Source organism: Vibrio sp. VB16 (assembly GCF_015594925.2).
Lineage (GTDB): Bacteria > Pseudomonadota > Gammaproteobacteria > Enterobacterales > Vibrionaceae > Vibrio.
This window is the reverse complement of record NZ_CP087590.1, coordinates 630,912-688,165: the sequence shown is the minus strand read 5'-3', so window position 1 is coordinate 688,165 and position 57,254 is coordinate 630,912. Positions and strand designations below refer to the sequence as shown.

Genomic DNA, 57,254 nt, shown 5'->3' with positions numbered 1-57,254 from the left:
GGCTCTGGTGACTTGTGTCTTATTACTCATTGGAGCCTAGACGATGTTGTCGCGCACTTGAAGAACGAAAATATAGAGATCATAGAAGGCCCCATCGAAAAGTCGGGAGCCTTAGGTCAAATTACGTCGGTCTATTTTTTGGATCCAGATAATAATTTGGTAGAAATTAGCGTGTATAATTAGCTATTGTGTCATCACAATCTACTTATGTAGATTACCAACACGTAGAAATAGAGGATAAAAGGAATGGTAGAGTCAGATAAAAATCTCGCGAGTTGTCTTTGTGGAAGCGTCAAAATTGAGGCACATGAGGTCAACCCCAAATTTACAGTTTGTCATTGTGATACCTGCCGTTCTTGGGGTGGAGGTCCGTTTTTTGCCGTTCAGTGTGGTACCGATGTTAAGTTTCAAAACGCTGAAATGGTGAAAGAATACAAATCGTCGCCTTGGGCAACCCGTGGATTCTGTGGCCAATGTGGTACACACCTTTACTACCGCTTCAACAAAACCGGCAGCTACAACATGCCAGTAGGTTTGTTTCCAGAGCTAAACGGTTTGGCCATGAGCATGCAATACTTTAGTGATCAACGTCCAGATTACTATTGCTTCTCAAACGAAACCAAAGAACTGACAAAGGCGGAGATTGAAGCTTATTTTGCTTCATCGGTCTAGCTAACTGAGCGCGATATTCTTTGGAGGTTCCAGTGTCGGCATTTTTTTTATCTCAGGTCTTAGTCGCAATAGCCATTGGCTTTGACTTGATGTCTTTTCAGTTTAAAGAAAGGAAGAAGATTGTCGCGTGCCTATTTTGCGCTGGGATCCTCATTTCAAGCCATTTTATATTGCTAGAGCAATGGACAGCTGCAAGTCTAATGGTCATTGCCACTACCCGTTATTTAATGAGTGTATTTTCTACCTCGTCAAAGCTTAAGTACCTATTTTGCTCTGCCTCGGTATTAGCTACCTTTATTACTTATGCCGGGTTAGTCAGTGTATTGAGTTGTTTAGGGTCGATTTTTCAAACCGTGGCAGCTTTTAACAAAGATGACCGTCGATTAAGAGAGCTTATGGTGGTAGGCACGGCTTTTTGGCTTTTTCACAATTACTTAGTCGGCTCTCCAACCGCCGTTATAATGGAAGTTCTCTTTATTTCCAGCAACTTAATAGGTTACTACCGACACTACTACAGAAAAAGTAGCGCCGTTTAAATTCAGTTCTGTTCGTTATTCAGCGCTCTTTTTTAATGTCATGCTTGCCAATCTGGTTTGCATGAAGCTGTCTTGCGGTGACGTTGGTCCGGCCATCCATGAATATAGAACCAGATGAATTAACCCACGTTCCTGCCAAACCTTCGTTCATCATGATTCCTCGTTTAGGTTATTAAATAGCGACGCTGGAGAGGAAGCGCCAAACCTATACTTTTTAATAAATTCACTAACACTGTCTTCCAATTCGTTGCTTAGGCCTTCATTCGAACGTCGCCTCTTTATTCTTGCATAACAATAAAGTGTTTAAGGTTCAGCCGGTTGATAAAAGATTATTCTTATCCATCTCAAGGGAATAAATACTGACCCTATTTCTGCCGGTATTCTTCGAGTGGTACATCGCTTTATCTGCTCTCGCTAATATGTTTTTCACATCGTCATCGGTTTTAATGACCTGCGTAACACCGACACTGATAGTGAGGTTTATTTCGTACTCATCTGCCATAAATCGGCTTTTTTCCAGTGTATTTCTTAATTTTTCGGCAACGATAGCGGCATCTTCTAAGTCAACATCATTGAGAATAATAGCAAACTCCTCACCACCAATTCGTCCAAAACAGTCCGATTCATTTAATTCAGCCTTAAGCACCTTTACAGCATACTGAATAGCATCATCGCCATAAGAGTGTCCTAATGTGTCATTAATACGTTTAAAGCGATCGATATCCAACATGAGAATGGAAAAGCTTCGGCTACATGATTGGTACTCATTTAAAGAGGTTGATAATGCGTGAGTAAATGAGCGTCGATTGGCAATACCGGTTAAATCATCGATCTCAGATAACACCTTTAGTCGTTGCTCTAGTAGATGGCGTTTCGTGATATTTTTGGCTATCCACACAACGGTACGCTCACCGTTTTCTATTAATGGAAGAGGCTTAATAATACCTTCAAACCAAATTTCTTGCGGAGACGGGACATGTTCAGGTAGGTCAATCATGTCCTGCTTATCAAACTTATAGTGGGCAAGCTGGGTTTCGTTCGACTCCAGAGCCGCTATTATGTGGGAATGAAACTCATTGGCCATGTCGGGAGGCGCAATATCATAAAGTGACCGTCCAATAAATGGCTTGCAGTCAAAACCAGTGGCATTGTCATCTCCACCATAAACATCGATATAAATACCTGATTCAGAGAATATAAACACATGATCTGGCAAAGCGTCTAACACGGTAAAATATCGATCTTTCAATTCCATCTAACAAGCCTTTTCTATCCGTAGCAATCAATAAAAATCAAATATACTCAACAACAGAAATGCCATTACTTGAACGCATTACTGTATTAATTATGATCAATCATATCACTTAAGTAGCATATAAATCATTAAATGCACATTCGAAGATCAATGGCTTAAAAAGAAAATCACCTTGAACACTACAAAACCAACAATGAACCTATAATTCACCTAAAAGGATAGGCACCGTATGAACACCGCTTATTTATACACTGGCTCTCTTTGGTTACCTGCCCTTGTAAACTTAGTTATTCAATATTCGGAATCTTGTATTAAGAATCACTGGATTAAAATTGTGTCTCTATCCCCTATTACAGCTCTTGAGCGTTAGGTCTACATTGTCTACAATGGCGCCACTTTTTATTTATTACAGATCTCGAACATGAACGACACTACATCGCAACCAGCTTTACCAGACCACCTTTCGGGTAATCCTCGCAGCCCACATCATGTGGCTGAATGTTTCGAGCACAAAATTGGCATTCGACTTAACGGCAAAGAGCGCTTTGATGTTGAGGAATATTGCATCAGTGAAGGTTGGGTAAAAATCCCATCACCTAAAGCGGTGGACCGTCGCGGACAACCCATTCTGATTAAGCTAAAGGGCGTTGTCGAAGCTTTTTACAGTTAGGTCGTATTGATACCTCTGACGAGCAACCATAGAGCCTAGAAAAATGTAGGTTCTATGGGTTACGTTTTGGTGCTTACCACAACGTTGATTTACGCATTCACACCTCTCCCTACGCATTCACACATTGAATAACCATCCACTACGTCAGCTAATCTGTTTATGCTGCACGGTATAAAATACCAAAACCATTTGAAAGAGAGCTTTTTCATGGATATTCGTCAAATCGACTGGACACAAACCATTCCTGTTCGTCATCGAGTTTTATGGCCAGATAAGCCACCCGAATTTTGTTATGTGGAAGGAGATGAAGATGGCCTTCATTTTGGGGCTTTTGAGAATGACGAGCTCGTTTGTGTTGCCTCTGTTTATATAGATGGGGACGAGGCCCGTTTACGCAAGTATGCGACAGAGATTCAGTTCCAAGGACTGGGTATAGGAACGGCGGTTTTGAATGAAGTGATCGCTTATTTGAAAATGAATCACATCAACTATTTTTGGTGTGATGCAAGAGAATCAGCATTACGTTTTTACGGGCGTTTCGGTATGCTTTCCCATGGTGAACGTTTCTATAAAAGTGACGTGGCGTATTACAAAATGGGCATGCACTTATGTCCAGCAGAAGACAGATAACAATCTAGTTGGATTGGATCACGGTACAAGTTAATGGCGTATTAGACACTCCTAAGGATATGTATATTGAATAACTATTTTGATAGCCCTTTCGTTGGTAAATCGTTGAAAGAACAAGTCACCAACCCGAATATTATTGTAGGTAAGCACAGTTACTACTCTGGTTATTACCACAACCACAGTTTTGATGATTGTGCTCGCTATTTGCTGCCTGATAGAACAGATGTGGATAAGCTAATTATTGGCCATTATTGTTCAATTGGTTCTGGCGCCGTGTTTATGATGGCAGGCAATCAAGGTCACCAAAATAAGTGGGTAAGTACTTTCCCATTTTTCTATCAGGATAATGACCATTTTGTTGATGCAAAAGATGGCTTTCTACCCTCAGGTGATACAGTTATTGGTAATGATGTTTGGATTGGAAGCGAAGCGATGATAATGAGCGGTGTAACCGTTGGTGATGGTGCTATTATCGCGAGTCGTTCTGTTGTGACCAAGGACGTTGCTCCCTATTCGATTGTCGGCTCAAATCCTGCCAAGCATATTCGTTTTCGTTTCTCAGACAGTGAAATATCTCAATTGCTGGAAATGCAATGGTGGTTATGGAATGACGAGCAACTTAAAGGTGCCATGAGTCTAATGTGCTCATCAGATATCGATGGTCTTACCGATTATTGGCACAATTTTAGCCGTATCTAACTATCGGCTTAAGCTTTGCCATCGATGATTGATTATGGAATACTTGAATGAACATCCCAAATTAAATGTCTCTGTAAAACACTTGTACTGATATGAATTGTGTTCTTATTCTCTATCCAACGTTATTCAAAAGCTACTCAAAATTCAGTAGAAAGTTGTCGATGCTCATTGCAAATTTAGCGTCTCCACGGCTAGTTTTCATCGATGACAAAAATGAGTTTGGGGCCCAGTATACAAAGCAACATAACCTCGCATACGAACGAATTGAACAACCACTAACCAAAGCGTTGCACAACATTACGCACGCCATTGTATTTAGCGATGGGGAAGTGTTTGTTGATGAGGTAAAGGCCTTACGGCAAGGCTTTGTCAAAACGAGTGTTCAAAGAATTAAAATTACTCGGGTTGTTAATGTCACCAGAGATCCTGTCTATAATGGTAGACAAAGCACCGAGCAGTTCGAATATATTGGCCGAGGGTCACCATGGGGGAATCCATACCCTATTGGTATTGATGGCGATGATCGTAACGAAGTTTTAAGAAAATATAAATATGACTTCGATTACGACAATTTTCTCAACATCACCAAAGTGGGTATGTTGGCACTTGCAGGGAAGCGACTGGGATGTTTCTGTAAACCAGACGACTGTCACGGTGATTTTATCGCTGATTATCTAAATACATATGATGATGGTCAATAAAGAGTAAATGATTCAAAATCATTCAAAAAACCGTCTTGAATACTGACTAACCTGCATTTATTTTGTTATCCATTTAAGTTGTTTTATTGTTTTTAGCCCCGTGAATAATGAACAATTATAGCAAGCAAGCAACCACCCCCACCACAAACTTCTTTTTAATTAAATTGCCGTCATCCATCACATTATCAATAAGGGTTAGTACTCAAAATGGGTTCAATCTTAAAGCTGTCAATTCAGCCTTAATAATAAACCCGATATGAGAATGAGGAACAACAATGAAGTTAATCAGAACAGCAATCATCTTGGCTCTGTTTCCTTTGGCATCACATGCAAGTGATATGACGACAGGAAAAGCGGTAGAAGCGCTTAATCTCAGTGAACTCGCACTGACGTATAGCCAAGAAAAAATAGTAAAAGTAACGGGCATAACTGATGCCACACAGGCAGACGCTTTACTCATTGATATGAACGTAATCAAGCCAAGCGATTTGGGTCAAACAAAAACACTTTCTGACAAACTTAATCATTTTGTTGAGGATCAAAACGACCAATCTGAACGCTATATTGGTAATGTTTCCGACAAAAACATTGTCGAGCGCGTGAGCAAAACTTGGAATGATTCCAAGGTTATCGACGACAAAAAAACACTGAGCTTGCTGAACAGTTTCATCGATAATGGCCTTACTACTGGCTATAACGTTGTCGACACGCTAGATGAATCTAACTTTAATCAAAGTATGATGATCCGATACGGCCACAATAATATCCAGCACGCAATCCAATTACTGTATTTAATGAAGAGCGAAGGTTTTGATCCAAAAGTGCAGCTCACACCAAAATCGTCTGCATTTTTATATCTTCCAGAGTGGGGCGAGCCAACTTACCCAGTAACAACGCTTGAAAGTGGCAAAATGGTTTCTGTGGTTAAAGAGTATAATTTGGACTTTGAATTTCAAACACAAGAACGTAAAGAAAGCTTTATGGATTTGATCAATCAGTATGCAAAAAAGGACAGTGCTGATGAGAAAGGTCTACTTTTTGAATCATGGTGGCAGCCGTTCTATCGTTCATATACCGAAATGGCAGACTACAAAGTATTAACTGAAAACCGAGTGATAATAGATCATTATCAAGCCGACCTAATGTCTCTGCCAGAGAAAGCAAAAGACCAAGAAAAACAAGTGCGTGCAATGGCTGAAAACTACGATGTTGTTGCGACAAAAGTATGGGTTAATCCATCATTCTACCGTTACATGTTAGGTGAGTTTAAGTAATCACGTTGTTTAAAAGGGCCTAGACCCAGTCTGGGCCCTAATTCAATTTATACCCGTTTAATAACTCACCTAAGGTCATCGGTCGATCAAAGAAACCAAGCAACTGCGCAGGTGTTTTACCATCGCGGTGCGGCCAGCAAAAATTATAGTAACCCGTAAAGACATGCAGCCAATCGTTAATCGATTGTTCGTTAAGTGTGGGCCCTAAACCTTGGAAGAAAGACTTAGCGGCATCAAGATAATGCTGAACCCTATCTAAACTCGTCTCTTGTAATAGCTTTTCCCACTGCTCTACTGACAAGCCTTGCCCCTTAATATGGCAAGCCCCTTTGGTTTTATCCCCTTCGGATAGAAAACCCCATTTATCCTGCCACCAGCCTATATGACGTATATTAAGTTTGTTCTCATTGAACCACGTCATTTTAGGGGCGCTTTCTCGAAAATAAAATAGGTGGTCTTCTGAACGAAGCAAATCTTGCAAAGATGCATTCATAAAGGCATTTCTCAACATCGTATCTTGTTCAACAAAGTAGTAACGATGAGATTTGTGTTGTAGTTTTTTTCTTAGTACCAATGCGTGTGCAAAACTGGCTAAATACGGCAAGGCTAAATGGCCTTTGTAGGAATGCACTACTGGGCGGTCATTGCTGGTTGGATCTAGGTAGTTCTTTCTCGACATGATGGCTTCATATTGCGCCGTAATGCTCATTATCAAATCGCCCTTCTCAGGAGCGTCAACAGGTGAACGGGTCGATAAGCTAGGTTCAACGGCAAGCAAGCACTCCGGTTCCATGTCCGTAGTAAAGTTCGTATCAAATGCCAGAACATAACCACTTTCTGTATGCGTCGTTGCAATGATCATGGCTGCTTGTTGCTCACCCAAAAACTCATAGCTTGTTGAAACATTGCATTTTTCAACTTTGTTATAAAACGATTCTTCTTTAACATGAGCAATATATTTAAGCCTATCGACCATGCCATGCTGCAACTTATAAAATGCTTTGGCCGTGATATCTAATTTTTGGCAAATATTACGCACACCGAACGAGTACATCATGCCGTAAAATATCGCGTTTTGCGCCTCACTATGTGGATTCATGCACGAAAGTTGGTCGGTAAAAACGGTATTACAACGTCGGCATTGATAGCGCTGCTTCAATGAGTTGGTTTTGCCAAATGATCGATAGCGTTCCGGGAAGGCATGTACCGCAAACGGTTTAGAGTCGCACTCTTGATTTGGGCATGAGGTAAGAGATAACGCATGATATCGTTTTTGGTGTTCAATCGTTTGGTATACGGAACGATTATTAATAACCTGCGGATAAGCGCCACATTTTGGACAGTGATAAATATTCAGGGCTTTGGTGTTATACACCGTTTGATACAAACTGGGGTCGCTTTGACCAAAATTCTCACACCCCGTTGAAACACAATAATTAACCTGAATTCCTTTGTATGGTTCGGGAAACACCATTTTGAGATCATCTTCCACTGATTATATTCCCCTTTACAACCCTAATTATTATTTTATACCAAGCTAAGTAAGTTTGTGATCAACATGAATGTCATTCTACCGACTGCTCAAGAATTCTTGTACGCTTAACGATGCGCTATCCTGCCCATTATACTCAAAAAGGAATACTCACCTAGGTCAGTATTCCTTTTCTATAGAATTTGATTCAATCTAAGATTAAATCGTCCTGATGCTTACCCTCGCCCTTGCTCAGGAAAAAAGCACACTGATATATTTGGTATAAATGATAGAGCCTACATACACGCCCACAATTCCCATGACGCCAGACAACACCGGCGGTGCGGGAATGGGTAACTTTACTGCTGTAAAAAAAATACCGACGATCAAGCCTGATGTTACGGCCAACAAAACTTCATTTAACACAATAAACTCCTATCCTTAGGGGCGGAACTGAAGACGATTAGCCAGACGTTTCTGTAATGCACCTTGTGGTAACGCTGTACAGAGAGCCGTAAGATCCTGCCAATCTTGTTCCTTCATTTCTCGATAAGTCTGCTCAATCAGCGTATCCCTTACCTCATCCTCTACAAATGCCGCTTCAAGTGCACATAAGGTGACATCTAACAATTCGACTTTTGTGAAACCAAATTGTGTTTCTGCAATATGGTATTCCTTACCAATGTCGGTTCCAAATAACCCGGCATCATCGGTATTAATAGAAAGACGTACGCCTTTTTCATACAACTTACGCAGCGGATGATGCTCAAGTGACTGATTCAGTTCAGAGACCAAAATACGATTACTGGTAGGGGCAATCTCCAAGGTGATATTGTCACGAATAAGCGTTTCTATTAATGCTTCATCTTTGATCGCCGCGATACCGTGACCGATACGTTTTGCTCCATATTTTAGTGCCTGGCGAATACTGTCTGGCCCGCATATTTCACCTGCATGATAAGATTTATCCAATGGAATTTGATCGACCAACTCATGTACATAAGTAAAATCAGAAAACGTCCCCGCCAATTCATTGCCCGCAATATTAAAGCCAGTGATAACCGATCTTGGTTGCTGTTGGATAAAATCTGTACTCAAATTAAGGTGCTCTAGGCTCAAGTGTCGAACCCCACACGCTTGTAGTCGAGTTTCAGTACCATATGATGCTTTTACCTCGGCAATTGCACGTTCTACGGCGTCCATGATTTGATGATATTTCTCGCTATCGAGTTCACCTGAACCATCCTCTTGTTCGGTGTAACACAGATGGAATGCTGATGTAATAATCTCGCAGTAGACCAAGCCTTTTTCAGCATTACGAGAAAGATAGTCCTTAACAATCAAATAGTAATCTTCTGGTGCCCGCACTAGAGCCGCGACGGTATCATAGGTGGTAACAAAGGCACCAAAATCAGATTCATTATAATTGTAACGACCATTTGGAAATTCACTACGGTTATATTTACCCTCTTGGTAAATAAAGTTCGCTGGCAAGATGACACTGTATTTTTCCGCTAAAACAAGCGCCATTTCTGGTGTCACTGTGCCTTCAATATGCTCATGAAGCACGACTTTTGGAAGTTTCTTATCCATAATTTGACCTCTAATTTCATTTAACGTTAATCAGACAATTTCATTCTAGTTATTTATTTGGTTAACCTAGGCCAAAAAATATTCCGGCTATCGTCGCCCCCATTAGGTTCGACAAAATACCCGCAGCAAGCGCCTTAAAACCTAAAGAGGCTATTTCTGAACGACGCTCTGCGATCATTCCACCAATCCCACCAATGGCTATTGCTACCGTTCCTATGTTAGCAAAACCACATAATGCGAAGGAGATGATCACCTGGGTACGCTCCGTCATCGGCATACCCGTTGCCCCGACGATGGCGTCGCCACTCAGATAAGGTGCTAAGTTAATGTAGGCAAAAAATTCATTAATTACTATTTTTTGACCAATGAATGAACCGGCTAGCGTCGCCTCATTCCAAGGTACCCCCATCAACCACGCGATAGGAGAAAACAGATAACCCAAGATCAATTGCAGGCTTAGGTTATCAAACCCAACCCAACTGCCCGCTCCGCCTAATAATCCATTTAATAATGCGACTAAACCAACAAATGCTAGCAACATACCACCCACTTCGATCGCCAACTTCACGCCGTTAGAAGCGCCTGTCGCCGCAGCATCAATGATATTTAACGTCTGATTTTCTTCTGCTTTCTCTGGGTTTACATCATTTACTTTGTCTGTTTCAGGTATCAGTATTTTTGCAAATAGCAATCCACCCGGTGCCGCCATAAAAGAAGCGGCTAACAGATATTCCATTCTCACACCAAGCTGTGCATAGCTCGCTAACATGGTGCCTGCGATAGAGGCTAAACCACCACACATTACCGCGAATAGCTCTGAGCGTGTCATAGTAGGCAAATAGGGTTTAATAAGAAGAGGGGCCTCTGTCACTCCTAAGAAAATGTTTGCGGTGGCAGACATTGACTCAGCTTTGCTGGTTTTAAGAAGTTTTTGCAGTGCTCCACCTATCCATTTGACGATAAACTGCATAATGCCAAGGTGGTACAGTACGGCGGATAAAGAAGAAAAGAACACAATAATTGGCAACACTTTAAAGGCAATAACAAAACCGCCACTACCAAACAGTTCGTACATTTTGTCGCTAACAAGCCCACCAAATAGAAAGCTTATCCCATCATTACTGTAACCAATCACCGCAGAGACGCCGTTGGCCATAGACAAAATGATGTCTTGCCCAATCGATGAGTACAAGATAAGACCACCAAGGGCTAATTGGATGCCAAATGCGAATCCAACCGTTCTAAAGTTGATGGCCTTCTTATTCTCAGACAACAAATAAGCGACACCAAACAGGGCGAAAATTCCTACAATACTAATAACGAGTTCCATAATTTTTTCCATTAATTAGGTTCATACTGGAGATGACTTTCTCATAACTAGCATGAATAATTACGTGATGAATAGCTCATTTTGCTACCCTTTAATCTCACACCAATAGCTTGTTATCCAAAAGATAACAATATCTCGCTTTTAAAGTAACAAAATTATAATTTCAACTCATACAGATAACGAGATACCTACCAGTATCTATTCCAGTTTTAGATGTGATATAGGTCACTAAACTAACTGTCACTAAATTTAACAATGGAGAAAACAACGTATATAAGGTGAAAAAATATGGCGCTAGCAATTAAAGCCAACCCTAATGATTTTGCAGAAACAGTCATCATGCCTGGCGACCCTCTCCGAGCGAAGTACATTGCAGAAACCTACCTAACAGATGCTGTTGAGGTAAACAAAGTACGCAACATGCTGGGTTATACCGGCATGTATAAAGGGAAACGTTTATCCGTCATGTCTCATGGCATGGGCATTCCTTCAATTTCTATGTATGCCTATGAATTAATAAAAGATTTTGGTGTTAAGAATTTAATCCGTATCGGCTCTTGTGGCTCAGTCAGAGATGATATCCAATTAATGGATATTGTCATTGCAATGGGTGCAAGCACAGACTCTAAAGCCAACCGCGAACGATTCAAAGGGCACGACTTTGCGGCACTCGCTGACTACCACTTACTAGAAACCGCCGTAAATACGGCACGTAAACAAGAGCTAAACGTCAAAGTGGGTAACCTATTCACTTGTGACCTTTTCTACGGTCCAAATCCAGATATTTTCGAAGTACTCGAAACATACGGCATCATCGGTGTCGAGATGGAAGTGGCAGGACTCTATGCCGTCGCTTCGGAACTCGGTGCCAACGCATTAGGCATATTGACCACAACCGATCACATTAAAAATGGTGGCATGCTCACAATTGAAGAACGTGAATTGTCGCTTCATCAAATGATTGAACTGGCACTCGACACGGCAATCGAGCTTTAAGTGCGCTCATAGACGGCGCCATCTATTAATAGGTCCAATGGCTATTAATACATTCCAGAGATCACCAGAGTGAATGCCTTTGGTGACTCTCCACAGATTAGATTAGGTTAAATAAATAATATGAAAATTGACGGCAAACATTATCGCTCTATTTGGCAAGCAACGGATAACAAAAATATCCATATCTTTAATCAAGAAAAATTACCTTATGAGTTTGAAATTCTAACGCTTTCCACTATGGAGCAAGCCGCAGAGGCCATTATTTCGATGAAAGTACGTGGCGCACCTTTGATCGGTTGTGTGGGCGCTTACGGTATGGCCTTTGCCATGTCTGTCGATAGCAGTGATAAGGCGATAGAATCCGCCTATCAAACGTTGGTAAAAACTCGTCCGACCGCGATTAATCTACAATGGGCACTGGACCGCATCTGCCAGCGTTTACGACAAACTCCCCCGCAGGATCGTGTACAAGTGGCCTATGAAGAATCCGCCATCATCTGTGATGAGGACGCGGAAATAAACCACAGCATTGGCCTACACGGTTTAGAGATCATCCGCGAACTCGCCGCAAATAAAGCCCCCGGAGAAGCCGTTAACATCCTGACCCATTGCAATGCAGGTTGGCTCGCAACCGTCGATTGGGGTACGGCATTAGCACCAATGTACTTAGCGCATGATGAAGGTATTAATATCCATGTGTGGGTTGACGAAACTCGCCCAAGAAACCAAGGTGCGTTGACCTCTTTTGAACTGGGTGGTCACGGCGTCCCGCATACCCTAATTGCCGACAATGCCGGTGGGCATCTAATGCAACATGGTGAAGTGGATATGGTCATTGTGGGTACTGACCGAGTGACGGCTCGCGGTGATGTCTGCAATAAAATCGGTACCTACCTAAAAGCACTCGCTGCACAGGCCAATAATGTACCTTTCTATGTGGCACTGCCATCACCAACTATCGATCCTAGCGTATGGGACGGAGTAAAAGAAATTCCGATCGAGCAGCGCAATGGTAAAGAACAATCTCATGTGCAAGGTATTGACGCAAATGGGCAGCGCAGCTTTGTCGATACTGCGCCGACAGGTACAGAATGTGGCAACTATGCCTTCGATGTAACACCGGCAGAAATGGTCACCGGTTTGATTACCGAAAAGGGCGTATGCAAAGCCAATAACGAAGCTTTAAAGGCGATGTTTGCCGATATCATGGACAAATAATACGTCGTCCAATTCATCTTTCCCTTCGGTGTTGATAAGCCGTTAATCCACTTATCAGCACCCTTTTAATTTATTTCATCACTGCCAAATAACCTCGAAAGATCAACAAACGCCAGTATAGGAAAAAAACATGCTACTTGAAAAAGAGAGAATCGACATTGTCGAAACATGCAAAAAGCTCGTAAACCATAACCTTACCGTTGGTACCGGCGGCAATGTTTCGATATATAACAGAGAGCAAAATTTAATCGCAATCAGCCCAAGCGGTGTGGATTACTTTGCAGCCAAACCAGAAGATGTCGTTATCATGGACATGGATGGAAACTGTATTGATTCGATTCGCAAACCATCAAGCGAATGGGGTATGCATAAAATATTCTATGATCGCCGAGAAGATATCAATGCCGTGGTTCACACTCACTCCACTTACTGTACTGCCATTGCAACCTTGAGACAGCCTCTACCCGCTTCAAATTATCTGGTCGCTTTTTCAGGCTATGATGTTCGTTGCGCGCAATACCAAACTTTTGGTACTCAGGAACTGGCAGAGTCTGCTTTTGAAGCGATGCAAGATCGTCGAGCCGTCTTGTTGGCCAATCACGGTTTACTTACCGGTTCTGGAACCCTAGACGCCGCATTCCAAATTGCTGAAGAGATTGAGCACTGCGCCAAGATCCATTGTATTGCCTCAAGCTTTGGTACCCCTGTGATCCTAGACAGAAATGAGATGACACTGATGCAGGAAAAATTTAAAACATATGGTCAACCGCCTAAAAAATAGTGACGTGTTATCTAAGAGCTGTTGTTTTCGCGTGATAATGTTTATTACATTTTTGAGAGAGATCACGTAGACTACGCGATTATTTTTTCGGCCAATTATCAGGTGAATCATGATACGTCTCAACCAAGTAAAATTACCGCTGGATCACAGTGAAAATGCGTTACAAGATTATGTTTTAGAGACGCTGTCTATATCTGAGCAACAGCTGGTTGATATCCATGTATTTAAACGTGGTTATGACGCACGAAAAAAGAATCAAATCACCCTAATTTACACCTTAGATGTAACGCTAAAAGAGGTGGACGAAGCACAGCTATTAACAAGATTTGAGCAAAATCAAAACGTGCGAGTCTCTCCCGATACCGAATACAAATATGTTGCTAGCGCACCCGCTGATTTAACTGAACGTCCTATCGTGATCGGAATGGGCCCATGTGGTTTATTTGTGGCGTTAATCTTGGCTCAAATGGGCTTTAAGCCTATTGTATTGGAGCGCGGCAAATCCGTACACGAGCGTGCGAAAGACACCTTCCGTTTTTGGCGTACTAGCGAATTGAATACAGAATCTAATGTTCAATTTGGTGAAGGTGGCGCGGGTACGTTTTCTGACGGCAAACTATATAGCCAAGTAAAAGATCCCGGCTTTCTTGGCCTAAAAGTTAAAAACGAATTTGTTCTTGCTGGTGCACCAGAAGAAATTATTTATGTAAGCAAACCGCATATTGGTACCTACAAATTGGTGACCATGGTCGAGAAAATGCGCACTAACATCATTGAACTCGGTGGTGAAATTCGCTTTGAAACACGCGTAGAAGAGATAAACATTGAAGGCACTGGTGACGGTCAACATGTGACGGGTGTGAAGCTAAACGGCGGCGAAGTGATCAACAGTAGACATGTTGTAGCGGCTATCGGTCATAGTGCCCGTGATACGTTCCAGATGCTGCATGATAAAGGTGTGCATATGGAAGCGCAGTCTTTCTCGATCGGGTTTCGTATCGAACACAAACAAGCGATGATTGACCAAGCTCGGTTTGGCAAAAATGCTGGGCATCCCATTCTAGGGGCCGCAGATTACAAGCTTGTGCATCATTGCAAAAATGGTCGTTCGGTATATAGCTTCTGTATGTGTCCCGGTGGCGTTGTGGTTGCTGCGACATCGGAAGAGCATGCGGTTGTGACGAATGGTATGAGCCAATACTCTCGTAGCGAACGCAATGCAAACAGCGCAATTGTGGTGGGCATTTCTCCAGAAGATTTTAACAACGATCCTCTACAGGGTGTGGCATTGCAACGTAAGCTTGAACGTAACGCCTATGTGATGGGCGGAAGTAACTACGACGCCCCGGCACAAATGGTGGGTGACTTCTTAGCGGCTGGTCAGGGCCTGCCTTTTGAAGCGATTGAACCATCCTATAAGCCGAACGTAAAAATGACGGATCTAAGCGATGCGTTACCAGACTTTGCCATTGACGCGATTCGCGAGGCTCTGCCTGCATTTGCTAAGAAAATTCGTGGGTTTGATAGTAAAGACGCAATGTTAACAGGTGTTGAAACGCGTACTTCATCTCCGGTCCAAATTAAACGGGGTGCTGATTTCCAAAGCATTAATACTCACGGTTTGTATCCAGGTGGTGAAGGTGCTGGCTACGCTGGTGGCATTTTATCTGCCGGTATTGATGGTATCAAAATCGCAGAAGCAGTTGCACTGGATATGCTTAAGAACCGTCAAGCATAAACACTTTATTGCCAGCAAGCGGTGACAACTAAGAAGCAACGGTTCTAGTTTGAATAAGGGAAAGTACTTCCGGATCGTAAAACGCCCGTGTACCTTCCCTTATTGATTGTCAGTCATCTTTTTTATCAATGGTTATCTCTAACGATTTGCAATTACCAGCAAACCATTTCTGAACATACAGAGAACCCAGAATAGGCGCAGTTCCTTCATCAGGAACTTCCTTATAGCGAACACTATTCTTTGTCTCTTTCTCGTATTCGAACTGCACTACTTTCTTTGTCATACTTTTCCCCGTTGGGCTTTATTCTTGAAAATTCGTGGGCTATTTGGGTAGGTTATCTAACGCATTCGCCATCATCACTAAACGGTCCAGGATCTTTTCACCATCGACACCGAGACCGTTATGTTCATATTCATTGGTAATCCATACCTTAGACATCGGAATATTCTCCAATGTCTCGCGGGTGTAATCAAGCTCAACGTACATGTCATCGGCATAGGCAGCACAAGCGATCGGTACTCTGTTTTTACTCAACGTCTCAGCGTTGTACAGATCTCCCCAGTTTTCTTTCTCTGCTAACCTATTTGCCGCTTCACGCAGCGGTTCTAATGTCTTTAGCTGACGGAACATCCATGGGTATACCATTTCCCCTGTGAACCAGAACCTATCCCCTATTCGATAGTTAAATTGAGAATAATGTTCACGAACCCGATGCGCTGACCAGTTTGATGCAAAGCCTTGGCAGTAGATAGATTCATGCAAAATAGCGTAGATAGGGTTGGTGAGATAGCTCTGCTCTTGCTGCATTTGGCTCAAAAATCCGTAGCTTAGTTGTTTGTCGCCGTTCACCTCAATAAAGGCACTTTCTAGCGTATAATAGAGCGGCAGGTTTGCCCCTCCACGCCCCAGATTAATACCAATCAACTGAAATTGTTCAACGGTAAAGTGTTGACCATTCGGTAGTGTCACTCGGTTTTCAAGTAAGTACTGGGCTATATCACTGCACATGTCTTGTGCTTGCGGGAACTGAGCAAAGAACGCGTTATTCTTATCCATTACCCGCTTATAGGTCGCCATATAAACATCATCGGCATGTCGATAAATCGAAGGAATGCCGCCTGTCACGTAACAACGTAATAAGCTTTGTGGAAATAACGATAAGTAAGACAGCGTACAGAAACCACCAAAGCTCTGCCCTAGCGTGGCCCATTGTTCGATACCAAACTGTTCACGAATCGCTTCTGCGTCGCGCACGATATTATCCGCTCTAAAGTGAGAAAGGTATTCGGCCTGCTTCTCAGCAGACAGGTGTGCGAGTGATTCTTGGTTAACCACTGAGCTGTTACCTGTACCTCGCTGATCTAACAAAAGAACGCGATAGTCTTGAAGTGCTCGTTTTAACCAACCCGACTCACTGCTTACCCGTGGTGACGGAAAACCAGGGCCACCTTGAAAGTAAACCAACCAAGGAAGATCGTGGCTATCTTTGGCTAATTCAACAAGCTCACGGGCGAACACCTGTATTTGTTCACCTTCACCATCTTGATAATTCAGCGGCAATGTAAAACGGTGTTGTCGATACAGGGTCGAGCCATCAATAAAACGCTTTTGCACTCAGGTGTCCTTATTGTTGATAACATATGAGATGTAGTGTGAGAGTGACAAATCGCCCCTCAGACAAAAAAATATTAACACTATTTACGGTTTAGACGGCAACATAATTTGCTAAACCAACCGTCACTGTAAAGAAAAGATAGGCAGCATAATAAACTCGGCTAACCTCTTCGCTAAAAGTTAGAAAACCATTACAATGCGCTCGTTTTTAACCGTTAGTAGGTGGTTTCCTTGAAGCTTAGTAAGAGATTAATACAAATAGAACAAATGGTGACATCAGGCTATGCCCACGTTTGGGATTGCTGTTGTGATCACGGCTTTCTTGGTGCCGCTTTACTGTCTCGTCAGGTCTCTTCAACGGTCCATTTTGTTGATATTGTGCCCGAGCTAATGGCTGAGTTAAACCGTAAGCTTGATCGTTTTTACTCAAGTTCAGCATGGGAGACTCACTGCCTTGACATCGCCAAGCTACCTTTGGAGCAATATGAAGGGAAGCCCCTAATTATCATTGCAGGCGTTGGTGGTGATTTGATGATCAAGTTCATCGATGCGATTAATCAAAAGCATTCAGGATTAGATATTGATTTTTTACTCTGTCCTGTTCATCACCAATTTGCATTACGTCAGAAGCTAATCGAACTTGATTATCGATTGAAACACGAAGTTCTCGTTGAAGATAACCAACGCTTCTATGAAATTATTCTGGTTTCGTCAACGAAAGAAGAAAACAGGAAAATTGGTCCAGTTGGTGAAAAAATTTGGCAATCTGAATCATCGGTTCAAGCTGCAATAGCTGAAAAATACTTGAATAAAACGCTTAACCATTACCGCCGTATTCAACAAGGTAACACCACCAACGTTCAACCCATCATTGATGCGTATCGTACGGTAAAAATCTCATACTGATTCAGCCTAATCAGTAGAAATTCTACCGTAACGGTTACGAATCCACGCGAAAAAAAATGGCAATCTATCATAAAGCCTCCACAAAATACTTAGTACTCTAATTAAAATAATGTTACATCATTTAACAATTAAAATGATCCGCTAATTGCCCCTCTGTAAAAATGAGTGGATATCGGTGAAAAACATCTATTTTACTGGGTTAATGTCTACATCATGCACTTTGTTACGTTTGCCTATTTGCTCTTGTCAATTAACCACCAGCAAAGTAATTAATTGAGCTCTAAGTATATTTTGTGTATTCTATCGACCAAAATATGGACGTATGTCACTAAATGGAGAGAGAAATGAAAATCAGACTATTAGCTTTGCTATTTGTCGTGAGCCACTCGGTACAAGCCGATGAAGGGTGTGGAGAAGTAACCATTGCAGATATGAACTGGACGTCTGCGAGCTTTATGGCGAGCGTCGACCGTTTTATTCTTGAGGAAGGTTTTGGTTGCGAGGCATCATTAGTTCCGGGAGACACCACACCAACCAGTACGTCGATGCTCGAGAAAGGTGAGCCCGATATCGCACCTGAGATGTGGACGAATGCGACTAAAAAGCTGCTAGATCAAGGTGTCGCCGACAAACGGATACGTTATGGCGGTGCTTCACTGAGCGATGGTGGTGAAGAAGGCTTTTGGGTCCCTAAATTCATGGTGGACAAATACCCAGAGATGGCGACTATTGAAGGTGTGATCAAGCACGCTAAACTATTTAAACACCCAGAAAACCCTGATGCTTCAGCATTCTATGGCTGTCCTGCTGGTTGGAACTGCCAAATTTCGGCAACCAATCTGTTTCGAGCTCTAAAACTGGATGAAGCTGGCTTTGACCTAATTGATCCAGGATCAAGTGCGGGACTATCAGGCTCGCTTGCCAAGGCTAACATACGTGGAGAAGCTTGGTTTGGTTACTACTGGGCTCCAACCGCAATCTTTGGTCGATACGATATGGTCAAAGTCGATTTCGGTTCAGGCATCGATATCGAAGAGTTTCTTAGTTGCACCACAATCGATGATTGTGAATCGCCTAAAGTCACCATGTATCCACCGTCAACAGTGGCGACTATCATCACTGAACCATTCGCCGCTCGCGAACCTCAAATAACGGATTACCTGAACAAGCGTAGCTTTACCAATAAAGAGATGAGTGCAGTACTCGCTTGGATAGAAGAGAATCAGGCCGATGGCGAAGGTGCCATGGAGTACTTCTTGGCTGAGCAGCCTGAGATCTGGAGAAAATGGGTATCTCCAGAAGTCGCCGATAAAGTGGCTAACGCGCTTTAATTGAGACTATGGCCAGTTTTTACTGTCCGCTCTATTAAGATTCAATAGAGTGTTCTGCCTTCGCAGAATGCTCTATTTTTTGTTCAACGTTCAACGAACTTGGAATATCTAGGCGTACATTCCCGTCGATTAACTTACTTGGTAAAGGAATGAATTTCATCGCTGGTCAAGTAGCGCCACTGTCCAACCGCAACATCCAAACAAACATCTCCAATTTCCTCACGATGAAGCGAAACTACGCGGTTACCTACGGCGGCGAACATACGCTTAACCTGATGAAACTTACCTTCAGTGATGGTCAAAAGCGCTTCTTTGGGGCCAATAACATCCAATATGGCAGGCAACGTTGATTGCTGTTCGCCTTGTAACTTCACGCCTTTATTAAACGTTAAGGCAACATCATCCGAAATCACACGCGACAAACCGACTCGGTAGACTTTGTTGCACTGCTTCGTAGGTACCGTGATATTGAACGACCAACGTCCATCATCCGTAATCAAAACCAATCCGGTTGTATCAGCATCTAAGCGACCCGCAATATGCAGCTCGGTGGTTTTTTCAATGTCTAAATAATTAAACAGAGATGGGTAGGCTTCATCGATATTTGAACAGATAGTACCGGCGGGTTTATGCATCATAATATAGCGAAAATCACGAGCCGTTAATTCAGCGCCATTTAACATTATCGTATTGTTTTCATGCACCTGAGTCGACTCGTTCGTCGTAATACATTGATTAACCAAAACGTCACCCGCGTTTATCCGTTTTATCGCTTCATTTTTTGTTAACTCAGTACTTTTACAAATAAATTTATCAAGGCGCATTACGGGCACATTATGGAGTTGAGAGGGCTAAACATTATCCTTGCTCACCGATAATTATCAACCATTCCGTGAGCATTACGAAAAAAGAACCTCAGTTACGCACGTCGTTTATTCGTTCATTTCGGATAAACAAGTATTACCTAACGACCGATGTTGAACTTCATAATACATCTACATAACCAATTGAATTTCCTTGCTTAATACGAACTAAAACAAAGACTACGCGTATTAATTTTAGGTTGACTAAATTCGCAAGTAAGACTAATGTTAAATGGAACAGTATGTATTTAATTTCTCATTGAAGTGAGGTACTGCTTATGCTCCAGGATGTAATCAATCGAGTCAATCAAGCCCGAAAAATGGCTCAGCAAAGTTCACACTTTCAACATTCAGCACAACAACACGCCGAAGCAATCAAATCACAAGAAACGCCCCCATCAATCACACAAAAAAGAAAACATAAAGCAAAAAACAAGTCATTAGCCGATGTATATAAACCGTATTTTGAGGCTGACACACAACACTAAAATTCCCCTTAGTCAGTTCATGGGTTAGCCTTCGCTAACCCATTTTTTACACGTATTGAACGTTTAATACTAATCTGGAAAAGTGATAGATCAACAATATGGAGGTAGTGACGTAGACATCAATGGGCCTGCCTTTATCAAACCTAGAGCTCTTTAAAATATACCCCTTCATTTTCATCCACTATATGGAAGCCAACTTTAAGCAGATACTCTTTATGCTCGGGGGTTGTAGCGTTCGCTTTCAGTACCTTGACTCCTCTATCTTTAATCACATTAGGGTTAGAGACATAGTAATAGTGGGCCAACTTAAAATCACGATACTCAGGTGTAACGTAGTCGAGTAATACTGATAGCTCACCTTCAGGGCTTATATTGCCCACGAGCACACCAGCAATACTGTTGTTTCTCAACATGTAAAAGGCCGTATCAGCTCCTTTTAACTCCGTTGTAGACACTTGAAGCTCTATCTCACTTTTATAACTTGAAACAAAATAATCAAAGTATTCTGAGCCAACCGACTCGGTAATTAAGGTAAATTGTTCTTTAGTGGTTCGGATTTTCCATAAGAAATAAATATTGATGCCCGCGATACCAATGTTCATGAACATTGTAGGGTACGAGTCTATAAAGTACGCGAACATCGCAAATAGGACACAACCAATAAAGTTGATCACCCTAAGTTTAATGATGGAAGTCATAGTCAGTGAAACCAATACCACTAACGACGCTAAATACCCAAACCACTCTACCCAATCAAAACTCATATTTCTGTCCCTATATAATTGTTTAATTTAAAGATAGCCCAATTTTGCGAAGACAAATAAATACATCCAATGTTCATTACCTATAATTGCAGGCGGCATCATCAATCCAACACTTCTAACCCACCATTTGTCCCTCAAAAAAAACCATTGGACGTCACCTCTCTACCTTGATACCGCACAGCAACCTGCTAACCTAATCAGTACTATGTACGGTTAGGAATATAATAATGAAAAATCTCGCTTTCTTCTTCTTAGCGTCTTTGCCTCTATCCGTGGCAAATTCATCAACAAAAATAGAAAGTCCACACTGTCCTGTCGGTTGTCCAGAGATCCAAATTGATGGTAATACCATGATATTTGAACGGCTTTATGCGTTATCTCAAAATCCCACCACAAAATTTGCTGACTGGGTTGCCTATGAAGTGGATGTGCAAAACTTTGGCACGCACACAAACAGGAACTGGAAGAATCAACCCCTGCTTTCAGAAGATGAAACACTAGAAGAGAAAGATTACAAGAATGCTTATAAACAGCTAAAAACCGACAGAGGGCATCAGGTTCCACTCGCCAGCTTTACCGGCAACAAATATTGGTACACATTAAATTACTTAAGTAATATCACCCCCCAATCAAGTGCTTTAAATCAGAATGCATGGCAAGAACTCGAAAGCAAGGTAAGAGAGAAAGCCGAATTTAGAGACTCGTTATATGTAATAAGTGGGCCGATTTATTCAGACAACGCCATGGTATTACCTGCCGCCGATGAATCTCATAAAATACCTTCTGCTTATTACAAGATCGTCTACAAACCGAATAAAAACCTTAGCAAAGGCGAAGCGGCTGTATTTATTATGTCTCAAGATATAGACAAAAATGCTGATTTTTGCAGCACGATAACGGACCTAAAAGCGCTGCAACCACGATTAGCGTATTCATTGCCCCAATCCCTGACGGATAGTACTAAGATGGCAACCAGACTCGATTGTAACTAGAAAAGAAACCCTTGTTGAGGTAGCGGATCGCTCGTCGTAATGTTCAGCTCTCGTTGATAGGGCAGAGCCAATAACGCATTGGCCTGCACTACTGAGCCACATAGCCAAGAGTCCACATCACTATCTTTGAGTAACAACGGCATTCTATGGTGAATGGCTGCGCACTGTAGGTTAGGTTGAGTGGTTAACGTCACCATATTCTGGTTATTTGCTAATGCGATACCCGCCATATAAAGCGGTTTGTCTTCAATATCAGAAAACAAATATTTCTGTTTACTCCCTTTCTCTTCTTTCCATTCATACCAACCGGAACAAGGAACAACAACTCGATGGCTTATATATGACGCGCTAAACGTCGGTTTACTCGCCACACTTTCAGCCTGAGCATTGATGATCACACGATTGGCCCAACTCGGTTTAACCCCCCACAAAAGTTCAAATTGATGCATTGAGTAATCTGTTCTTCCAACAACAGAAACCTGTTGAGAGGGACAAAGGTTAGAGTTGGTTTTAGCAAAAAAACGTAGGCCTAATGCCGCACTCACGGCCTCCGCTAACGGGTCATCTATGATGTTCAATCTTCCGCACATAATTTCTACACGTTGTTAATTTCGTGTCTAAAGTATAGAACAGTTAAGTATCAAACGTTGAAACCGAGCTCTTCAGGGTAACAAGAGCCCCTTCCATTACACTAAATGTTGATTAAAAAATTCAACCGTCCTTGTCCAGGAAAGTTCCGCTTCATCCGGCGCATATCTACCCGTAGAATCGTTGTGGAAGCCGTGATTGACACCTTTATAAATATGGGCAGTGTAATCCACTTTATTCGCCATCAATGATTTCTCATAATCCGGCCATGTGCCATTTACCCGTTTATCTAACTCACCAAATTGCAGTAAAAGCGGCCCTTTAACTTTACCTCGAATCGCTTCTGCCGCAGGAGTGCCATAGTATGGAACGCCTGCATTAAGTTGCTCAGGGATGCTTGCAGCAAGCATATTGACAATATAACCACCATAACAAAAACCAACCGCACCTAACTTTCCGGTGCTCATTTCATGAGACTTCAGAAACTGAGCCGCGGCGATAAAGTCTTCTTCTAATTTTACTTTATCCATGCCTTTTTGCATGGTACGTCCTTCATCATCATTACCCGGATAACCACCTAACGGATACAGCCCGTCAGGAGCAAAAGCGATAAAACCTTGCGCCGCGAGGCGTCGAGCAACATCTTTTATGTAAGGGTTAAGGCCTCTGTTTTCATGAATGACCAATACGACAGGCGCTTTACCCTCTAATTTTGTTGGCACAACCAAATACCCCTGACATTCTCCATGTCCTTTTGGAGAATCATATTTGACATAAGAGGCTTTAATTAAAGGGTCATTAAATGAAATTTGCTCAGCATTGGCGTAATTGGGAATCAAAGCACTAGTCAATACCGTCATGGTAAAACCCAAGGCGACAAGCCCACCTAATCGTGCCATAAATTCACGACGATCAATGAGGCCGTGCGCGTATTCATCATACCAATCAAAAGCTTCCTGTGGGATTGGCCTTAAAGTTTGCGTATCATCTTTTAACTGACTTGATGTATCCATACTCACCTTTCTCCTTTTATAGAAATATCGATCAACGGGGTATTCTACGGTTGATTAAGCTCATCGGATCATTTTCTTAATAAGTCTAGTCTGATGTGTTTGGTAATGAGAGGTATTTACAATAATTTACGCTTTTATTAGAAGAAATTTGGCCTTAGCGCGTGCCAATATATTGTCATTTAATGAAATAAAACTGGTCAATTTATACATTCCCCTTTGTTCCGCAACACAAGTTCCAACAACGACTAACTCTTGATTAATCGGTACGGGTTTAATGAACCTAACGGTCAACTCTGCTGTCATGGCTTCTAAATGTCGAGCAAACAGGCAATGTGTCATCGCCGCATCCAATAAGGTGCTGATCACTCCACCATGCAACACGTTCGGATACCCTTGGTAGGATTCATCTAGTTTTATCTTTGTCATAACGCTATTTTCGCAGACAGATGCAAACTGCAATTGTAGTGAGTTGGGGTTGAAGTTCGACTCACCACATGCAATACAGTTATTGTGGCTATTTGGCTTAACATTTCTCATTTTTTACCCTAGTGATTAAAGCGGCTTTCATGCATAATTTATAGCATATGCTATAAATTAACCCAACCTTTTTATTGGCATATGCCAATAACTGACGTATAGTTTAATTGAAACTCTTTTAGGAGAAATTATGGCCAGACCCAAAAAATGCCGTCGCATTTGTGGGCGACCTGTACACAGCTGCTTTAAACCCAATGGGATACCGCTCGGAAAACTAAAGAAGGTAGAGATACTAGCTGAAGAATTCGAAGCGATAAGACTCGCTGACTTTGAGAAATTGAGTCAACAGGAAGCAGCAGATCAAATGGGAGTTTCAAGGCAGACTTTTGGCAATATTGTAAATCTAGCTCGATTTAAGGTTGCTTCTTGTCTCGTAGAAGGTAATGCACTTGTTCTAGAAAATAAGGAGTCAGAACAATGATTTATGCTATCCCACACAGCCGAGAATGCGTCGCTAACCACTTTATGAAAGCCAAGCAATTCGCTTTTATAAATGCAGACAATTCATTTATACACGACGCAATCAACCCCGCAGCAGGTGGTAATTCGTCTTGTAGCGACAAAAAAGAGAGCATCACGCTCATTAAAAAAATGAAAACCGATGCGGTCATCGTGCGCAACATAGGTGAGCGAGCGCTAGGAAAATTACTCAGTTCCGGCATTCGTGTGTTTCAAGTTTCACAGCAAACACCCGTCGCCTCGGCGATAAGTAGCTCGATGATCGAACTAACTGAATCAACGCAAGGTCGTCCTTCAAAGAAACATCTGCAAAAAGGGGGATGCTCTGGACATTCATGTGGTTGCTCGGAACAGTCAGGCGGATGCAGTGACCATCATGGCGCTGGTCATCATCGTGCGGGCCTTCATGGTGCAGAGAAACGTGGTGCCAGGCATGGAAAGGCGATGTTCAGACAGATGAATCCTATATCGTCTCTATCTCCGCTAGATAAAAGGTAGGTTTCGACATGACAACGATGCTCATAACCTTTGGTTTTTTTCTGATCGTTATTTTATTAATGGCCATTGGCGTCATTTTTAATAAAAAAACCATACAGGGAAGCTGTGGTGGGCTAAACAATGTCGGTGTCGATCAGGTGTGTAATTGTGAGACGGTTTGTGATGAACATAAGCTTTATCAGATTTCAGAACCAGAAGACAACAATACTAATTCCACTAAATAACGGGTCAGACAGAAGATCAAAAAAGGCTTTAGTTTTCACTAAAGCCTTTTAAGTAAAGTCTATTGTTAACCGTGTGGTTTATTGCTTCTAAGCTGGTGCTTGCTCTGCAATTACTATCTCTTTTTTAGCGCGACCAATAAAAGGCTTACCGACAGGCATGACTTCACGACCAAACTCGTTATTAAGAACCTGCGCCATGGCAAAGTAAATCGCACTCGCTCCGCAGAAAATACCTTCAAAACCGGCAATCGTACCAACAAATTCACTACCCGTGAAATCTCGAATGGCAAGAAGAGCGAACAGAATAGTTAGAGAACCAAAAACTACTTGCTTCGCCGTTGGATAACAAAGAGAACCGATAAACATAAAGCCAGTGAAGATACCCCAAAGAGTAAGATACCAACCCATAAACCCTTCAGGGCTTGCCGCTAGTCCCATCTTAGGCATTACGATTAAGCCAACAAGCGTCAACCAAAATAAGCCGTAAGAACTAAATGCTGTGGTACCGAATGTATCACCACGCTTAAAACACATTATGCCAACGATAACTTGACCTATACCACCGTAAAAGATGCCCATCGCTAGGATCATTGAATCCATTGGGAAAAATCCTGCATTGTGGATATTCAGAAGGATAGTTGTCATACCAAAGCCCATTAGACCTAATGGGGCTGGGTTTGCTAGTTGTGTCGACATCTGGTCTTAACCTTATCAAAAATAGTTGAAAGAAATAAAAAAAAGTTGAAGTTGGCGCATATTAGATGAAATTTTGTTCAGGTTCAACTGTTATTCCACATCAAATACAAAAAGATACATTGCATAAATTTAGGTTAAAAAAACCAGCTCGAAAGCTGGCTTTTGGGGTACCAATTACGGACAAGTAATCAGATGTTTATTCCCACTCAATCGTCGCTGGCGGCTTACCAGAGATGTCATATACCACTCGAGAAATGCCATCCACTTCATTTATGATTCGGTTGGATACTTTTCCTAAGAAATCATATGGTAAATGCGCCCAAATTGCGGTCATGAAGTCGATAGTTTCTACCGCTCTCAATGACACAACCCAATCGTATTTACGGCCATCGCCCATTACACCAACAGAGCGAACAGGAAGAAAAACCGTAAACGCTTGAGAAACCTTATTATAAAGGTCGGCATTATGAAGCTCTTCAATGAAGATAGCATCTGCACGACGAAGAAGGTCACAATACTCTTTTTTAACTTCACCCAATACGCGAACACCTAAACCCGGGCCAGGGAATGGATGGCGGTATAACATGTTGTATGGGAGCCCAAGCTCTAGACCAATCTTACGAACCTCATCTTTAAACAGTTCGCGTAATGGTTCAACTAAACCCATTTCCATATCATCAGGAAGGCCACCAACATTATGGTGGGACTTGATAACGTGCGCCTTACCTGTTTTAGAAGCCGCCGACTCGATCACATCAGGGTAAATGGTACCTTGCGCAAGCCATTTGGCATTCTTAAGCTTCTTCGACTCTTCATCAAATACGTTGATGAACTGATGGCCAATAATTTTACGTTTTTTCTCTGGATCGGCTTCACCAGCCAATGCACTTAAAAAGCGTTCTTCCGCTTCAATCTTGATAATGTTCAGACCAAAATGATCTCCAAACATATCCATCACTTGCTGACCTTCGTCCAAACGTAGCAAACCGTTATCAACAAAAACGCAGGTCAATCTATCACCAACCGCTCGCTGCACTAACATAGCGACAACCGAAGAATCCACGCCACCAGATAATGCTAGGATAATCTCGTCATCCCCTACTTGCTCTTTTATGTTAGCAACCGCATTTTCAATGATAGATTGAGAAGTCCACAGCTTTTCACAACCACAGATATTGAGAACGAAATTCTCTAGCATGCGCAGACCTTGGCGGGTATGCGTTACTTCTGGGTGGAATTGAACACCATAGAATCTTTTCTCTTCATTTGCCATCGCCGCAAATGGGCAGGTATCTGTCTCTGCTACTTTAGTAAAGTCGGATGGAATACCAACCACTTTATCTCCGTGGCTCATCCAAACGTCTAGCAGTGGTGCTCCATCTTCAGCAATCGCATCTTCGATGTTTTTGAACAGTTCACATTCGCTAATCACTTTAACTTGTGCGTAACCGAATTCGCGTTCATCAGAACTCGCGACTTTGCCACCAAGCTGTTCAGACATGGTCTGCATGCCATAACAGACACCAAAGACAGGAACGCCCGCTTCAAAAACGTATTGAGGCGCTCGTGGAGAGTTATCTTGTGTCACACTTTCTGGCCCACCAGAAAGAATAATACCGTTAGGGTTGAATTCACGGATATCCGCTTCATCGACATCCCAGCTCCACAATTCACAGTAAACGCCAATTTCACGAATTCGACGTGCAATCAACTGTGTGTACTGAGAACCAAAATCTAAAATCAAAATACGTTGATCGTGGATATCTTTTGTCATTTTCTCTTCTCAAATTAGGTTGATGAAATAACTCTACAACAAGTCAGTTCTCAATCGATGTGAACATAAGTCTATCGGATTAACCCTATTCACATCGATAACTAGATTACAAAAAATTAACCTAAACGGTAGTTTGGCGCTTCTTTAGTTATCTGCACGTCATGTACGTGAGACTCTTTCATGCCAGCGCCAGAGATACGAACAAACTCAGCTTTAGTGCGCATATCTTCAATGGTCGCCGACCCCGTTAAGCCCATGCTCGAACGTAAACCACCCATCTGCTGATGAACAATCTCTTTCAGGCGACCTTTATAAGCAATACGACCTTCGATACCTTCAGGAACCAATTTGTCTGCGGCATTATCGCTTTGGAAGTAACGGTCTGAAGACCCTTGAGACATCGCGCCTAGAGAGCCCATTCCACGATAAGATTTGTATGAGCGACCTTGATAAAGAATGATATCGCCCGGCGCTTCTTCCGTACCGGCGAACATTGAACCAACCATGACGCAAGATGCGCCCGCAGCGATTGCTTTGCAGACATCACCAGAAAAACGAATACCACCGTCAGCAATAACAGGAATACCATATTGGTCTGCAACATCGACCGCATCGGAAATCGCCGTGACTTGAGGTACACCAACACCCGTTACGATACGAGTAGTACAAATTGAACCCGGGCCGATACCCACTTTCACCGCGCTGACACCAGCGTCGATGAGCGCTTTTGCACCGGCACCTGTTGCAACATTGCCACCCACAATATCTAGATTAGGATAAGCGGCACGTGTTTCACGAATACGAGTAAGTACGCCTTCTGAATGACCGTGTGAAGAGTCGATAAGCAGTACGTCTACGCCTGCTTCTACAAGGGCTGCAATACGTTCTTCATTACCCGCGCCGGCACCGACACCGGCACCAACACGCAGACGACCTTTATCATCTTTACAGGCGTTAGGTTTGCGCTCTGCTTTGTGGAAGTCTTTTGCAGTAATCATACCCGTTAGTTGAAACGCATCGTTTACAACCAACACTTTTTCAACACGAGCTTTGTGCATCTCTTCTTGAACTTCTTCTGGAGATGCGCCTTCTTTTACGGAAGCTAAACGTGCTTTTGGTGTCATCACCTGATCGACTGTTTTATCAAGGTCAGTCACAAAACGGATATCACGACCAGTGATAATACCAACTAACTCATTGTTTTCAGCAACAACAGGATAGCCAGCAAAACCGTTTTTTTCGGTTAGAGCGAGTACATCTGCGATCGTATTGGTTGGTTTAACTGTCACTGGATGCGAAACCACACCTGCTTCGAAGATTTTCACTAAACGAACCTGTTCAGCTTGCTCTTCAATGGACATGTTTTTATGAATAAAACCGATACCACCTTCTTGAGCCAGTGCGATGGCAAGGCGAGCATCCGTAACGGTATCCATAGAAGCCGATAACATAGGAATATTCAGCGAAATATTTTTGGTTAACTTGGTGCGAAGGTCCGCTGTATTAGGAAGCACTGTCGAATGTGCGGGGACGAGTAAAACGTCATCAAAAGTGAGCGCTTCTTTTGCTATTCGTAGCATTGCAATATCTCTCAACTATGGTTTTAAAAAAACCGAGGTTAAATACGAAAAATTCACCCTTATCGTTTCGCATAATAAGGATGAATCAAATTTGAATCTAAATTGATATTGCAGACGGATTATACGCACGACGCAATCGTTTCGCTACTCATTTTTTAACTTTTAATTTGCATTAACCCTCTTGCTATGTATTATATTGCCGCTAATTTCCATACTCACGTCCTGTGGTATTCTCTTGTCTGTGCAAAGCAACCAAAACATATTTACTGTATCCCGTCTTAATGCAGAAGTTCGTCTACTGCTGGAAAACGAGATGGGTATCGTTTGGTTAGTCGGCGAGATTTCTAATTTTTCTGCACCAGTTTCAGGGCATTGGTATTTATCTCTAAAAGACTCTCGCGCTCAGGTTAAGTGCGCCATGTTTCGCGGAAATAACCGCCGAGTAACATTCAGACCTGAAAACGGCAATCAAGTCTTGGTCAAGGCACGCCTGTCTCTTTATGAGCCACGTGGGGATTACCAGCTAATCATTGAAAGCATGCAGCCAGAAGGCGATGGCAAGTTACAACAAGAGTTTGATAAACTCAAAATGCAATTGGCTGCAGAAGGTCTCTTTGCTCAGTCGTTAAAAAAACCGCTTCCAGAGAACCCTAAGTGCGTCGGTGTCATCACCTCTAAAACAGGCGCTGCTCTTTACGATATATTAGATGTCCTTAAACGCAGAGACCCTAACCTGCCTGTCATTGTTTATCCAACGACGGTTCAAGGAGAAGCGGCAACGTTCGAAATCGCGCAAGCCATTGGCAGAGCAAACTCTCGTGATGAATGTGATGTATTGATCGTCGGCCGTGGCGGCGGTTCGTTAGAAGATCTCTGGTGTTTCAACCATGAAGTTGTTGCTAGAACTATTGCCGCAAGCGACATTCCTATTATCAGTGCCGTAGGTCATGAAATCGACGTTACTATCGCTGATTTTGTTGCTGACGTTCGCGCACCAACCCCATCCGCAGCAGCAGAGCTAGTAAGCCGAGACCAAAGCCATAAAGTACAAGCACTGCATTCCCGAAAAAATCGTTTGGAAAATGCCGTTAGAGTAAACCTGTCTAAGCGACATTACCTGCTACAGCAGTTCAATCATCGGCTTGAAAAACAACATCCTAGCTACCGTTTAGAGCAACAGAACCAGAGATTAGATGATCTAGAATCTCGTTTGATCCGCTCAATCGAAGAACAGACACGTTCAGGACAACATCAAATCCAGAACCTTAGCCATCGGCTGCATCTTAATTCTCCAGATAAACAATTGAATCAACAAAAGCATGCGTTGATTCAAGCAGAACAAAAGTTAATCGATGCTATCCATCGCACTATGTTGATGTCGAATCATAGCCTCGCGCTTCATGCAGAAAAGTTAGATGCAGTTAGCCCGTTAGCTACTTTAAAACGCGGTTATTCGATTAGTAAGGATGCATCCGGAACGGTCATATCTCATGCGTCTAAATTGGAAAAGGGCGATCAAATGATCACCCAATTCGTTGATGGCGAAATTACCTCCACCGTAAACTAGCCGAGTGACTCTCCTTGAACCTGAAACTCAATCCGAATGGCGGATTTAGATTTCATTTCATTGCAGCGGTTACAAAAGTAACTCACCGAACCGCAAGCTTGTAGCCTTTCTAACTCAGCTTCACACTTTGGACAAAACGCCACTTTATTGTAGCTGACATTGCAATCGTCACAGCGATAGGATCCTTCGTGCCATTCCAATGACCTACCGCATTTTGGGCATACATTTTCAACCGACATACTCTTCCTCAACAAACTGAATTAAACCTTAATACCCATTGCCACTCAATAACCGGTCAAAAGAAAGATCCTCATCAGATCTTCTGCTTTATCAATTTTGATCAGCGATCTACCCTATTAAGAACATAAATATACACACAACCCGAAAGCATAAGTTACATATCCTGCATATGCATTTTACACAGATTATTATTCTTAATTGATTAATTTATTCTTTAGATCTCAGTATTTAACAAAATTGATCAATGAAAATTAAACATCGAAATTCACTTGGCAGTAATCTATCGACAAACAGAGAAATGTTCATGCTTCCATAAAAATCCACGTATAGAATAGTTGTCTTTGAATGGTGCCGATAAAATGTAATGGTGTACATTGATGAAAACTTTTCTGAAGGACAGTATTGCGTTTCTACGGAATTGACGGAAGTTTTATTTTAATTTTTTGATCTTTCGGGCACAGACCAAAGAGACGATCGTTCATTTCTTTGAAGGTGTCTTTTTGAAGGGAAGAAAAAAGCGCCTTAAAGGCGCTTTCTAACTATTTTTTTCTGTTTTTCATCATACTCAATACGCGGTCTCTTTTGCGTCCTTGAGAGAGCGTCATTTTATTAACCTTACCTTCAAATGGGTTTTCGCTGTTATGGAAATGAATACGAATTGGCGTGCCCATAATTTCTAATGAACGGCGGTAGTAGTTCATTAGGTAGCGCTTGTAAGAGTCTGGAAGCGCTTTAACTTGATTACCGTGAATAACCACAATAGGTGGGTTATAGCCACCAGCGTGAGCATACTTAAGCTTAACACGACGTCCGCGAACAAGCGGTGGCTGATGGTCATCTGTTGCCATTTTCATTACACGGGTAAGTACAGAAGTACCAACACGTGTTGTTGCCGATTTATAGGCTTCTTGAACAGATTCAAATAAGTGACCTACACCCGTACCATGTAACGCAGAGATAAAGTGAATACGAGCGAAATCGATAAAACCTAATCGACGGTCCAACTCTTTCTTAACATCAGCTTTGATATCGGTATCTAAACCATCCCACTTATTTACCGCTATAACAATGGAGCGACCTGCGTTTAATGCAAAACCTAACAAACTCAAATCTTGATCAGATATATTCTCACGTGCATCGATAACCACCAACACGACGTTAGCATCTTCTATTGCTTTAAGCGTTTTCACCACAGAAAACTTTTCTACTGTTTCGTTGATACGCTTGCGACGACGAACACCAGCCGTATCTATTAACACATACTCGCGTTCATCACGCTGCATTGGGATATAGATAGAATCTCGAGTGGTGCCAGGCATGTCGTAAACAACCACACGTTCTTCACCGAGGATTCGGTTTGTCAGCGTTGATTTACCTACATTTGGACGACCAATAATAGCCAGTTTAATTGGCTGATCTTGCAAGCGCTTGAACTCTTCTTCCGCTTCTTCTTCCGTGTATTCCAGCTTCTCTTCATCATCGTCAACAAGATCGGTTAGGTCTTCAATGTCGCCTTTTTCTTTCTCATTCAAAGCTTCAGCAAATGGGCTCAGTGCGAGATCAATCAATGCCGTGACACCGCGGCCTTGTGAGGCCGCAATTTGGTACATATTATCCATACCAAGTTGCCAGAATTCCGCACTTGCAGCGTCCGCATCAACACCATCTACTTTATTGACCACTAGCATAGCTGGCTTTTCTATCTTTCTCAGGTGTTGCGCGATGGCTTGATCGGCTACGGTTAAACCCGCACGACCATCAACCATAAACAACACAACATCGGCTTCATCGATAGCAGCAAGTGATTGCTCCGCCATCTTGGTCTCGACACCTTCTTCTGTGCCGTCAATACCACCGGTGTCAATAACAATAAATTCATGTTCGCCAAGTTTAGCCTGACCATATTTTCGGTCACGAGTCAGCCCAGGAAAGTCTGCAACAAGTGCATCACGCGTACGTGTTAATCGGTTAAACAGCGTAGACTTGCCTACGTTTGGACGCCCTACAAGGGCAACAACAGGAATCATAACAACCTCTACAAAAAACATTCTATTATGTAGTTATAGGTAAGTTTTTGAAGACTTACCTATAACTACTCAATTCAACAACGACTCAATACCGCAAACGTTATTTCTTACAACAAAACGGCTCCTGACCGCAAAGTCAGGAGCCGAACGTGAATTCTATCACACTTTCATTATTTGAGTTAAGATCTAGTCGATTTTTAACTTACGGATTTTACCGTCACGTGTCGTAATCAGGTATCCGTCGTTCACTTCAATTGGACCGACAGCAAAACCGCTATCATTGATCAACTGCTGGGCAACAAATTCACCGGTATCCGTATCCAACCAATGTAAATAACCTTCCGCATCACCAAAGACCAAATAACCGTTTATTAGCGCAGGCGCAGTGAGCAAACGGTTCTCTAACTGTTTATTTGTCCAGATTTCGGTACCACTTCGAACATCGACAGCAGCGATATGATCGTTGTCTGAGACTAAGAACAAATCAGAGCCATTTGTTGCCATATCCAAGGTAGATGAATAGGTGCGCTTCCACGCTGGTGCACCTGAACGCAAGTCAATGGCGATTAATTGACCATTGAAACCAACGGTATAAAGCATACTACCCAAGATAACCGGTGAGGAATCAACATCAACCAATCTATCTATTTCAGTTGCACCTTTGGGAATACCTATCGGTTGTTGCCATATTAATTGACCACGAGCGACAATTGCAGCGGCTAAACGACCATTCGCCGTTCCCCAAAAAACACCACCAGACACTGTAGATGGAGAGCTATCTCCTCTCAATGTCAGGTTAGGAACTTCTGTACCTATCGTCCACTCTTGTTCGCCTGTTTCAGAGTCAAGAGCTTCTAAAATACCGCGACTTGTATTAACAATAACGAGGTTATTCTCAGTCGCTGGTTTCGATAGTACTTCACCCATGACTTGTTGACGCCAAAGCTCTTCACCTGTGTCGTTATCAAGGGCGATAACTTCACTATTCTCAGAACCAATAAACAGCTTTCCATAAGATGCAGTTATGCCACCAGATAAACGGGCAATACCTTCTTTTTGAAGGTCGATCTTCCAAATGATTTTGCCATTTTCAGGATCCAACGCCTTAACTTCACCATCACGGCTAGCGACAAATATTTTGTCGTAGGCAAACACAGGCTGCAGCTTTGAAAAGAACTGGCCAGCACCATCGCCTATATTCGCAGACCAATCGCTGCTTGGAGTAAACTGGCTATTAACCTGTGGAACAGGTGCCATAACCACTGTGTCTTCCTCACTAGCACAACCCGCAAGTCCAACCACAATAGCGGTACTTAATAATACTCGACTGAGTGTTTTCTTCATTACTTCAGCCCTTACTTGGCAAGATCATCCAACTTAAACTGGATATCTTGGCTTGCATCTGCTGCTTGTTGAGCTTCAGTGTAGGCACTATATGCGGCATCTTTATCGCCTTTTCGCAATAAAATATCACCTTTAAGTTCTGCGACTCTGCCTGCCCATGCTATAGAATCCAACGCGCCAAGTGTTGCTAACGCGTCATCAAATTGTTCTTTTTGAGCCTGGATTCGTGCAATGCGGAAGCTGGCAATTGGCCCTATCGCAATATCTTTAGTGTTGGCTTTTGCCCACTCTAGTTGCGCTAATGCTTCATCCCATTCAGCAACATCAACTTGAGCTTTTGCAAGCTGGAGTGCGGCTAGAACAGAATATTCAGTGTCTTTATTCGACTCGATAAAGCTCTCCACTTGAGAAGAGACGGCAACACCTTTGGTGGCAAGTTGCTCGATCACTTGTGAATAACTATCTGATGCCGCCTCTTTTGCTTCGATGATTGAATCTTGATAAAAACGCCAACCAAATAATCCACCGAAACCGATAACACCACCTAAAATGACGGCTTTACCGTTCTCTCTCCACCAATCTTTTATGGCTAGAACTTGATCTTCTTCGCTATCGTACAATTCCACTTTAAATCCTCTTAAACCAATTCTATTAGTTGAGCTGCAACATCGGCTTGCGCGACTGTTGTTTGCGAGCCACCGATGAGGTCTTTTACCACAACCGTATTTTCAGCAACTTCATTCTCACCTAACACTAATGCAACCGCTGCACCGACTTTGTCTGCGCGCTTAAATTGTTTCTTAAAATTGCCGCCACCGAAATGGGTCATAATACGTAAACTCGGTAACGTTTCACGTAATTGTTCGGCTAACTTCATACCCGCTTTCATGGTACCTTCACCTGCGGTAACTAAGTACACATCAACATTACGACGTACATCAGTTAACCCCAATGTATCGAGTAGTAAGACTAGACGCTCTAAGCCCATAGCAAACCCGACTCCAGGTGTCGCCTTTCCACCTAATTGCTCAACAAGTCCATCATAGCGGCCTCCGCCACAAACCGTACCTTGAGCACCTAAGCTTTCTGTAATCCATTCAAACACGGTTCGATTGTAATAATCTAAACCGCGTACTAAACGTTCATTAACTTGGTATTCGATTCCAGCAGAGTCAAGAAGTTCACACAAGCCGGAAAAGTGTTGCACTGACTCTTCATCTAAAAATGAAGATAGCTTTGGCGCGTCACCTAAAATAGCTTGTACTTCTGGATTTTTACTATCCAATACACGCAAAGGGTTGGTATACATACGACGTTTACAATCGTCATCTAAAACATCTTCGTGCTGTTCAAGATACGTAACTAATGCATCACGATAGTTAGCACGAGCCTCTAAAGACCCGATGGAGTTCAGCTCTAGACGGACATGATCCGCAATGCCTAATTCTCGCCATAAACGTGCTGTCATAATGATCAGTTCTGCATCGACATCCGGACCGTTAAGACCAAACACTTCGACACCAACTTGATGAAACTGACGATAGCGTCCTTTTTGAGGGCGCTCATGTCTAAACATTGGTCCCATATACCAAAGACGTTGTTCTTGGTTATACAGAAGACCATTTTCAATACCAGCACGAACACAACCTGCGGTCCCTTCAGGGCGCAGCGTTAAACTGTCCCCGTTGCGGTCTTCAAAGGTATACATCTCCTTTTCAACAACATCGGTCACTTCACCAATTGCACGGCTAAATAAATGCGTTTGCTCAACAATAGGCATACGTACTTCGCTATACCCATAAGCACTAACTACTTGTTTTACTGTACTCTCTACTTTTTGCCAAAGTGGTGAGTCAGTTGGGAGGCAGTCGTTCATACCTCGAATTGCTTGAATTGTTTTTGCCACTGTCTATTACCGTAAATCGTTAAGATTAATTGCTTTCAATTTGGTTTATATCAATTCGTTGTTTCGCGTCCAAAATGGAGGCTTTTGCACGAATTTTTGCTTCTAAATTGTCGAGAAGATCATTGTTATCAAGGCGCTCTTTGGTTCGTTTACCATCTTCATAAAACGCACTTCTTCTTGCGCTACCAGCAAGCCCTAAATGAGAAACTTCCGCTTCACCGGGTCCGTTTACTACGCAACCTATAAGAGATACGTCCATTGGAGTGGTAATATCTTCTAATCTCTGTTCCAGAGCATTTACCGTTGCTATCACATCAAACTCTTGACGAGAACAGGTTGGGCAAGCAATGAAATTAATACCTCGAGAACGAATTCGCAGCGATTTCAGAATATCGAAACCCACTTTAATTTCTTCAATAGGATCGGCGGCAAGAGAAATTCGTAATGTATCGCCAATACCTTCTGACAACAATAAACCGAGCCCTACCGCTGACTTAACGGAACCAGCTCTTGCTCCACCCGCCTCCGTAATACCTAAATGCAATGGTTGATCTATTTTTTGTGCCAGCAAACGGTAAGAGTCTACTGCTAGAAAAACATCCGAGGCTTTTACACTCACTTTGAATTGATCAAAATTGAGCCTATCAAGTATATCAACATGGCGCATTGCTGATTCTACGAGAGCGGCGGGTGTTGGTTCACCATACTTCTCTTGGATTTCTTTTTCTAACGACCCACCATTAACGCCAATGCGGATCGGTATATTATTATCGCGAGCACAATCAACTACTGAACGAATTCGACCTTCATTGCCGATATTGCCGGGATTGATTCGTAAACAGTCTACTCCGTACTCAGCCACTTTCAGGGCGATACGATAGTCAAAATGGATATCGGCGATAAGGGGAATAGAGACTTGTTGTTTGATCAGCTTAAATGCTTCTGCTGAATCCATCGTTGGAACAGAAACTCGAACGATATCAGCGCCGACTTTTTCTAAAGCTCGTATTTGAGCAACAGTTGCAGCCACATCAGTAGTACGTGTATTGGTCATCGATTGCACAGCAATTGGTGCGCCGTCGCCAATAGGGACATCGCCGACATATATTCTGGTCGATGAGCGACGTTTAATAGGGGATTCGTGTTGCATATTAGCTTCTAAGGTAAGGTGAATCTTGCTACTTTGCCAGTATTATACCCAGAAAGGTCAACTGGTTCATTCGCAAATGTCATCGATACGCCTTCAGGCGCACCCAAAATAATTTTATAAGGTGCTTTTCCAGCAAATTTGATGGTACTACCCGCTTTCTTAACACCGGTGGCAAACGTTTTGCCGGTGGCATCTTTCACTTGCACCCAACAATCGGCAGAAAAGGTCATGGCTAATTCATTACCGCTTGTTTCTAGCGGCTCAGAATTGTCTTCCGTGATGACGATTTCTGGTTCTACTTCAGACATCACTGCCTCTTCGCCATTTACATTTTCTAACAATGCGGCTTGCTCAGCCGCTTCTTGTTGTATCTGTTCTACTGGCTTCCCCTGATCTTCTTCAAGACTCGCTGGAAGTGTCACCGCTTCAGGCTGTTCAAATTGAGAGCGGTCTGGAGACGCAGGTTCATTTGATTGCGTTGGCTCAGCGGCAATAACAGATACCACAGCATCAATCGAGCTGACTTCCGTTAATGTATCTTGTTGGTTTTGATACCACCAAAGAGAAGAGATACCGATAATAACAACAAATATTATCCACGTTAGCTTCATTATGCGGCTATCATGTTTGTCTCTCTTGGTTTTTCGAGAAAAACTTTGCATTTCATGATCTGAGTGCTGCGCTTCTTTAAAGCTATCTAAAGAAGCAAGTACCTCTTTATCGTCTAAAGAAACCGCTTTAGCATAAGAACGTAAATAGCCACGTGTAAACGTAGCGACTTGATCAAAATCATAGTTATTTGCATCGATACTTTGAATGATAGTGAGTCTCAACCTTAATCGGTCGGCGATCTCTTCTTGAGAAATACCCAGTTGCTCACGCTTAGTACGAAGCATGTCTCCTGCCTGTACTCCAGCAACGATCTCTACCACTTCTTCAGTTACAGTTGGTTCTTTTTCAGTAGTCATAGCTATGTATTTCTAATTTTTTGTAGAGCTCGGATACTTTACCTTAAGTATTTTAGCGTATTCACCTGCTAACTCTTTATTACCTGCTTTATTTTCTAACTCTATAAGCAGATGTAAACTACTCAGTTGGTATCCAAACCTATCGTGAAATTTAATTAGTCTAACCCTTGCATCATTATAATCCCCATTCTCTGACTTCAATTTAGACAATTGAAGCAGTGAGAAATAACGGTGTGGGTCATAATCCAAAGAGCGCGTAAAATAATGCTCTGCTTTTGCTCTGTTACCACTCTTTAGTGAGCATATCGCTGCATTTTCTAAACTATCAACCACTTGATAGTTTGAAGGCTGCTTAATCGCACGGGTAAAAAATTCGTCGGCTTTTTCGTATTGACCAAGTCGACATAAGAATGCACCGTAATTATTAAGCACTTCGCTGTTCTTTGGAGACTCCCGCAATGCTTTTATATACGTTTGTTCGGCAAGTGTGTTCTCGCCAACTAACTGATAATAATAAGCTATTGAATTCAATGTTCGGTAGTAATTTGGTGCGTATTTTACCGCTAATTCAAGATTCTCTCTTGCTTTTAGCCTATTCCCATCAGCAAGATAGCCTAATCCAAGCTCTATTCTTGCATCTGCAGCGTCAATATCACTATTTCTACCACCCATATCTTGCTCAGTAACTGTAACACAACCCGTCACTATGCATGCAAGAAATGTTGTTACAACCCATCTAACCATTGAATCAAAGCCTTAAATAAGCGCACGGGTCACACCCGATTCAATGATTGCAATCTTATCAGATTGATTTTACCGGAATTGGTTCCCCAAGCTGGTTCTGTTTTGTTCGTTTTGTTCTATCGATCACATCACCAACTAACTGACCGCACGCTGCATCGATATCATCACCGCGCGTTTTACGTACTGTTACCGTATGTTCATATTCCATTAGTGTCTTCTGGAAACGATCTATACGAGAGTTACTTGGCTTTTTGTATGGTGAACCAGGATAAGGATTAAATGGAATCAAATTGATCTTACAAGGTGTACCTTTCATTACTTCTGCGAGTTGTCTTGCATGTTGCATGTCATCATTTACATGATCCAACAAAACATATTCGATCGTAACCTTGCCACGGTTGGCGTTCGACGAGTCAACATATCGATGAATGGAGGCAAGTAGATCCTGAATGTTCCAGCGGTCATTGATCGGCATAATCTGGCTACGAAGTTCATCTGTCGGGGCATGTAATGAAACGGCCAAAGCTACATCGATAACACCTGTCATCTGATCCAAACCAGAGACCACACCCGATGTAGATACGGTTACGCGACGCTTAGATAGCCCGAAACCTAGATCATCAAGCATAATTTCTAATGCTGGTATCAAATTTTTCATGTTCAGAAGTGGCTCACCCATCCCCATCATTACCACATTGGTAATTGGACGTCGGCCAGTATCTTTTTGTAACCCTATTTCTTTCGCAGCTCTCCATACCTGACCAATAATTTCAGATACCCTTAAATTACGGTTAAAACCTTGTTGCCCCGTCGAGCAAAACGTACATTCAAGGGCGCATCCAACTTGAGAAGATACACACAATGTCGCACGTTCATCATCTGGGATATAGACCGTTTCAACATCTTGATCGCCAACACGCATGGCCCATTTAATCGTGCCATCAGACGAATGCTGAGCATCGGAAACAAGAGGAGCACGGATCTCCGCGACACGCAGTAATTTTTCGCGTAACTTTTTATTGATATTCGTCATTTGTTCGAAGTCATCGACGCCAAACTGGTAGATCCATTTCATCACCTGCTCTGCTCGGAAGGCTTTCTCACCTAATTCTTCAATAAAAAAATGGCGAAGTCCTTTACGATCAAAATCCATTAAATTGACTTTTGCAGTAGTCATGTGACCTCTCGACGACAGTTGTTTTACAAAATACTAAATAACCTGATCGCACTGTGCGTATCATCAAGTTAATTATAAATAAGGGCGCGAATTGTACAGCGTTTAATCAGGTACAACAAGGGTTGAAACACACTTGGTAGGTAAGGGATTGATTACTTAGAATATAGAATCTTGAACGTCTTTTTCCCAGAATCTAGTCTGTTTTCCCAGATTCTAGAAGTGAGCAAAGTAAACGCTCAAGATTCAATTAGAAACAGTATCCTACGACATTAATCTACTCGAGGACAAATCTCTGATTCAGGGAAGAAAAACTCTATCTCGCGAGCCGCTGAGACAGGGCTATCTGAACCGTGCACCGAGTTGAAACGCATGCTTAAGGCATAGTCATTACGGATCGTGCCACATGCGGCATTGTCAGGATTGGTTGTTCCCATAAGCTCTCGATAGCGTTCAATGGCATTTTCGCCTTCAAGCACCTGGACCATAACAGGACCTGATATCATGAACTCTTTTAGAGGAGGGAAGAACTCTTTACCTTCATGCTCTGCGTAAAAACCCCTCGCTTGTGCATCTGTTAAATGAAGCATTTTTGCTGCCACGACACGCAAACCAGCTTTCTCGATACGGTTATATATTTCACCAATAAGGTTTCGCTTCACTGCGTCAGGCTTAACAATTGAGAATGTTCTTTCAAGGGCCATATGATTTCCTTTTTACTTTGTTACCTTCACTATTCTTATTACGAAATGTGTAAGGTTTATGCTGATTGACTTTACGACGTTTATTCGGTGGTTTTATACCCATTCTATTAGGTAACCATTTAGGTTAATTGTAGAGGTATAAACCACCTTATTATTTTAATTAGTGACTTTATATTATCTTTTACTTTGATTGGTCAACAAGAAAGCGCGCTAATGTGCGGACACCCATACCGGTTGCACCAGCGGACCATTTATCACTGGCCGATTTACGATAAGTCCCTGCGCAATCAAAGTGTAACCATCCTTTTTTGTGGTCTTCTACAAAATAAGATAAGAAGGCGGCGGCAGTACTCGCACCGGGTGCGAAATCACCACTACTGATATTAGACAAATCGGCGAAACTGGAAGGTAGCATGCCTCGATGAAAATCGGCTAATGGCAATGGCCACAGACCTTCTTTCTCTTCGTTTGCGCTGGTTAATACTTTATGGGACAACTCATCATCAAAAGACAATAGTGCATGGAAATCATTACCCAATGCGTTTTTGGCTGCGCCTGTTAACGTAGCACAGTCGATAATAAGCTCTGGATTTTGCTCACTGGCAAAGATGAGGCCATCAGCCAAAACCAAACGCCCTTCCGCATCTGTGTTCATTATTTCCACAGTTTTGCCATTTTTATAGGTAATAATATCACCGAGCTTTAGTGCTCGACCTGACACCATATTTTCTGCACAACATAGGATAAGCTTAACGCGCTTATTCAAACCGCGAAGAATCGCCAACCCTAAACCACCAGTAATGGTACCAGCACCACCCATATCAGCCTTCATCGATGTCATGCCGTTAGAAGGTTTTAAACTATAACCACCAGAATCAAAAGTGATACCTTTACCGACTAGGCAAGCAAAGACAGGGGCCTCTTTATCGCCCGTTGGGTTGTAATCTAGCTGAAGCATTGCCGATGTCCTTTCAGAACCACGACCCACAGCAAAAATTCCTGTCCAACCTTCTGACAGTAAATCTTTATCTTTGACAATACGGTACGTAACGTTTTCTGGAGAGAGCGATTTTATGAACTCACCCGCCATAGAAGCAAGCTGCCTTGGCGCTACCTCTTCTGCTGGTTTATTGATTATATCGCGAACCCAATCTGTGGTTTTTATTCTTGCTTCCAACTCTTTTTGATCGGCATCATCTAATGCAGTCCAGTCCACATTACCTTTGTTTTTTGGAGAACGGAATCCTTGTAAAAAAGTCCAAACTTCCTCTAATCCCCAGCCGTCACCGACTAATTGGATTGACTTGATTCCATTGCCTTCAAGCTTTCTTGCCGCTTTCTGAATAACACCCGTATCGTGTGAACCATTTGTATGTATCTGTGCGCCACTTTCGTTAAATGAGATAACCGCTTTTTCGCCCCATTGGGCATCCGCTTGATCTTTTGATATCTGTACTTGCATCTGTGTAGACATAATTTCTCCTAGCTCTACATGCAGCTCTCTTTTTTATAACTGCGTCTTTTTTCGGCGATCGTAATTACCGTCTAAGTTGTCATTATTGCAAACAAAATAGAAGGGCATAGCCCTTCTATTTTTAAATTATTTACTTTTTACTCTTCAAAATTAATCTTACGATTAATCCATTTCATCCATCCAACAGAGAATGACGGCTTCTAATATCTTCTCATTAGAACGTTGAGGATCGTCATCAAACTCTTCCAGTTCTGTGATCCATTTATGTAAATCAGTAAACCGTACCGTTTTAGGATCAGTATCTGGATACAAATCACACAATTCAATAGCAATATCTAGAGAATCAGTCCATTTCATCATTTGCTCCCTTTCGTAAACTTAGTGGTCTTCTGATGCGTGGTTAACCGTATACTTTGGTATCTCAACCACGAGATCTTCATTCGCGACGATGGCTTGACAACCCAAGCGGGATTCAGGTTCAAGCCCCCACGCTTTGTCTAACATATCATCTTCTATTTCGTCACTCTCAGTAAGAGAATCAAACCCTTCACGAACGACAATATGGCACGTTGTACATGAGCATGATTTCTCACACGCATGCTCAATTCCAATACCATTTTTTAACGCTACATCAAGAACCGTTTCACCTGATTTTGCTTCCAACACTGCGCCTTCAGGGCAAAGATCTTCATGGGGTAATACAACTATCTTGGGCATATTCTTTTCCTACTCTTAAATCAGTACAACAAACTAAATATCATCAACAGATTGACCTGAAAGTGCACGTCGAATCGAAATATCCATTCGACGAGACGCAAATTCTTGGCTCGCTTTGTCTGTTTCTTTAATACCTTGCTCTATTGCATCTGCATTATTGCCGTTTCGAAGCGCAATAAGTGCTTCGATGGCTTTTATAAGTTCTTTACTTTCGTCATCCGTAAGCAATGCATCACCATCGGTTTTCATCGCGGCGACTAATCCTTCGATTACTCTGTCGGCCTCAACTTTTTGCTCTGATAATGCTCTCGCCTCCATATCATCTCGGGCATGCGTCATCGAGTCTCTTAACATGTTAGCAATTTCATCATCGCTTAGTCCGTACGAAGGCTTAACCTGAATCTCGGCCTGAACCCCTGTACTTTTTTCCATCGCGGTAACAGACAACAACCCATCCGCATCAACCTGATAGGTCACGCGTATATGAGCCGCTCCAGCCGCCATTGGAGGAATTCCTTTAAGAGAAAACTTAGCGAGGGAGCGACAGTCGTCAATTAGCTCTCGTTCACCTTGTGTCACGTGCACAATCATCCCTGTTTGCCCATCTTTAAAGGTCGTGAACTCTTGCGCTTTAGCGACAGGTATTGTGGTATTACGTGGAATGATTTTTTCGACCAGTCCACCCATGGTTTCAATACCCAATGAAAGCGGGATAACATCTAACAATAGCATTTCAGAATCAGGCTTGTTGCCAACCAATATATCGGCCTGAATCGCGGCACCAATTGCAACCACTTCATCTGGGTTTATTGTGGTAAGTGGTGTGCGACCAAAGAAGTCTCCGACCATCTCGCGTACGGAAAGAATACGAGTTGACCCTCCGACCATAACGACTTCTAACACCTCTTCACTGTCTACATCGGCATCTTTCAGCACACGGCGACAAGAAAGCAATGTTTTCTTAATGAGTGGCTGTATTAGGCTTTCAAATTCATCACGTGTTAACACACACGTCTCATTGAAAAGAGAGACTTCGGCGGACGACTCTTTTGATAGAGCAATTTTTGCTTCTGTCGCCGCATCCAATAGTGTTCTGTTTTGTTGCGCAGATAATGGGGACGCTAACCCGAGCTGATTCTGGAAGTAATTCGCAATCAAATGGTCGAAATCATCACCACCTAACGCAGAGTCCCCACCAGTAGCAAGTACTTCAAATATACCTTTAGAAAGACGTAAAATGGAGATATCAAATGTACCACCACCTAAGTCGTAAACCGCGATAACGCCTTCTTTTCCCGAGTCTAGTCCATACGCGATAGCCGCTGCGGTAGGTTCATTGAGTAACCTGAGCACCTTCATTCCTGCCAATGTTGCCGCGTCTTTTGTACCGGCTCGCTGCGCATCATCAAAATAAGCGGGAACCGTAATGACAACACCTTCTAACTCTCCGCCTAATGTATTTTCAGCTCGCTTGTTTAACGCTTTTAGGATATCAGCCGAAACTTCGATAGGATTTTTAACGCCGGCTTTGGTTTGCAATAACGGCAAACCATTGTCACTTTCAAGAAAATCATATGGCAACAATGGATAACGTGTTTGGATATCAGCCAATGATCGACCGATAAGTCGCTTCACAGAAATGATGGTATTACTGGGGTCTGTTTGAGCGTGACTTCTCGCTTCAGTGCCAACTTGATGGCCTTCGTCTTGGTGTTTTTTATTTTGATAGTAGACAACTGAAGGTAGAATATGATTTCCGTTTTCATCCGGTAAAGGTGAAGCGGTACCGCTTCGTACAGAGGCAACAAGTGAGTTTGTCGTGCCTAAATCAATACCGACAGCAAGTTTACTTTCATGTGGCGCTGGGCTTTGTCCAGGTTCAGCAATTTGCAATAACATTGAGCGTCCTTATTTGAGCCGCGAATATCTTATTCAACATGCTCAATTTTATTCTTAATTTTTACAACAAAATTGAGTTTCGTATCTGCCCTGTTGATTAACCAACGAGTTTGTCTTCAACGCGCTCAACTTCATTTTTAAGTTTTACAATAAATTTAAGTTTACGTACCCGATCGGTCGCTTGTTCCCAAAGGGATTCATCGAGTTCTTTTTTAACATCGAGTAGGATTTGTTTGTACATTTTGCTGACCTTGTTGTCAAAGTCAAACAGGTCATCTTCAGAAGCAATATTTTCTAACTCTTCACGAAGCTCCATTTGCTCCATCAAAAAAACCGGGTCTTGCAATGTTTTTTGCTCGCCCTTAATATCGAAACCGTTAAGCATCAGGATATATTCTGCACGAGTAATGGGTTGCTTTAATGCTTGATACGCGTCGTTTATCTGCGCCGCTTTTTGCACTGACAGAAGACGATCTCTTTCTGAAGCCATTGCAAAATTATCGGGATGAAATTGACGCTGTAAGTCTCTAAACTTAGAAGAAAGAAGGCTACCATCCAATTCATATTGGATAGGTAGCCCGAATAGTTCAAAATGAGTCATTAAGATAAGTTCCAGTTTGCTAGAGAGATGAGAACTAGAAATAGCAGTTAAACGGTAAAGCTTTCACCACAACCACACTCATCTTTTACGTTCGGATTATTAAACTGAAAGCCTTCATTTAAGCCTTCTTTCACAAAATCTAGTTCAGTACCATCAAGGTAAACCAAGCTTTTGGGATCAATGATAATCTTAACCGTGTTCGTTTCGAACACTTCATCTTCTTCGTTTAACTGGTCAACAAACTCCAACACATACGCCATTCCTGAGCACCCCGTGGTTTTCACCCCAAGACGCAATCCAATACCTGAACCTCGGTTATCAAGAAATGTTTGTACTCGGCTTGCTGCCGCTTCAGTCATCGAGATGGCCATACTTAAACCTTAGAATTTCGTTCTTGTACTAGGGAGGAAAATCCTCCCTTATTTCCAGTTAATGCTAATAATTAGCTAACGGCGCTACCGTTAGCAATCGCTATTATTGATGTTTTTTTTTGTAGTCAGATACGGCTGCTTTGATCGCATCTTCAGCAAGAATAGAACAATGCACTTTTACGGGTGGAAGTTCCAGTTCCTCTGCAATTTCTGAGTTCTGGATCGCTGCTGCTTCATCAATACTTTTGCCTTTAACCCACTCTGTAACTAATGAGCTAGAGGCAATAGCGGAACCACAACCATAGGTTTTGAATTTCGCATCTTCGATAATACCTTCTGGTGACACTTTAATCTGTAGCTTCATCACGTCACCACAAGCAGGTGCACCTACCATGCCACTACCTACGCTTGGATCTTCTTTATCAAAAGATCCTACATTGCGTGGGTTTTCATAATGGTCGATTACTTTTTCACTATAAGCCATAATTTTTTCCTCGAATCCTCTATTTCATTAAGATCAATGATGGGCCCACTCTACCGAGCTCAAATCAACCCCTTCTTTATACATATCCCATAGAGGAGACATGTCTCGTAACTTGCTTACGGCAACACGAATTTGCTGAACCGCGTAATCAATTTCTTCTTCCGTCGTAAAACGACCAAAAGAGAATCGTACCGAGCTGTGTGCCAATTCGTCATCAAGACCAAGAGCACGTAAAACATAAGATGGTTCTAGACTTGCTGATGTACAAGCTGAGCCTGAAGAAACGGCAAGATCTTTCAGTGCCATCAACAGCGATTCACCTTCAACAAAAGCAAAGCTGATATTTAAATTATTTGGTAAGCGTTGCTCAAGGTCACCGTTAATCGTCAATGCTTCCATGCCTTCAAGGCCCGCAAGCATTCTTTCACGCATCGCTAATCCATGGTCGAAATCTTGTTGCATCTCTTCTTTAGCGATACGGAATGCTTCACCCATTCCCACAATTTGATGAGTTGCTAAAGTACCAGAACGGAATCCGCGCTCATGACCACCACCGTGCATTTGTGCCTCTAAACGGATACGGGGTTTGCGACGAACATATAATGCGCCAATCCCTTTTGGTCCGTAAACTTTATGAGCTGAGAAAGAGATAAGGTCTACTTTCATCTCTTGCACATCAATAGGTAATTTACCCGCAGACTGAGCAGCGTCTACGTGGAATATTATTTTTCGCTCACGGCATAACTCGCCGATAGAACTGATGTCTTGGATGACACCGATTTCATTGTTTACATGCATGAACGAGACCAACACTGTGTCTTCACGCAATGCGTCTTGTAATTTATTTAGGTCGATAAGACCGTTTGTTTCCGGCGTAAGATACGTTACTTCAAATCCTTCACGCTCCAACTGACGACAAGGATCTAGAACCGCTTTATGCTCCGTTTTACAGGTAATAATATGCTTACCTTTTTTACCGTAAAAATGTGCAGCACCTTTAATGGCAAGGTTGTCTGATTCTGTTGCGCCGGATGTGATAACTATCTCACGTGGATCCGCATTGATAAGATCGGCGATTTGCTCACGAGCGGTGTCTACCGCTTCTTCTGCCTGCCAGCCGTAACGATGTGAACGCGATGCAGGGTTACCAAAATTACCGTCCATCGTCATGCACTGAACCATTTTTTCTGCGACTCTTGGGTCAACAGGGCACGTAGCTGAATAATCAAAATAAATAGGCAGTTTCATTTTTTACTCCAGTGAAAAAAATTGCCGCTATGAGCGAACATTTGCACTGATGGGCTCGACAGTGCTTTTTGTTTTTTGTGTATACCCGTTATTAACCACCAGTTCAATTCCCTGGCGATCAGCGATCTCTAGTACTTCGTTATCTGTCATAAGTTGACCAAGTGTGATGTTGTCTAAGAAATCACTTATTCGATCACTTAGATCCCGCCAGAGCGTATGGGTTAGACAGCGTGTGCCACCTTGGCAACCACTCTTTCCACCGCATTTTGTTGCGTCAACGGACTCATCAACGGCAGAAATAATAATGCCGATAGATATATCAAACGCTTGTCTACCTAAGCGGTAACCACCACCTGGGCCTCTTACGCTGGCCACCAAACCTGCCTTGCGCAGTTTTGAAAATAATTGCTCTAAATACGAGAGCGAAATACCTTGGCGCTCAGATATATCGGCTAGTGGCACTGGTCCCTCTTGGGAATTAAGTGCAACATCTAGCATTGCAGTTACTGCATATCTTCCTTTAGATGTAAGTCTCATATCACACTCTTTACTATGTCTAATATAGTTAGAGTTTTTCATACCCGACTAAATTGGTCAAGTATTTATTTGACTAATTTAGTCGGGTATTTAACCATTAAAAGAAAAGGGTTATTTTTTGCTTGGTAGCTGCTTCTCAACAGAGGTTAAAATCCCTCTTAAAATATTGATTTCTTGAGACTCTGGTCGAGCGCGATTAAATAATCGTCTCAGTTTAGTCATCACCATATTTGGTTTGTCCTGAGCAATAAACTGGGTACTCGTTATCACTTTTTCAAGGTGCTCATAGAACATCTCTAGCTCTTTGTGACGTGGATACTCTTCTACACGCGTCGGGTAACCACTTTGTAAACGATTAAGATGGGCAACTCTCACTTCATAGGAGAGCGTCTGTACGGCCATCGCAAGATTCAAAGAACTGTATTCTGGATTCGCTGGAATGCAAACATGATAATGACAGGCCTGCAGCTCTTCATTTGTGAGCCCGGTACGTTCGCGACCAAAAATCAGCGCAACAGGGTGATTTTCGCCTTCAATAGCAAACTTTTCACCACATTCTCTTGGTTCAAGCATTGGCCATTCTAATGTGCGAGAACGAGCACTAGAACCTACAACCAAACCACAGTCGGCTACCGCTTCTTCTAAACTGTCGACTATAACTGCATTTTGAGCGATATCTGCCGCCCCTGCGGCTAATGCTCGAGTTTGGGCATCGACTTCACACTCAGGCTTAACCAAGACAAGTTGACTTAGCCCCATGACTTTCATTGCCCGTGCAGCAGAACCAATGTTACCGGGATGAGATGTCCCTATGAGTATTACTTTAACGTTATCTAACATGCTCAAAATTGCCCAATTTGAAAAACCGTAGAATGGTAGCACAGCTAGGGTTTCCGGGAAACTGAGAGTGCGACTGTTCGCTCAATATAAGCGGAATTAAAACCCGAGCGGGTACCCATCCATTTATCTCCTTCTTAACCACCTTTCATAGTGCAAAAAATAACCACTTCCATTTTTTGATAGCTCTGCTATACTCGCGGCCGCTTTCTGTTCTTTAACATCTGTTGGGTATAAATTTATGCATCCTATGCTAAATATCGCTATTCGCGCTGCGCGAAAAGCTGGCAATCATATTGCCAAATCATTAGAAAATGCTGAAAAAATCGAAGCTACACTAAAAGGTAGTAATGACTACGTAACGAACGTAGACAAAGAAGCTGAAGTTATCATCATCGATATCATCAAAGCAGCCTATCCTGATCACTGCATCCTTGCAGAAGAAACTGGTACCATCGAAGGCAAAGATAAAGGCGTGCAATGGATCATTGACCCACTAGATGGCACGACTAACTTTGTAAAAGGTTTCCCTCAATTTTCAGTTTCTATTGCAGTTCGCATGAACGGCAGAACCGAAGTTGCCTGTGTTTATGACCCAATGTTAAATGAGCTTTTCACCGCTCAACGTGGTTCTGGCGCACAGCTAAATAACTCACGTATTCGCGTAAAACAACTTAAAGATCTTGAAGGTACTGTTCTAGGAACAGGTTTCCCATTCAAGCAAAAACAACATTCTGAAGCTTATTTCAAAATAATGACATCACTGTTTACTGAGTGTTCTGACTTTCGTCGTGCAGGTTCAGCAGCGCTTGATTTATGTTATGTAGCGGCTGGCCGTATAGATGGTTTCTTTGAGCTTGGTCTTAAACCATGGGATATGGCAGCGGGTGAACTTATCGCTCGTGAAGCTGGCGCTATCCTAACTGATTTCGCCGGTGGCACAAATTACATGGAATCTGGTAACGTCGTTGCATCAAGTGCCCGTGGTACTAAGAATATCCTGAAGCATATCCGTGAGAACGGTAACAGTGCCATCCTAAAATAGAATTCTAAATTCAATCTATCCAGCCCTCATCGCAAGATGAGGGCTTTTTTTATGCTCAAATAACTCCATAGCACCTATTGACAGACTGCTGTCAGAGGAGCACATGTACTGTGGTAATGGTTTATTGTCGTTGGATGGTTGATTCAAGCTGGGAATGTTTTTAATCCACTATTTGACCTGGTTTTTCGTTCTTAATCAAAGTGAGTAGTAATATGAATTACATTGCGCTGTCTAAATCTACTATTGAGTCTGAACACATATGCTGTGCCTTTTCTGATAAAAAATGCCGCGATAGTTATGAAGCGAAAAAATCTTGGTTATCAAAAGAGTTTGATAACGGGTATGTATTTAGGCGCCTAGATGAAAGAGCGAAAGTATTCATTGAGTATGGTCCTGCAGAAAGTGCGTGGTTACCCATTGAAGCACCTGGTTATTTAGCGCTTGGCTGCTTTTGGGTATCGGGTAAATATAAGAATCATGGCCATGGAAAACAACTGTTAGCACAAGCCGTAGAGGACGCTAAGCAGGCAAACATGCGTGGGCTAGTCGCTGTCGTTGGGAAAAAGAAAAATCATTTTATGAGTGACACTAAATGGTTACTTAATCAAGGCTTCATAGTCACGGATACAACTGAAAGTCATTTTGCTTTACTCTCTCTCACATTCGAACATAACGATGAAATGCCTAAATTTTCAGACTGTGTTAGAAAAAGCAACGTCGATGTTGAAGGGTGTGTTGTCTATTATTCAAACCGGTGTCCCTATTCCGAATACCATGTTACTCACTCTTTAGTTGAAAGCTGCCATAAACGTGAAATTGCACTTAAGGTAATTAAACTAGAGACCAAAGAAATGGCTCAGAGCTGTCCATCACCCGCCACTATTTTCAGTCTTTACTATAATGGTATGTTTATAACCACCGATATTAGTGCGTGTATGGATAGCCGTTTTGACAGATATATATCATCTGCTAAAGAATAAAGGCATCCAAGCCTATTTCATTATTAATTGAGAATGTGCGTGTCGTTGAGTTTGCGTGTATTTTGCTTCACGACATTGGATATGAAACACAAATTGCATATCTATAGCAACAACATGTCAATTTCAGATAGCTCAATGGGGTCACATTTTGACTTGAATTGATATAATGTCAATCATAGCCATTAGCATATAACCGACACTTCTAACCAAATAATGCTACAACACTAAAAATATAGTCTACTCTTATCATTGCAAAGGAATAATTGATAATTATATTAAGGAATTATCAATTTATTCATTAGTTAACAATAAGTATATTGCGATGAATAATAAAATAACTTTAGGTTTAACTTTAACTCTCATGTTCACGTCATCATTCAGCCTTGCTTCAGGTGGAAAGATTACATTTTCAGGGAGAATTACAGAACCAACATGTACAATATTGAATTCAACTAAAGCTGAAAGCCTTGAGGTTAGTCGTTGCGAAGGGTCGAGCACTAGCGATCAAGCTTTTATGAACATCTCACTTTCTGACATTAATAAAATAGTTAACCAACACCCCTCCAGCGCTTTACTGCTGGACAGAATAGATCATATGGCAAAAAGACTTAACATTAATATCAATATCGCGAATGTAGAGAGCAAAAAAATGGATGAATCTAATAATAATTATATTATTGAGTTTGAGTATAATTGATATTAAATAATTTATTGATATCTGTCTTTTAAAACATAATTAAAAAATAATGCCGCTAACGTGATTATTAGCGGCATTATCATTTCAACTTAACGAGCACAACTCAACGTTTTTCGTTATGGCATCTCGTCAAATTCTGCACCTTCTTTCTCAATTTGAGCAGGCATCAAATGCTCACGCTGGATACCCAGTTTCAATGCTAGCGCCGAAGCCACATAGATTGAAGAGTATGTACCAACCGTGATACCCAATAGAAGCGCTAGTGCAAAGCCATGAATCATTGCTCCGCCCTGCGTAAACAGTGCGATAACAACAAACAACGTCGTTGCAGATGTAATTAAAGTACGGCTCAATGTTTGAGTAATCGAGTTGTTCATTACTTCAATCGATTCACCCTTACGCATCTTGCGGAAGTTCTCACGTATTCGGTCAAATACAACAATCGTATCATTGAGCGAATAACCCACAACCGTCAACAGTGCAGCGACAATGGTTAGGTCAACTTCAATCTCTAGCAGTGAGAAAATACCTAGCGTAATAATGACATCATGCGTCAGTGCCAACACCGCACCGGCTGCAAGTCGCCATTCAAAACGCATAGAAACATAAAGCAAAATACAGATAAGCGACGCAATAATGGCTAAACCACCGGCTTCGGTTAGCTCATCACCAACATTAGGCCCAACGAACTCGATACGGCGCATCTCTACTTGTTCACCAGTACCTAATTTAATCGTATCCAGTATTTGGTTACCAAGCATCTCACCCGTCATATCTTCACGAGGACGAAGGCGTACCAAAACCTCACGTGCAGAACCAAAATTCTGAACCGTAGCATCACCGAAACCTTCAGCTTGTAACGCACCGCGAATCAGTTCTAGATTAGCAGGTTGCTCAAAACCAACTTCGATTAATGTACCGCCCGTAAAATCTAGGCCCCAATTCAACCATTTAGTTGAAAGCGCACCGATTGATGTCGCGATCATTAAGATTGATAAAACAAATGCAACTTTCGACCAACGCATAAAGTCGATCATTTTGTCTGATTTCATTATCTGAAACATAACTTTTCCTTAGATCGACAATTTCTTAATGCGTTTGCCACCATACATTAGGTTCACGACAGCGCGCGTACCAATAATGGCAGTAAACATTGAGGTCAAGATACCGATAGAGAGCGTAACTGCGAAACCTTTTATCGCGCCAGTACCTACTGCAAATAATATAATTGCAGTAATTAATGTCGTGATGTTCGCATCGGCAATCGTACTTAATGCATTTGAATAGCCTTGATGAATCGCCTGTTGCGGATTACGTCCATCCCGTAGCTCTTCACGTATACGTTCAAAAATCAGCACGTTCGCATCCACCGCCATACCAACGGTCAATACGATACCGGCAATACCCGGTAGCGTCATCGTCGCGCCTGGTATCATCGACATTACACCAATAATCAAAATCAAGTTTGCATTTAATGCCATACAAGCAATTACACCAAACGTACGGTAATACACCAGAGTAAATAGCATTACTGCGATCATACCCCAGATACACGCCTGAATACCCATATCTATGTTTTGCTGACCCATTGATGGTCCAATGGTACGCTCTTCAACGATAGAGATTGGTGCAATCAAAGCACCGGCACGAAGTAGCAACGCTAGGTTGTGTGCTTCTGCTTGTGAATCGATACCCGTGATGCGGAAATTACGACCAAGAGCGGTTTGAATCGTCGCTTGGTTAATAACTTCTTCGTGCTTAGACAAAATAACTTTGCCTTCAGCATTCTTGCGACCACTGTCTTTATACTCTGCAAATATGGTTGCCATCAGCTTGCCGACATTCTTTTTCGAGAATGCTGACATTTTGCTGCCGCCTTCACTATCAAGTGAGATATTAACTTGAGGACGACCATATTCATCATTGCTTGAACTGGCGTCTGTAATACTCTCGCCACCAAGAATAATGCGCTTCTTAAGCACCACTGGACGACCATCGCGATCGGTTTTAATCTCGCTACCCGCAGGCGCACGCCCACTGGCCGCCGCGGCTAAATCCGCTTTATCATCCACTTCACGAAATTCAAGCGTTGCCGTTGCACCAAGAATTTCTTTGGCACGTGCAGTATCTTGCACACCCGGTAATTCAACAACAATACGGCTAGCGCCTTGACGTTGAACAATCGGCTCGGATACACCAAGCTCGTTGACACGATTACGAAGTATCGTGATGTTTTGCTCAACGGCGTAATTGCGAACTTCTGCTAAGCGTGTTTCTAAAAATGTGGCTGTAAGAGAGAAATTACCATTCGATTCAGAATCAACAAAACTCATATCCGCATGCAGTGAAGACAGAACTTGTTTTGCCTGAGCCAATTGTTCTGCGTTACGAAGTACGACTTCTACCGCTTCCTTACCTTGCTTACGAATAGCACGATAACGAATTTTTTCTTCACGTAGTTCTGTACGGAAAGATTCCTCTTGCTGCTCGATTAACTTAACCATAGCCGCATCCATATCCACTTCCATTAAGAAGTGAACACCACCACGTAAATCCAAACCAAGTTTCATCGGTGTAGCGCCGATAGAATCAAGCCAGTCAGGCGTAGCTGGAGCAAGGTTTAACGCAACAATAATATCTTCGCCTAGTGATTCGCTAACAAGATCGCGAGCACTAATTTGAGTATTTGTGTCGTTAAAACGAACAAGAATCGATCCATTCTCTAATACTATGGATTTATTTGATAAACTCTTTTCATCAAGAGTTTTAGTGACAGCATCCAGCGTTGACATATCAACAGAGGCGCCACGCGCCCCTGTAATTTGAATAGCCGGATCTTCACCGTAGATATTTGGAAGGGCATATAGCGCACTGATAGCAATGGCAAACACGACCATCAGGTACTTCCACAAAGGATAACGGTTCAGCACAGTAAGGACCCTTTAGCTGAATTATAAAGACTTGAGCGTACCCTTTGGCAGCACTGCAGTAACGTAATCTTTCTTAATCGTTACTTCATTGTTGTCATTTAGGGCAATCACAAGATAATCATTGTCTTCAGAGATTTTGCTAATCTTGCCAGCAAGACCACCACTAGTAAGCACTTCATCACCCTTGCCCATCGCTGACATTAGGTTTTTATGCTCTTTTGCACGCTTAGATTGCGGGCGGTAAATCATGAAGTAAAAAATGGCTGCAAACATGCCGAGCATGATTATCATCTCGAAACCACCACCGGGTGCCGCGCCTTCAGCTGCTGCGTGAGCCTGAGAAATGAATAAACTCATTCAAAAATGTCCTCTATTTTAAGGTTTTAATTGCTATAAGAAATTGGGGAGTAGTTTCCTTATTTCAAGGTCTACTCCAAAATATTGAGCTATTGTCGTTCGATTTCTATAGGTTGGCGACCTTAATTGCATCCCTGACACATAAAAACCGTCTAATCAGTGCTCTTATTTATTCAATGGCGGTACGTCTCGGTCTCGACGTGCATAGAACTCTTCTACGAACTGTTCGAAACGCTCCTCGTCAATCGCCTTACGAATACTTGCCATCAATCGCTGATAATAACGCAAATTATGGATAGTGTTCAGTCTTGCACCTAAGATTTCGTTACAACGATCAAGATGATGCAAATACGACTTCGAATAATTCTGACAAGTGTAACAGTCACATTCTGAATCTAGTGATCCTGTATCCGTTTTATGTTTCGCATTACGGATCTTGATCACACCACCGGTAACAAATAGGTGGCCATTACGGGCATTTCGGGTTGGCATGACACAATCAAACATGTCGATACCGCGACGAACACCTTCGACCAAGTCTTCTGGTTTACCCACACCCATCAGGTAACGAGGCTTATCTTCCGGAAGTTGAGGGCATGTATGCTCAAGCACACGATGCATATCTGCTTTAGGCTCACCAACAGCCAAACCACCCACTGCATAGCCATCAAAGCCAATCTCAGTTAAGCCTTTTACAGAAACATCGCGCAGGTCTTCAAATACACCACCTTGCACAATACCGAATAATGAATTCGGGTTTTCCAGCTTATCAAAGTGATCACGGCTACGTTGTGCCCAACGAAGTGACATCTCCATCGATTTTTTAGCTTCATCGTGGGTCGCAGGGTATGGCGTACACTCATCGAATATCATCACGATATCAGAGCCTAGGTCTTTTTGAATCTCCATAGACTTTTCAGCATCCATAAAGATCCTGTCGCCGTTCACAGGGTTACGGAAATGCACACCCTCTTCGGTAATCTTGCGGATATCACCAAGGCTAAATACTTGGAAACCGCCTGAATCAGTAAGAATTGGACCATGCCAATTCATGAAATCATGTAGGTCACCATGCATTTTCATTACTTCCTGACCCGGACGTAACCAAAGGTGGAAGGTGTTACCCAATAGAATTTCTGCACCCGTACCTTTCACTTCTTCAGGTGTCATGCCTTTAACCGTACCATAAGTACCTACAGGCATAAACGCAGGTGTTTCAACCGTACCACGTTCAAATTGAAGTTGACCACGACGGGCATTGCCCTGTTTTTTAATTAGTTCGTATTTCACGAAACCTCCGATGTGCCAGAGAAACAGTCTGACTTATGTGTCGCTTCCTAACAATAACGTTACTGTTAGGA

Annotated in this window: 63 protein-coding genes (1 of these 63 only partly in view); 23 read left to right on the top strand and 40 right to left on the bottom strand. The window is 42.4% G+C overall.

The window, feature by feature from the left end; translation table 11 throughout:
- From IUZ65_RS03370 to IUZ65_RS03360, 3 genes are all read left to right on the top strand, one after another.
- On the top strand, positions 1-183 hold the 3' end of the coding sequence (locus IUZ65_RS03370) for a VOC family protein (protein ID WP_195702393.1). It extends 186 nt beyond the left edge of the window; only the last 183 of its 369 coding nucleotides appear in the window; its start codon lies off the left edge, out of view; it ends in the stop codon at positions 181-183.
- A gap of 63 nt (positions 184-246) precedes the next feature.
- Complete coding sequence (locus IUZ65_RS03365) at positions 247-672, top strand: GFA family protein (protein ID WP_195702392.1); 426 nt, start codon at positions 247-249, stop codon at positions 670-672.
- Between the two features lie 32 nt (positions 673-704).
- Positions 705-1,208 carry a YgjV family protein gene (locus IUZ65_RS03360; RefSeq protein WP_195702391.1) on the top strand — a complete coding sequence of 168 codons (504 nt, stop codon included), beginning with the start codon at positions 705-707 and terminating at the stop codon, positions 1,206-1,208.
- 19 nt (positions 1,209-1,227) lie between these two features.
- Here the strand turns inward: IUZ65_RS03360 and IUZ65_RS23405 are convergent, their stop codons facing one another.
- Positions 1,228-1,362: a hypothetical protein gene (locus IUZ65_RS23405; RefSeq protein WP_269213769.1), complete on the bottom strand. Its 135-nt coding sequence runs from the start codon at positions 1,360-1,362 to the stop codon at positions 1,228-1,230.
- Between the two features lie 156 nt (positions 1,363-1,518).
- Positions 1,519-2,463, bottom strand: a complete 945-nt coding sequence (locus IUZ65_RS03355; RefSeq protein ID WP_195702390.1) for a sensor domain-containing diguanylate cyclase — start codon at positions 2,461-2,463, stop codon at positions 1,519-1,521.
- A gap of 421 nt (positions 2,464-2,884) precedes the next feature.
- Here IUZ65_RS03355 and IUZ65_RS03350 point away from each other — a divergent pair, with 421 nt between their 5' ends.
- The 5 genes from IUZ65_RS03350 to IUZ65_RS03330 all read left to right on the top strand — a co-directional run bounded on the left by IUZ65_RS03350 (position 2,885) and on the right by IUZ65_RS03330 (position 6,437).
- On the top strand, positions 2,885-3,133 hold the full coding sequence (locus IUZ65_RS03350; protein ID WP_195702389.1) for a DUF3297 family protein: 249 nt from the start codon (positions 2,885-2,887) through the stop codon (positions 3,131-3,133).
- Positions 3,134-3,340: 207 nt separating this feature from the next.
- Positions 3,341-3,763 carry a GNAT family N-acetyltransferase gene (locus tag IUZ65_RS03345; protein ID WP_195702388.1) on the top strand — a complete coding sequence of 141 codons (423 nt, stop codon included), beginning with the start codon at positions 3,341-3,343 and terminating at the stop codon, positions 3,761-3,763.
- Positions 3,764-3,829: 66 nt separating this feature from the next.
- Positions 3,830-4,462 carry a type B chloramphenicol O-acetyltransferase gene (gene catB / locus IUZ65_RS03340; protein WP_195702387.1) on the top strand — a complete coding sequence of 211 codons (633 nt, stop codon included), beginning with the start codon at positions 3,830-3,832 and terminating at the stop codon, positions 4,460-4,462.
- A 92-nt stretch (positions 4,463-4,554) separates the two neighbouring features.
- A complete protein-coding gene (locus IUZ65_RS03335; protein WP_443083725.1) occupies positions 4,555-5,163 on the top strand; it encodes a DUF4326 domain-containing protein in 609 nt (202 codons plus the stop codon).
- A 275-nt stretch (positions 5,164-5,438) separates the two neighbouring features.
- Entirely contained in the window at positions 5,439-6,437 is a 999-nt protein-coding gene (locus tag IUZ65_RS03330) for a hypothetical protein (RefSeq protein WP_195702385.1), read from the top strand.
- 37 nt (positions 6,438-6,474) lie between these two features.
- Here the strand turns inward: IUZ65_RS03330 and IUZ65_RS03325 are convergent, their stop codons facing one another.
- The 4 genes from IUZ65_RS03325 to IUZ65_RS03310 all read right to left on the bottom strand — a co-directional run bounded on the left by IUZ65_RS03325 (position 6,475) and on the right by IUZ65_RS03310 (position 10,831).
- Positions 6,475-7,929, bottom strand: coding sequence for a hypothetical protein (locus IUZ65_RS03325; protein WP_195702384.1), 1,455 nt, complete (start codon positions 7,927-7,929; stop codon positions 6,475-6,477).
- Between the two features lie 231 nt (positions 7,930-8,160).
- A complete protein-coding gene (locus tag IUZ65_RS03320; RefSeq protein WP_195702383.1) occupies positions 8,161-8,334 on the bottom strand; it encodes a XapX domain-containing protein in 174 nt (57 codons plus the stop codon).
- 15 nt (positions 8,335-8,349) lie between these two features.
- Positions 8,350-9,501, bottom strand: a complete 1,152-nt coding sequence (gene add, locus IUZ65_RS03315) for an adenosine deaminase (RefSeq protein WP_195702382.1) — start codon at positions 9,499-9,501, stop codon at positions 8,350-8,352.
- A 61-nt stretch (positions 9,502-9,562) separates the two neighbouring features.
- A complete protein-coding gene (locus tag IUZ65_RS03310; RefSeq protein WP_195702381.1) occupies positions 9,563-10,831 on the bottom strand; it encodes a NupC/NupG family nucleoside CNT transporter in 1,269 nt (422 codons plus the stop codon).
- Positions 10,832-11,119: 288 nt separating this feature from the next.
- Here IUZ65_RS03310 and deoD point away from each other — a divergent pair, with 288 nt between their 5' ends.
- The 4 genes from deoD to IUZ65_RS03290 all read left to right on the top strand — a co-directional run bounded on the left by deoD (position 11,120) and on the right by IUZ65_RS03290 (position 15,564).
- Positions 11,120-11,827 carry a purine-nucleoside phosphorylase gene (gene deoD, locus IUZ65_RS03305; protein ID WP_195702380.1) on the top strand — a complete coding sequence of 236 codons (708 nt, stop codon included), beginning with the start codon at positions 11,120-11,122 and terminating at the stop codon, positions 11,825-11,827.
- A 120-nt stretch (positions 11,828-11,947) separates the two neighbouring features.
- Positions 11,948-13,045, top strand: coding sequence for an S-methyl-5-thioribose-1-phosphate isomerase (gene mtnA, locus IUZ65_RS03300; RefSeq protein ID WP_195702379.1), 1,098 nt, complete (start codon positions 11,948-11,950; stop codon positions 13,043-13,045).
- A gap of 130 nt (positions 13,046-13,175) precedes the next feature.
- Positions 13,176-13,826 carry an L-fuculose-phosphate aldolase gene (locus IUZ65_RS03295; RefSeq protein WP_195702378.1) on the top strand — a complete coding sequence of 217 codons (651 nt, stop codon included), beginning with the start codon at positions 13,176-13,178 and terminating at the stop codon, positions 13,824-13,826.
- Between the two features lie 109 nt (positions 13,827-13,935).
- On the top strand, positions 13,936-15,564 hold the full coding sequence (locus tag IUZ65_RS03290) for an NAD(P)/FAD-dependent oxidoreductase (protein WP_195702377.1): 1,629 nt from the start codon (positions 13,936-13,938) through the stop codon (positions 15,562-15,564).
- 109 nt (positions 15,565-15,673) lie between these two features.
- On the opposite strand, the gene IUZ65_RS03285 is transcribed toward IUZ65_RS03290, so the two are convergent.
- Together IUZ65_RS03285 and IUZ65_RS03280 are read right to left on the bottom strand one after the other, a co-directional pair.
- Positions 15,674-15,847, bottom strand: coding sequence for a hypothetical protein (locus IUZ65_RS03285; protein WP_195702376.1), 174 nt, complete (start codon positions 15,845-15,847; stop codon positions 15,674-15,676).
- A 39-nt stretch (positions 15,848-15,886) separates the two neighbouring features.
- Positions 15,887-17,179 carry an alpha/beta fold hydrolase gene (locus IUZ65_RS03280; RefSeq protein ID WP_195702375.1) on the bottom strand — a complete coding sequence of 431 codons (1,293 nt, stop codon included), beginning with the start codon at positions 17,177-17,179 and terminating at the stop codon, positions 15,887-15,889.
- 222 nt (positions 17,180-17,401) lie between these two features.
- Here IUZ65_RS03280 and IUZ65_RS03275 point away from each other — a divergent pair, with 222 nt between their 5' ends.
- Both IUZ65_RS03275 and IUZ65_RS03270 read left to right on the top strand, forming a co-directional pair.
- Positions 17,402-18,085 carry a tRNA (adenine(22)-N(1))-methyltransferase gene (locus IUZ65_RS03275; RefSeq protein ID WP_331275670.1) on the top strand — a complete coding sequence of 228 codons (684 nt, stop codon included), beginning with the start codon at positions 17,402-17,404 and terminating at the stop codon, positions 18,083-18,085.
- 344 nt (positions 18,086-18,429) lie between these two features.
- The gene (locus IUZ65_RS03270; RefSeq protein WP_229637970.1) at positions 18,430-19,416 is read left to right on the top strand and encodes an ABC transporter substrate-binding protein; all 987 of its coding nucleotides are present in this window, start codon (positions 18,430-18,432) and stop codon (positions 19,414-19,416) included.
- A 134-nt stretch (positions 19,417-19,550) separates the two neighbouring features.
- On the opposite strand, the gene IUZ65_RS03265 is transcribed toward IUZ65_RS03270, so the two are convergent.
- Positions 19,551-20,240: a pseudouridine synthase gene (locus IUZ65_RS03265; protein ID WP_195702372.1), complete on the bottom strand. Its 690-nt coding sequence runs from the start codon at positions 20,238-20,240 to the stop codon at positions 19,551-19,553.
- 317 nt (positions 20,241-20,557) lie between these two features.
- On the opposite strand from IUZ65_RS03265, the gene IUZ65_RS03260 reads away from it, so the two are divergent.
- The gene (locus IUZ65_RS03260; RefSeq protein WP_195702371.1) at positions 20,558-20,767 is read left to right on the top strand and encodes a hypothetical protein; all 210 of its coding nucleotides are present in this window, start codon (positions 20,558-20,560) and stop codon (positions 20,765-20,767) included.
- Positions 20,768-20,910: 143 nt separating this feature from the next.
- Here the strand turns inward: IUZ65_RS03260 and IUZ65_RS03255 are convergent, their stop codons facing one another.
- A complete protein-coding gene (locus tag IUZ65_RS03255; RefSeq protein WP_195702370.1) occupies positions 20,911-21,531 on the bottom strand; it encodes a hypothetical protein in 621 nt (206 codons plus the stop codon).
- 227 nt (positions 21,532-21,758) lie between these two features.
- Between IUZ65_RS03255 and IUZ65_RS03250 the strand changes: the two genes are divergently transcribed.
- Positions 21,759-22,523, top strand: coding sequence for a DNA/RNA non-specific endonuclease (locus tag IUZ65_RS03250; RefSeq protein ID WP_195702369.1), 765 nt, complete (start codon positions 21,759-21,761; stop codon positions 22,521-22,523).
- Here the strand turns inward: IUZ65_RS03250 and IUZ65_RS03245 are convergent.
- The 3 genes from IUZ65_RS03245 to IUZ65_RS03235 all read right to left on the bottom strand — a co-directional run bounded on the left by IUZ65_RS03245 (position 22,520) and on the right by IUZ65_RS03235 (position 24,661).
- The gene (locus IUZ65_RS03245; protein WP_229637969.1) at positions 22,520-23,101 is read right to left on the bottom strand and encodes an SOS response-associated peptidase family protein; all 582 of its coding nucleotides are present in this window, start codon (positions 23,099-23,101) and stop codon (positions 22,520-22,522) included. The genes IUZ65_RS03250 and IUZ65_RS03245 overlap by 4 nt on opposite strands.
- A gap of 108 nt (positions 23,102-23,209) precedes the next feature.
- A complete protein-coding gene (locus IUZ65_RS03240) occupies positions 23,210-24,124 on the bottom strand; it encodes a dienelactone hydrolase family protein (protein WP_195702367.1) in 915 nt (304 codons plus the stop codon).
- Positions 24,125-24,250: 126 nt separating this feature from the next.
- Complete coding sequence (locus IUZ65_RS03235; protein WP_195702366.1) at positions 24,251-24,661, bottom strand: PaaI family thioesterase; 411 nt, start codon at positions 24,659-24,661, stop codon at positions 24,251-24,253.
- A gap of 130 nt (positions 24,662-24,791) precedes the next feature.
- On the opposite strand from IUZ65_RS03235, the gene IUZ65_RS03230 reads away from it, so the two are divergent.
- From IUZ65_RS03230 to nqrM, 3 genes are read left to right on the top strand one after another with little or no spacing between them, the layout of a single operon-like run.
- A complete protein-coding gene (locus IUZ65_RS03230; protein ID WP_195702365.1) occupies positions 24,792-25,082 on the top strand; it encodes a DUF134 domain-containing protein in 291 nt (96 codons plus the stop codon).
- Positions 25,079-25,618, top strand: coding sequence for a NifB/NifX family molybdenum-iron cluster-binding protein (locus IUZ65_RS03225; RefSeq protein WP_195702364.1), 540 nt, complete (start codon positions 25,079-25,081; stop codon positions 25,616-25,618). Before IUZ65_RS03230 ends, IUZ65_RS03225 begins: the two co-directional genes overlap by 4 nt.
- Before the next feature lie 8 nt (positions 25,619-25,626).
- On the top strand, positions 25,627-25,842 hold the full coding sequence (gene nqrM, locus IUZ65_RS03220; RefSeq protein ID WP_195702363.1) for a (Na+)-NQR maturation NqrM: 216 nt from the start codon (positions 25,627-25,629) through the stop codon (positions 25,840-25,842).
- Between the two features lie 87 nt (positions 25,843-25,929).
- Here the strand turns inward: nqrM and IUZ65_RS03215 are convergent, their stop codons facing one another.
- From IUZ65_RS03215 to guaB, 3 genes are all read right to left on the bottom strand, one after another.
- A complete protein-coding gene (locus tag IUZ65_RS03215; protein WP_195702362.1) occupies positions 25,930-26,538 on the bottom strand; it encodes an acetate uptake transporter in 609 nt (202 codons plus the stop codon).
- A gap of 196 nt (positions 26,539-26,734) precedes the next feature.
- Positions 26,735-28,312 (bottom strand): glutamine-hydrolyzing GMP synthase, encoded by a 1,578-nt coding sequence (gene guaA / locus IUZ65_RS03210; RefSeq protein ID WP_195702361.1) that lies wholly within the window; start codon positions 28,310-28,312, stop codon positions 26,735-26,737.
- Positions 28,313-28,428: 116 nt separating this feature from the next.
- On the bottom strand, positions 28,429-29,892 hold the full coding sequence (gene guaB / locus IUZ65_RS03205; protein WP_195702360.1) for an IMP dehydrogenase: 1,464 nt from the start codon (positions 29,890-29,892) through the stop codon (positions 28,429-28,431).
- 235 nt (positions 29,893-30,127) lie between these two features.
- Here guaB and xseA point away from each other — a divergent pair, with 235 nt between their 5' ends.
- Positions 30,128-31,459 carry an exodeoxyribonuclease VII large subunit gene (gene xseA / locus IUZ65_RS03200; RefSeq protein WP_443083724.1) on the top strand — a complete coding sequence of 444 codons (1,332 nt, stop codon included), beginning with the start codon at positions 30,128-30,130 and terminating at the stop codon, positions 31,457-31,459.
- Here the strand turns inward: xseA and IUZ65_RS03195 are convergent.
- The 20 genes from IUZ65_RS03195 to trmJ form a co-directional block, all read right to left on the bottom strand.
- Positions 31,456-31,698 (bottom strand): zinc ribbon domain-containing protein, encoded by a 243-nt coding sequence (locus IUZ65_RS03195; protein ID WP_195702358.1) that lies wholly within the window; start codon positions 31,696-31,698, stop codon positions 31,456-31,458. The two genes, xseA and IUZ65_RS03195, sit on opposite strands and share 4 nt — an antisense overlap.
- A 540-nt stretch (positions 31,699-32,238) precedes the next feature.
- A complete protein-coding gene (gene der / locus IUZ65_RS03190; protein ID WP_195702357.1) occupies positions 32,239-33,726 on the bottom strand; it encodes a ribosome biogenesis GTPase Der in 1,488 nt (495 codons plus the stop codon).
- Positions 33,727-33,912: 186 nt separating this feature from the next.
- Positions 33,913-35,070: an outer membrane protein assembly factor BamB gene (bamB, locus tag IUZ65_RS03185; RefSeq protein WP_195702356.1), complete on the bottom strand. Its 1,158-nt coding sequence runs from the start codon at positions 35,068-35,070 to the stop codon at positions 33,913-33,915.
- An 11-nt stretch (positions 35,071-35,081) separates the two neighbouring features.
- A complete protein-coding gene (locus IUZ65_RS03180) occupies positions 35,082-35,696 on the bottom strand; it encodes a YfgM family protein (protein ID WP_195702355.1) in 615 nt (204 codons plus the stop codon).
- An 11-nt stretch (positions 35,697-35,707) separates the two neighbouring features.
- Positions 35,708-36,976 carry a histidine--tRNA ligase gene (gene hisS / locus IUZ65_RS03175; RefSeq protein WP_195702354.1) on the bottom strand — a complete coding sequence of 423 codons (1,269 nt, stop codon included), beginning with the start codon at positions 36,974-36,976 and terminating at the stop codon, positions 35,708-35,710.
- Positions 36,977-37,001: 25 nt separating this feature from the next.
- Entirely contained in the window at positions 37,002-38,126 is a 1,125-nt protein-coding gene (ispG, locus tag IUZ65_RS03170; RefSeq protein ID WP_195702353.1) for a flavodoxin-dependent (E)-4-hydroxy-3-methylbut-2-enyl-diphosphate synthase, read from the bottom strand.
- 8 nt (positions 38,127-38,134) lie between these two features.
- Positions 38,135-39,094: a cytoskeleton protein RodZ gene (gene rodZ / locus IUZ65_RS03165; RefSeq protein WP_195702352.1), complete on the bottom strand. Its 960-nt coding sequence runs from the start codon at positions 39,092-39,094 to the stop codon at positions 38,135-38,137.
- A gap of 12 nt (positions 39,095-39,106) precedes the next feature.
- Positions 39,107-39,838, bottom strand: coding sequence for a type IV pilus biogenesis/stability protein PilW (gene pilW, locus IUZ65_RS03160; RefSeq protein ID WP_195702351.1), 732 nt, complete (start codon positions 39,836-39,838; stop codon positions 39,107-39,109).
- A gap of 58 nt (positions 39,839-39,896) precedes the next feature.
- Positions 39,897-41,015 (bottom strand): bifunctional tRNA (adenosine(37)-C2)-methyltransferase TrmG/ribosomal RNA large subunit methyltransferase RlmN, encoded by a 1,119-nt coding sequence (locus tag IUZ65_RS03155; protein ID WP_195702350.1) that lies wholly within the window; start codon positions 41,013-41,015, stop codon positions 39,897-39,899.
- A gap of 269 nt (positions 41,016-41,284) precedes the next feature.
- The gene (ndk, locus tag IUZ65_RS03150) at positions 41,285-41,716 is read right to left on the bottom strand and encodes a nucleoside-diphosphate kinase (RefSeq protein WP_195702349.1); all 432 of its coding nucleotides are present in this window, start codon (positions 41,714-41,716) and stop codon (positions 41,285-41,287) included.
- A gap of 181 nt (positions 41,717-41,897) precedes the next feature.
- Positions 41,898-43,190: an aminopeptidase PepB gene (pepB, locus tag IUZ65_RS03145; protein WP_195702348.1), complete on the bottom strand. Its 1,293-nt coding sequence runs from the start codon at positions 43,188-43,190 to the stop codon at positions 41,898-41,900.
- A gap of 162 nt (positions 43,191-43,352) precedes the next feature.
- The gene (gene iscX, locus IUZ65_RS03140; RefSeq protein WP_195704979.1) at positions 43,353-43,547 is read right to left on the bottom strand and encodes a Fe-S cluster assembly protein IscX; all 195 of its coding nucleotides are present in this window, start codon (positions 43,545-43,547) and stop codon (positions 43,353-43,355) included.
- Positions 43,548-43,568: 21 nt separating this feature from the next.
- Positions 43,569-43,907: an ISC system 2Fe-2S type ferredoxin gene (gene fdx, locus IUZ65_RS03135; RefSeq protein WP_195702347.1), complete on the bottom strand. Its 339-nt coding sequence runs from the start codon at positions 43,905-43,907 to the stop codon at positions 43,569-43,571.
- Between the two features lie 33 nt (positions 43,908-43,940).
- The gene (gene hscA, locus IUZ65_RS03130) at positions 43,941-45,806 is read right to left on the bottom strand and encodes a Fe-S protein assembly chaperone HscA (protein ID WP_195702346.1); all 1,866 of its coding nucleotides are present in this window, start codon (positions 45,804-45,806) and stop codon (positions 43,941-43,943) included.
- Between the two features lie 97 nt (positions 45,807-45,903).
- A complete protein-coding gene (hscB, locus tag IUZ65_RS03125; RefSeq protein WP_195702345.1) occupies positions 45,904-46,407 on the bottom strand; it encodes a co-chaperone HscB in 504 nt (167 codons plus the stop codon).
- A 47-nt stretch (positions 46,408-46,454) separates the two neighbouring features.
- Positions 46,455-46,778: an iron-sulfur cluster assembly protein IscA gene (gene iscA, locus IUZ65_RS03120; RefSeq protein ID WP_195702344.1), complete on the bottom strand. Its 324-nt coding sequence runs from the start codon at positions 46,776-46,778 to the stop codon at positions 46,455-46,457.
- Between the two features lie 103 nt (positions 46,779-46,881).
- A complete protein-coding gene (gene iscU, locus IUZ65_RS03115; RefSeq protein WP_195702343.1) occupies positions 46,882-47,262 on the bottom strand; it encodes a Fe-S cluster assembly scaffold IscU in 381 nt (126 codons plus the stop codon).
- A 33-nt stretch (positions 47,263-47,295) separates the two neighbouring features.
- Positions 47,296-48,510 carry an IscS subfamily cysteine desulfurase gene (locus IUZ65_RS03110; protein WP_195702342.1) on the bottom strand — a complete coding sequence of 405 codons (1,215 nt, stop codon included), beginning with the start codon at positions 48,508-48,510 and terminating at the stop codon, positions 47,296-47,298.
- A 27-nt stretch (positions 48,511-48,537) separates the two neighbouring features.
- Complete coding sequence (gene iscR, locus IUZ65_RS03105) at positions 48,538-49,047, bottom strand: Fe-S cluster assembly transcriptional regulator IscR (RefSeq protein WP_195702341.1); 510 nt, start codon at positions 49,045-49,047, stop codon at positions 48,538-48,540.
- 111 nt (positions 49,048-49,158) lie between these two features.
- Complete coding sequence (gene trmJ / locus IUZ65_RS03100) at positions 49,159-49,887, bottom strand: tRNA (cytosine(32)/uridine(32)-2'-O)-methyltransferase TrmJ (RefSeq protein WP_195702340.1); 729 nt, start codon at positions 49,885-49,887, stop codon at positions 49,159-49,161.
- A gap of 238 nt (positions 49,888-50,125) precedes the next feature.
- Here trmJ and suhB point away from each other — a divergent pair, with 238 nt between their 5' ends.
- From suhB to IUZ65_RS03085, 3 genes are all read left to right on the top strand, one after another.
- Positions 50,126-50,929, top strand: coding sequence for an inositol-1-monophosphatase (gene suhB / locus IUZ65_RS03095; RefSeq protein ID WP_195702339.1), 804 nt, complete (start codon positions 50,126-50,128; stop codon positions 50,927-50,929).
- Positions 50,930-51,141: 212 nt separating this feature from the next.
- Positions 51,142-51,909, top strand: a complete 768-nt coding sequence (locus tag IUZ65_RS03090; RefSeq protein WP_195702338.1) for an N-acetyltransferase — start codon at positions 51,142-51,144, stop codon at positions 51,907-51,909.
- A gap of 322 nt (positions 51,910-52,231) precedes the next feature.
- Entirely contained in the window at positions 52,232-52,606 is a 375-nt protein-coding gene (locus tag IUZ65_RS03085) for a type 1 fimbrial protein (protein WP_195702337.1), read from the top strand.
- Between the two features lie 116 nt (positions 52,607-52,722).
- Here IUZ65_RS03085 and secF read toward each other — a convergent pair whose 3' ends face one another.
- From secF to tgt, 4 genes are all read right to left on the bottom strand, one after another.
- The gene (gene secF, locus IUZ65_RS03080; protein WP_195702336.1) at positions 52,723-53,670 is read right to left on the bottom strand and encodes a protein translocase subunit SecF; all 948 of its coding nucleotides are present in this window, start codon (positions 53,668-53,670) and stop codon (positions 52,723-52,725) included.
- 9 nt (positions 53,671-53,679) lie between these two features.
- Positions 53,680-55,536: a protein translocase subunit SecD gene (gene secD / locus IUZ65_RS03075; protein WP_195702335.1), complete on the bottom strand. Its 1,857-nt coding sequence runs from the start codon at positions 55,534-55,536 to the stop codon at positions 53,680-53,682.
- Positions 55,537-55,557: 21 nt separating this feature from the next.
- On the bottom strand, positions 55,558-55,893 hold the full coding sequence (yajC, locus tag IUZ65_RS03070; protein WP_195702334.1) for a preprotein translocase subunit YajC: 336 nt from the start codon (positions 55,891-55,893) through the stop codon (positions 55,558-55,560).
- 165 nt (positions 55,894-56,058) lie between these two features.
- Positions 56,059-57,183, bottom strand: coding sequence for a tRNA guanosine(34) transglycosylase Tgt (tgt, locus tag IUZ65_RS03065; RefSeq protein WP_195702333.1), 1,125 nt, complete (start codon positions 57,181-57,183; stop codon positions 56,059-56,061).
- Positions 57,184-57,254 lie beyond the last annotated feature (71 nt).

Bases quoted from the DNA above. Each gene is read 5' to 3' on its own strand.
- IUZ65_RS03215 (WP_195702362.1), bottom strand. From the start codon at position 26,538: ATGTCGACACAACTAGCAAACCCAGCCCCATTAGGTCTAATGGGCTTT.
- trmJ (WP_195702340.1), bottom strand. From the start codon at position 49,887: ATGTTAGATAACGTTAAAGTAATACTCATAGGGACATCTCATCCCGGT.
- guaB (WP_195702360.1), bottom strand. From the start codon at position 29,892: ATGCTACGAATAGCAAAAGAAGCGCTCACTTTTGATGACGTTTTACTC.
- iscA (WP_195702344.1), bottom strand. From the start codon at position 46,778: ATGGCCATCTCGATGACTGAAGCGGCAGCAAGCCGAGTACAAACATTT.
- ispG (WP_195702353.1), bottom strand. From the start codon at position 38,126: ATGCAACACGAATCCCCTATTAAACGTCGCTCATCGACCAGAATATAT.
- add (WP_195702382.1), bottom strand. From the start codon at position 9,501: ATGGATAAGAAACTTCCAAAAGTCGTGCTTCATGAGCATATTGAAGGC.
- IUZ65_RS03085 (WP_195702337.1), top strand. From the start codon at position 52,232: ATGAATAATAAAATAACTTTAGGTTTAACTTTAACTCTCATGTTCACG.
- deoD (WP_195702380.1), top strand. From the start codon at position 11,120: ATGGCGCTAGCAATTAAAGCCAACCCTAATGATTTTGCAGAAACAGTC.
- IUZ65_RS03345 (WP_195702388.1), top strand. From the start codon at position 3,341: ATGGATATTCGTCAAATCGACTGGACACAAACCATTCCTGTTCGTCAT.
- IUZ65_RS03310 (WP_195702381.1), bottom strand. From the start codon at position 10,831: ATGGAACTCGTTATTAGTATTGTAGGAATTTTCGCCCTGTTTGGTGTC.
- bamB (WP_195702356.1), bottom strand. From the start codon at position 35,070: ATGAAGAAAACACTCAGTCGAGTATTATTAAGTACCGCTATTGTGGTT.
- IUZ65_RS23405 (WP_269213769.1), bottom strand. From the start codon at position 1,362: ATGATGAACGAAGGTTTGGCAGGAACGTGGGTTAATTCATCTGGTTCT.
- IUZ65_RS03225 (WP_195702364.1), top strand. From the start codon at position 25,079: ATGATTTATGCTATCCCACACAGCCGAGAATGCGTCGCTAACCACTTT.
- IUZ65_RS03270 (WP_229637970.1), top strand. From the start codon at position 18,430: ATGAAAATCAGACTATTAGCTTTGCTATTTGTCGTGAGCCACTCGGTA.
- guaA (WP_195702361.1), bottom strand. From the start codon at position 28,312: ATGACAAAAGATATCCACGATCAACGTATTTTGATTTTAGATTTTGGT.
- IUZ65_RS03265 (WP_195702372.1), bottom strand. From the start codon at position 20,240: ATGCGCCTTGATAAATTTATTTGTAAAAGTACTGAGTTAACAAAAAAT.
- IUZ65_RS03090 (WP_195702338.1), top strand. From the start codon at position 51,142: ATGAATTACATTGCGCTGTCTAAATCTACTATTGAGTCTGAACACATA.
- IUZ65_RS03335 (WP_443083725.1), top strand. From the start codon at position 4,555: ATGAATTGTGTTCTTATTCTCTATCCAACGTTATTCAAAAGCTACTCA.
- IUZ65_RS03295 (WP_195702378.1), top strand. From the start codon at position 13,176: ATGCTACTTGAAAAAGAGAGAATCGACATTGTCGAAACATGCAAAAAG.
- IUZ65_RS03260 (WP_195702371.1), top strand. From the start codon at position 20,558: ATGCTCCAGGATGTAATCAATCGAGTCAATCAAGCCCGAAAAATGGCT.
- IUZ65_RS03365 (WP_195702392.1), top strand. From the start codon at position 247: ATGGTAGAGTCAGATAAAAATCTCGCGAGTTGTCTTTGTGGAAGCGTC.
- hscB (WP_195702345.1), bottom strand. From the start codon at position 46,407: ATGACTCATTTTGAACTATTCGGGCTACCTATCCAATATGAATTGGAT.
- IUZ65_RS03110 (WP_195702342.1), bottom strand. From the start codon at position 48,510: ATGAAACTGCCTATTTATTTTGATTATTCAGCTACGTGCCCTGTTGAC.
- IUZ65_RS03250 (WP_195702369.1), top strand. From the start codon at position 21,759: ATGAAAAATCTCGCTTTCTTCTTCTTAGCGTCTTTGCCTCTATCCGTG.
- fdx (WP_195702347.1), bottom strand. From the start codon at position 43,907: ATGCCCAAGATAGTTGTATTACCCCATGAAGATCTTTGCCCTGAAGGC.
- yajC (WP_195702334.1), bottom strand. From the start codon at position 55,893: ATGAGTTTATTCATTTCTCAGGCTCACGCAGCAGCTGAAGGCGCGGCA.
- hscA (WP_195702346.1), bottom strand. From the start codon at position 45,806: ATGTTATTGCAAATTGCTGAACCTGGACAAAGCCCAGCGCCACATGAA.
- mtnA (WP_195702379.1), top strand. From the start codon at position 11,948: ATGAAAATTGACGGCAAACATTATCGCTCTATTTGGCAAGCAACGGAT.
- IUZ65_RS03355 (WP_195702390.1), bottom strand. From the start codon at position 2,463: ATGGAATTGAAAGATCGATATTTTACCGTGTTAGACGCTTTGCCAGAT.
- IUZ65_RS03235 (WP_195702366.1), bottom strand. From the start codon at position 24,661: ATGAGAAATGTTAAGCCAAATAGCCACAATAACTGTATTGCATGTGGT.
- IUZ65_RS03285 (WP_195702376.1), bottom strand. From the start codon at position 15,847: ATGACAAAGAAAGTAGTGCAGTTCGAATACGAGAAAGAGACAAAGAAT.
- pepB (WP_195702348.1), bottom strand. From the start codon at position 43,190: ATGTCTACACAGATGCAAGTACAGATATCAAAAGATCAAGCGGATGCC.
- iscU (WP_195702343.1), bottom strand. From the start codon at position 47,262: ATGGCTTATAGTGAAAAAGTAATCGACCATTATGAAAACCCACGCAAT.
- nqrM (WP_195702363.1), top strand. From the start codon at position 25,627: ATGACAACGATGCTCATAACCTTTGGTTTTTTTCTGATCGTTATTTTA.
- suhB (WP_195702339.1), top strand. From the start codon at position 50,126: ATGCATCCTATGCTAAATATCGCTATTCGCGCTGCGCGAAAAGCTGGC.
- IUZ65_RS03350 (WP_195702389.1), top strand. From the start codon at position 2,885: ATGAACGACACTACATCGCAACCAGCTTTACCAGACCACCTTTCGGGT.
- der (WP_195702357.1), bottom strand. From the start codon at position 33,726: ATGATTCCTGTTGTTGCCCTTGTAGGGCGTCCAAACGTAGGCAAGTCT.
- rodZ (WP_195702352.1), bottom strand. From the start codon at position 39,094: ATGACTACTGAAAAAGAACCAACTGTAACTGAAGAAGTGGTAGAGATC.
- iscX (WP_195704979.1), bottom strand. From the start codon at position 43,547: ATGAAATGGACTGATTCTCTAGATATTGCTATTGAATTGTGTGATTTG.
- IUZ65_RS03240 (WP_195702367.1), bottom strand. From the start codon at position 24,124: ATGGATACATCAAGTCAGTTAAAAGATGATACGCAAACTTTAAGGCCA.
- iscR (WP_195702341.1), bottom strand. From the start codon at position 49,047: ATGAGACTTACATCTAAAGGAAGATATGCAGTAACTGCAATGCTAGAT.
- ndk (WP_195702349.1), bottom strand. From the start codon at position 41,716: ATGGCCCTTGAAAGAACATTCTCAATTGTTAAGCCTGACGCAGTGAAG.
- IUZ65_RS03255 (WP_195702370.1), bottom strand. From the start codon at position 21,531: ATGAGTTTTGATTGGGTAGAGTGGTTTGGGTATTTAGCGTCGTTAGTG.
- IUZ65_RS03290 (WP_195702377.1), top strand. From the start codon at position 13,936: ATGATACGTCTCAACCAAGTAAAATTACCGCTGGATCACAGTGAAAAT.
- IUZ65_RS03195 (WP_195702358.1), bottom strand. From the start codon at position 31,698: ATGTCGGTTGAAAATGTATGCCCAAAATGCGGTAGGTCATTGGAATGG.
- secF (WP_195702336.1), bottom strand. From the start codon at position 53,670: ATGTTTCAGATAATGAAATCAGACAAAATGATCGACTTTATGCGTTGG.
- IUZ65_RS03155 (WP_195702350.1), bottom strand. From the start codon at position 41,015: ATGACTACTGCAAAAGTCAATTTAATGGATTTTGATCGTAAAGGACTT.
- IUZ65_RS03330 (WP_195702385.1), top strand. From the start codon at position 5,439: ATGAAGTTAATCAGAACAGCAATCATCTTGGCTCTGTTTCCTTTGGCA.
- IUZ65_RS03230 (WP_195702365.1), top strand. From the start codon at position 24,792: ATGGCCAGACCCAAAAAATGCCGTCGCATTTGTGGGCGACCTGTACAC.
- pilW (WP_195702351.1), bottom strand. From the start codon at position 39,838: ATGGTTAGATGGGTTGTAACAACATTTCTTGCATGCATAGTGACGGGT.